Below are 56,261 nucleotides of genomic sequence, written 5' to 3'. Positions count from 1 at the left end.
TCTGCGTGTTCCTTGAGGGCCATCTCGGCCGAATGATCCAGCTTGGGCCGGCGCCTTCCGAACAGGCCTCTCAGCCATGACCACATGACGACTCGCTCCTGCACCAGCGCCCGATATCCAGAAGCAGAGCATAGGTGCCGCCGCACGTCATGGCTGTGTCAGAGCGCCCCTGCCACCGCCTCCACATTCCGACGGTGCACCGCCTCGTAGGGCTCGAAATAGGAGATCGCGCCCGTCGCGAAGGCCTCCGCCGCGAAGGTGGCGAGGTCCAGCTCGGCCAGCGCCGGCTCGGCCTTCAGCCGCAGCAGCTTTTCCACATAGAGCCGCGTCGCATCGATCAGCGCCGGCCCGTAGCCGCCCGCGGCGATCACCTCCGGGGCGCCATGGCAGGGCAGGATCCGCGTGGCGCCCAGCTCGGCGAGGCGGTTGAGCCCCGCCAGATGGGCGCCGAGGCGGGCGGGCTCGTCCACGTAGGTGATGGGGTCTTCCAGCGTGTCGCCGGCCAGCAGCAGGCCGCCGGGCAGCAGCGCGACGGTGCCGTCGCGGCTGTGGATGTCCACGTGCACCAGCTCCACCGGGATCGTGCCGACGGTGAGCGACAGACGCTCCTCGAACAGGCGGTTGGGCAGGACGAGCGGGCGGATGGGCGGGTCCGCCGCCTCCAGCCGGGCGCGGTTGGCGCGCAGCAGGGCGGCGGTCTCGCAGTTGGCGATGATCTCGCAATCGGCGAAGGCGGCGTTGCCGGCCACATGGTCGTCGTGCCAGTGGCTCAGCACCACGCGGATGCGCCGCGCGCCCCTCTCCTCCAGCGTGCGGCGGATGGCGCGGGCGTGGGAAAGGGTGATGTGGGTATCGTAGACGAGGGCGTCATCGCCGTCGATCACCGCATAGGAGGCGATGCCGAGGGCGAAGGCGCCATCGTCCAGCCAGTTCTCCTGCGGCCCATGCAGCCGCACGCCCGGCACGCGCCCGTCATAGAAGGCGAGCACGCCCGGCGCCGGCTCCAGCAGCCGGAGGGTGGAGCCGGGCGCGATGGACGGCGCCCCGCTCGCGCCTGCGCTCACTCGGCCGCTTCGAGGTTGTGCCCAAGCCGGTGGGAGAGGGTGTGCAGCAGCTCGCTCGCGGCGTCGGCGATGACGGTGCCGGGCGGGAAGATGGCCTCGGCGCCGAAGGCCTTCAGGGCCTCGTAGTCCTGCGGGGGCACCACGCCGCCCACCACCACCATGATGTCGCCGCGACCCTCCGCCTCCAGCGCCGCCTTCAGCGCCGGCACGAGGGTGAGGTGGCCGGCGGCGAGCGAGGAGATGCCCACCACGTGCACGTCGTTTTCCACCGCCTGCCGGGCGGCTTCCTCCGGCGTGGCGAAGAGGGGGCCGATGTCCACGTCGAAGCCGAGGTCGGCGAAGGCGGAGGCGATCACCTTCTGGCCGCGGTCGTGGCCGTCCTGGCCCACCTTGGCGACGAGGATGCGCGGGCGGCGGCCCTCCGCATGCTCGAACGCCTCCACCAGCTTCTGCACCTTGCCCACCTTGTCCGTCATGGCGGAAGCCTCGCGCTTGTAGACGCCGGAGATGGCACGGATCTCGGCGCGGTGGCGGCCGAACACGGTCTCCAGCGCGTCGGAAATCTCGCCCACCGTGGCCTTGGCCCGGGCGGCGTCGATGGCCAGCGCCAAGAGGTTGCCGTTGCCGGCGGCGCCGTTGGTGAGCGCCTCGAGCTTCGCCGCCACCTCGGTGGGATTGCGCTCGGCGCGCAGGCGGTTGAGCTTGTCGATCTGCGCGGCGCGCACGGCGGCGTTCTCCACCTTGAGCACGTCGATCAGCTTGTCCTTCAGCGGCTTGAACTTGTTGACGCCGACCACGGTCTGGGCGCCGCCGTCGATGCGGGCCTGGGTGGTGGCGGCGGCCTCCTCGATGCGCAGCTTGGGGATGCCGGCCTCGATGGCCTTGGCCATGCCGCCCAGAGCCTCGACTTCCTGGATGTGCGCCCACGCCTTGGCGGCGAGGTCGGCGGTGAGCTTCTCCACGAAATAAGAGCCGCCCCACAAATCGATCTGCCGGGTGGTGCCGCTCTCCTGCTGCAGCAGGATCTGGGTGTTGCGGGCGATGCGGGCGGAGAAGTCCGTGGGCAGCGCCAGCGCCTCGTCGAGCGCGTTGGTGTGCAGCGACTGGGTCTGGCCCTGGGTCGCCGCCATGGCCTCGATGGCCGTGCGCATCACGTTGTTGAACACGTCCTGCGCCGTCAGCGACCAGCCGGAGGTCTGGGAGTGGGTGCGCAGGGGGAGCGACTTGGGGTTCTTCGCCCCGAGGTCGGTCATCAGGCGGGTCCACAGGAGGCGGGCGGCACGCAGCTTCGCCACCTCCATGTAGAAGTTCATGCCGATGGCCCAGAAGAAGGAGAGACGCGGCGCGAACACGTCGATGGGCAGGCCAGCCGCCGCACCGGCGCGGCCGTATTCCACGCCGTCCGCCAGCGTGTAGGCCAGCTCCAGGTCCTGCGTCGCGCCGGCTTCCTGCATGTGGTAGCCGGAAATGGAGATGGAGTTGAAGCGCGGCATCTCCTTCGAGGTGAAGGCGAAGATGTCCGAGATGATGCGCATGGAGGGTGCGGGCGGATAGATATAGGTGTTCCGCACCATGAATTCTTTGAGAATGTCGTTCTGGATGGTGCCGGAAAGCTTGGAGGCCGCCACCCCCTGCTCCTCCGCCGCCACCACATAGAGCGCGAGGATGGGCAGCACCGCGCCGTTCATGGTCATGGACACGCTCATCTGGTCCAGCGGAATGCCGGAGAACAGCGTGCGCATGTCGTAGATGCTGTCGATGGCGACGCCCGCCATGCCCACGTCGCCGGCGACGCGGGGGTGATCACTGTCATAGCCGCGGTGGGTGGCGAGGTCGAAGGCCACCGACAGGCCCTTCTGGCCGGCGGCGAGGTTGCGCCGGTAGAAGGCGTTGGAATCCTCGGCCGTGGAGAAGCCCGCGTATTGGCGGATGGTCCAGGGCTGGGTGGCGTACATGGGCGCATAGGGCCCGCGCAGGAACGGCGCGATGCCGGGATACGTGTCGATGTAGCCGAGGCCCTCGATGTCGGCCACGCCATAAAGCGGCTTTACCGGGATGCCCTCCGGCGTGGTCCACGGCTCGGCGGCGACGGACGGGGCGGCGGGCTCGGGAGCGCGCCAGTCGATCTCGGCGAAGTTGGGGATCCGGCTCATCTTCATTCCCTCGAATTCGGCCGCGCGGTGCGCGAAAGGCTCGGTTCGTTCGGCTCAGATCCGCTTGGCGAACCAGGAGCCGCTGCACTTGGGGTTGGGCGAGGTCCAGTCGCCCGACGCCTGATCGCCTTCGGCAAGGCCGGCCGCGCTCACCTTGTGGTGCCCGTGGGCGAGCGTCATGCGCACCGCCCCTAGCTTGTTGATGCCGCCCGTCGCCTTGACCGGCCAGAAGCCCGCATAGGCGACTTTGCCACCCTTCACCGAAAGCTTGAAGTCGTAATTCTTGTTGCAGTCGCCCGTCTCGGCGGAGGTGCGGATGCTCCAGGTGCCGTCGAAGCGCTTGGCGTTGTCGGCGTGGGCGGGCACCGCCGCCGCGATCAGCGCGAGGGCGGCAAGGCTCAGATGAAGGCGTCCCATGGTCCGCCCCCTCAGCCGATGCCAGCCGCCGCCTGCGCGCGGGTCAGCGTGTCCAGCGCGTCGCAGCCGGCGAAGATGAAATCGGTGACGCTGGCGCCGGCGAGGGTCGCCTGAAGCTCGGCGGCCGGCTTGCCGGCAAGCCAGACGGCCGTGGCGCCGGCAGCCTTGAGCGCGGCAGCGGCCGCGACACCCTCGGCGCCATAGACCTCGTCGGAAGAGACGAGGCAGGCGAAGGGCGTGCCGGAGGCCTTGAAGGCGGCGACCAGCGCGTCGAGATCGGCGAAGCCGTCCGGCACCGCAGCCGCGATGCCGCCGGCCTCGAAGAAGTTCTTGGCGAAGGTGGCGCGGGCGGTGAAGGCGGCCACCGGGCCGAGCGCGGCGAGGAACACCACCGGCGGCTTCGGCGCGGCCTCGGCGGCATCGCGCAGGGCTTCGAACGCCTCGGAGACGCGGTAGGGGGCGAGGGCGCCGTCCGCCACCGGCTCGGGGGTGGGCGCGAGGGGCGCCAGCACCTCCGGCGCTTCCTGCACCAGGATGGGGAATTCCGAGGTGCCGGTAATGGGCGCCTTGCGGGTGGCCACATCGGCGTCGCGCTTGGCCTTCACCTCGGCGATCTCGGCCTTGAACCAGCGATCCTCCAGCACATCGGCCATGCCGCCGCGCTTCTCGATGGTACGGAACAGGTCCCACGCCTTGGCGGCGAGGCCGTCCGTGTGCGCCTCCATGGCGCCGGCGCCGGCGGCGGGGTCGGCGACGCGGTGGACGTTGCTCTCCTCCAGCAGCATCACCTGCGTGTTGCGGGCGAGGCGGCGGGCGAAGGCGTCCGGCAGGCCCAGCGCCTGGGTGAAGGGCAGCACGGTGACGCTGTCCGCCCCGCCGACGCCGGCCGCGAAGGCGGCGACGGTGGTGCGCAGCAGGTTCACGTAAGGGTCGCGGCGGGTCAGCGAGCGCCACGCCGTGGTGCCGTGCAGCTTCAGGGCGGTCTCGGGCAGGCCGCATTCGCGCAGCACCGCGGCCCAGAGCAGACGGATGGCGCGGAACTTGGCGATGGTCGCGGTCTGGTTCACATCGGCCACCAGCGCGGCCTCGATGCGGCCGGCAGCCTCCGGCAGGGCGACGCCGGCTTCCGCATAGGCCTTCAGATAGGCCACGGCGGTGGCGAGCACGGCCGCCAGCTCCTGCGCGTCAGAGGCGCCGGCGGCGTGGTAGACCGCCCCGTCCGCCCGGGCCACGGGGCCGGTGAAGCCGCGCGCGGCGAGGATGGCCGAGGTCTCGGCGAAGCGCTTGGCCAGGAGCGGCCAGGCCATGGGGAGCGTCCCGTGGGCCGCGAAGTCGCCCAGCGGGTCGAGGCCGAAGGAGACCGCCACGCCCTTGGGGTCGAAGCCGCGCGCCTCCACGAGGTCGGCGAAGGCGAGGGCATCCTCGCGGCCCTGGAAATTGCCGCTCTCGATGCGCGTCTCGACGAGGTCGAGCAGCACGTCCTTCAGCACCGCCGAGAGGTCGGTGCCGTCCGGCAGGCCGAAGCCGTGCGCGGAGGGCGAGGAGGCGAACACCAGCGCGAGGCCGGAGGCGCCGCCGTCCAGATCCTCCAGCGCCTGGGCGTTGGCGGCCGCGGCGTCGGGCTGGTCCACCCGCATGGAGATGATCCACGGCGCGCCGGCGGGCCGGCCGGCGACGATGGGCGCCTTCACCTTGCGCGCGGGCAGCGCGTCGAGCACGAGGCCCTCATAGGTGCGCGTCACGAGGCGCTTGTCGTAGGGCGCGCCCTTGAGCACGCCTTCCACCAGCTTCAGCCAGTCTTCGCGGGTGACGGCGGGCAGATCCTGCGTGAAGGGCAGGGCGGTCATGAGCGGACCTCCGGATGAGGAATGGTCTGGAAAGGATGAGAGCGGCGGGCGGGCATCAGCGGCCCTCCCGCGCCGCGAGGGCGCGCTCGGTGTCGAGCATGTAGTCGCGCAGCACCGGCACGTCGTCGCGCTTCTCGGAGAGGAGCAGCTGGAACACCATGTTGGAGCCGTGCAGGAAGCCGAGCTCCACCGCCGCGAGGTAGAATTCCCACATGCGGCCGAAGCGCTCGCCCATCATGGCGTCGGCTTCCGCGCGGCGCGCCATGAAGTTCCGCCGCCAGGCGCGGATGGTCCAGTAGTAATGGAGCCGCAGCACCTCGCAGTCGTCCACCCACAGATGGCTGCGCTCGGTGGAGGCGAACACCTCCGACAGCGCCGGCACGTAGCCGCCGGGGAAGATGTACTTGCGGATGAAGGGCGCCGTCGTGCCGGGCGGCGACATGCGGCCGATGGCGTGGATGAGCGCGAAGCCGCCGTCGTCCAGCAGGTTGCGGATGGTGGTGAAGTATTCGTCGAAGTGGGCGACGCCCACATGCTCCATCATGCCGATGGAGACCACACGGTCATACTTGCCGGTGAGGTTGCGGTAGTCGACTTCCTTGAAGTCGATGCGGTCGATCACGCCCGCCGCCTCGGCCAGGAGCCGGCTCTCGGCCAGCTGCTCCGGCGAGACGTTGATGGCGGTGACCTTGGCCCCGCATTCCTTCGCCATGTAGATGGCAAGCCCGCCCCAGCCGGAGCCGATCTCCGCCACCCGCATGCCGGGGGAGATGTTCAGCTTGGCCGCGATATGGCGGAACTTGTTGCGCTGGGCATCGACCAGCGGCTGGTCGGGATGGGTGAAGTAGGCGCAGGAATAGGCCATCGTCTCGTCCAGCCACAGCCGGTAGAAATCGGCCGGGTGGTCATAGTGGGAGGAGACGTTCTCCTTGGCCTTGGAGACGGGGTTTGCCTGCTGGAACCTGCGCACCGAGCGCCACGCCTTGCGCAGCGCCTGCTGCACGGGGTGGGAGCCGAGGCCCTTGCGGTTCACCGAGAACAGATTGAGCAGCTCGAACGCGCCGGCCCCGTCCTCGAAGGAGAGGCGGCCATCCATATAGGCCTCCGCCGCCACCAGCTCCGGATTGAAGAACAGGTCGCGCTCCAGCTTCCTGTCATGCATCCGCACCGTGACGGACGGGCCGTCCTTGCCCGAGCCGAACACGTGGCGCTGGCCATCGGCCGTGATGACCGTGAGCTGGCCCTTTTCCACGAAGCGGCTGAGGAGGTGGGAGAGGAGGCGCATGGTCAGGTCCTCGGCTCTTGGTTGCCCTGGATCGGTCCGGAGCCGGGCGGCTTCCAATTGAGGATGTCGTCGTCATCGCGGCCTCGCCCGCTGCCTGCCACAGCAGGTGCAGTAGGGAAGGCAAGACAGAAAAGGGAGATTGCGCCCAACAGGACGATGGTCCCCCGGCCGAGGGTAATGGTCATGAGCTCCAATGCGGCTGGGTCCATGGGCAGGCCGACAAAGTGGAGATAGGCGAAAATGGCGGCGGTTGGCAGCGCCACGAAGACAATAATGGCGATCAAGATGAAGCTGCGCCAGAAGCGGAAGCCGGCATCTGCCAGCCGGGCGCTGGAGATCATCACGTAGGTGACGCCGATAGCCGTCCAGATATGGTCCGCATAGCTTTGAGGCACAAACTGGTCCTGAAACTGTGCAAAAACGATGCTTCCGCCAATCAGGACCGCGACCGACAAGGCATAAGCCAGACGTGACAATCGCATCGACCGGGTCATGACCTGATCTCCCAACGCGGCCCGCCACCGCGGCGACCGTTCTCTTCCCCCTGCCATGGCAGGGGGAAATTGAACAGCCCGCGCCGCAAGCATCACGCGAATTCCAGGATCACCGCATCCACCGCGAGGCTGTCGCCTGCCTTGGCGTGGACCGCCTTGATGGTGCCGTCACGCTCGGCGCGCAGGACATTCTCCATCTTCATGGCTTCCACGATGGCGAGGATCTCGCCGTTCTTCACCTCCTGGCCGGGCACCACCGCGATGGAGACCACGAGGCCCGGCATGGGGCACAGCAGCTCCTTGCCGCCGCCGGCGTTCTCCTTCTTCGGCATCAGCGCCGCGAGGGAGGCGGACAGCTCGGTATAGACCCGCGCCTTGGTGGAGATGCCGCGATGGGCCAGCTGGTAGCCGTTGGGGATGGTGCGCACCTGCACCGCCACCTGATCGGCGTCGATGGTGCCGGACCACACCACGTCGCCGGGCTTCCAGGTGGAGCGCAGCAGGTGGGTGTGGCCGGGGGTGCCGTCGGCGCCGAAGATCTGCACCTTGTAGCCGCCGTCCACCGCCTCGACCTCGCAGGGCGTGGAGAGCACGCCCTCGCCGGCGGAGAGCTGGACGATGCGGCGCTTGGCGAAGGCCACCGGCACGCCGGTGGTCTGGCCGGAGATGTGCCGCTTGCGGGCGTTGTGGATGTGGTCGATCACCGCCGCGACGGCGGAGAGCGTGTGCACCAGCTCGCCTTCCGGCGCGCGGGCGACGAAGCCCTCCGGATACTCCTCGGCGATGAAGCCGGTGGAGAGGTTGCCGGACTGCCAGCGCGGATGGGCCATCAGCGCCGAGAGGAACGGGATGTTGTGGCCGATGCCGTCGATGGCGAAGGCGTCCAGCGCGTCCGCCTGCGCCTCGATGGCGATGGCGCGGGTGGGGGCGTGGGTCACCAGCTTCGCGATCATGGGATCGTAGAAGATGGAGATCTCGCCACCCTCGTACACGCCGGTGTCGTTGCGGACCGTGATCGGGCCGTCCTTGCCTTCCGCCGGGGGCCGGTAGCGCACGAGGCGGCCGGTGGAGGGCAGGAAGTTGCGGTAGGGGTCTTCCGCATAGATGCGGCTTTCCACCGCCCAGCCGGTGAGCTTCACGTCGTCCTGGCCAAAGGCCAGCGGCTCGCCCGCCGCCACCCGGATCATCTGCTCGACAAGGTCGATGCCGGTGATGAGCTCGGTGACCGGGTGCTCCACCTGCAGGCGGGTGTTCATCTCGAGGAAGTAGAAGCTCTTGTCCTGCCCGGCGACGAACTCCACCGTGCCGGCGCTGTCGTAGCCGACCGCCTTGGCGAGGGCGACGGCCTGCTCGCCCATCTTCTTGCGGGTGGCCTCGTCCAGCAGCGGGGAGGGGGCCTCCTCGACGACCTTCTGGTTGCGGCGCTGGATCGAGCACTCGCGCTCGCCGAGATAGACGACGTTGCCGTGCTTGTCGCCCAGCACCTGGATCTCGATGTGGCGCGGATCGACGATGAACTTTTCCACGAACACGCGGTCATCGCCGAACGAGGACTTGGCCTCGGACTTGGCGCGGTCGAAGCCGTCCTGCACCTCGTCGCGGGAATAGGCGATGCGCATGCCCTTGCCGCCGCCGCCGGCGGAAGCCTTGATCATCACCGGATAGCCGATCTCGTCGGCGATCTTCGCGGCTTCCACGCCGTTCTCGATGACGCCGAGATAGCCGGGCACCGTCGAGACCTTGGCGGCGGCCGCCGCCTTCTTGGACTCGATCTTGTCGCCCATGGCGTCGATGGCGTGCGGGTTCGGCCCGATGAAGACGATGCCGTTCTCCGCCAGCAGCTTGGGGAAGGACGCGCGCTCGGACAGGAAGCCGTAGCCGGGGTGCACCGCCTCGGCGCCCGTGAGCTTGCAGGCCTCCACGATCTTCTCGGCGATCAGGTAGGACTGGGCGGCCTGCGGCGGGCCGATGTGCACGGCCTCGTCGGCCATCTCCACATGGAGGGCGTCCTTGTCGGCGTCGGAATAGACGGCGACGGTCTTGATGCCCATCTTGCGCGCCGTCTTGATGACGCGGCAGGCGATCTCGCCCCGGTTCGCGATCAGGATCTTCGAGAACATGGTTCGGGTTCCTCGGGCGCCAGCGGCGCGGCAGTCTTTGCGGTCGTGCCCCGGACGGCCGGGGCGCAGCGGAGGCGGATGAGAGGGTCTGCGCCGGCCCTGGTGGCCCGGCCGGGGCTGCGCCGCCGATGGGGCGCGCCACCCCTCATCCCGGTCCTCCCCGCCGCTGTCCGGCCGGGGCCGGGTCCGCGCGGGGAGGGAGATCGCCGGGCGGACCCGGCGACCGCTCACACCGGCATGTTGTCGTGCTTGCGGGGCGGCTGCTCGAGCTTCTTGGTGCGCAGCATGGCGAGCGCGCGGGCGAGGCGCCGGCGCGTCGAATGCGGCATGATCACCTCGTCGATGAAGCCCCGCTCCGCCGCCACGAACGGCGACAGGAAGCGCTTCTCGTAGTTCTGGGTCTGGGCGGCGATCTTGTCCGGGTCGCCCATGTCGGCCCGGAAGATGATCTCCACCGCGCCCTTGGCGCCCATCACCGCGATCTGGGCGGTGGGCCAGGCGTAGTTGACGTCGGCGCCCACGTGCTTGGAGGCCATCACGTCATAGGCGCCGCCGAAGGCCTTGCGGGTGATGACGGTGACCAGCGGCACGGTCGCCTGCGAGTAGGCGAACAGCAGCTTGGCGCCGTGCTTGATGAGGCCGCCGTATTCCTGCGCGGTGCCGGGCAGGAAGCCGGGCACGTCCACGAAGGTGACGATCGGGATCTCGAAGGCGTCGCAGAAGCGCACGAAGCGGGCCGCCTTGCGGGAGGCATCGCTGTCGAGCACGCCGGCCAGCACCATGGGCTGGTTGGCGACGAAGCCCACCGTGCGGCCCTCGATGCGGCCGAAGCCGGTCACGATGTTCTTGGCGTAGGCCGCCTGGATCTCGAAGAAGTCGCCCTCGTCCACGACCTTCAGGATCAGCTCCTTGATGTCGTAGGGCTTGTTCGGATTGTCGGGGACCAGCGTGTCGAGGCTGTCGTCGTAGCGGCCCGGATCGTCGAACGACGGCCACTCGGGCACGCCCTCCTGGTTGTTGGAGGGCAGGAAGTCGATGAGGCGCCGGGTCTCCAGCAGCATCTCGACGTCGTTCTCGAACGAGCCGTCCGCCACCGAGGACTTGGTGGTGTGCACCTTGGCGCCGCCCAGCTCCTCGGAGGTGACGGTCTCGTTGGTGACCGTCTTCACCACGTCCGGGCCGGTCACGAACATGTAGGACGTGTCGCGCACCATGAAGATGAAATCGGTCATGGCGGGGGAGTAGACGTCGCCGCCGGCGCACGGGCCCATGATCAGCGAGATCTGCGGGATGACGCCCGAGGCGATCACGTTCCGCTTGAAGACTTCGCCGTAACCGCCGAGCGCGGCGACACCTTCCTGGATGCGGGCGCCGCCGGCATCGAACAGGCCGATGATGGGCGCGCGGGTCTTCAGCGCCATGTCCTGGATCTTGGTGATCTTGCGCGCGTGCTCCTCGGAGAGGGAGCCGCCGAACACCGTGAAGTCCTTGGCGAACACGAACACCTTGCGGCCGTTGACCGTGCCCCAGCCGGTGACGACGCCGTCGCCCGGGATCTTCTGGTCGGCCATGCCGAAGTCCACGCAGCGGTGCTGCACGAACGTGTCGTACTCCTCGAACGTGCCGCGATCGAGCAGCAGCTCGATGCGCTCGCGGGCGGTGAGCTTGCCGCGCGCGTGCTGTGCCGCGATGCGCTTCTCGCCGCCGCCGAGGCGGGCGACGCCGCGCCGGTTCTCGAGCTCTTCGAGGATGTCCTTCATGCCGAGCGCCCCTCTGTGGGAACCTGAGTTCGATCCGAGACTAGCGGCGGGAGAAACCCTGCGAAAGCCGCAGCTTCAGCATTCCGCGAGAACGGTCGGGATGTCGGCTAACAGGAGTTGCGGGGATGTGGAATATGTGAAAAATTCACATTGCGGATTGTGAAGAATTTGCAATCGCGAAGTCCGGGGCTGCCCATGCGTCAGAAGGTCTATGCCGGCCATGCCGTGCGCCGGCTGCGGGAGAAGCTGGGGCTGAAGCAAAGCGAGCTGGCCCAGCGCCTCGCCATCTCCCCATCCTACGTCAACCAGATCGAGAGCAACCAGCGCCCGCTCACGGCCTCGCTGCTGATCGCCATCTCCCGCACCTTCGCCGTGGATATCACGTCCTTCGGCGCGGAGGATCTCGACCGGCTGGTGGCTGACCTGCGCGAGGCCACCGCCGACCCCCTGTTCAAGGACCTCGACCTCGGCCTGCAGGATGCCAAGGCGGTGGCGAACCTGTCGCCCGCCTTCGCCCATGCCTTCCTGCGCATGCACGTGGCCCTGCGGCGCACGGCGGAGTGGCGCGCCTCCCTGGATGACATGCTCACCGCCGGCGTCGCGCCCGGCGCCGACGAGGCCAAGATGATCCCGTACGAGGAAGTGCGGGACTTTTTCCACTACATTGACAATTACGTGGACGGCCTTGATCGCGCAGCAGAAAATGCCGCGTCTTCACTTGGAATCCTAGACGGCTCGGACCCCTTCGCCGCCTTCTCCGCGCATCTGGCGCGGCAGCACGGCGTGCAGGTGGAGATCGGTCCGGCCGACCCCGGAGCCCCCCTCTCCCGCTTCGATCCGAGGGTGCGGCGGCTGGTGCTGTCCGGCGTGCTGCCGGTGGCCACCCGCGCCTTCCGCCTCGCGGCCACCATCGCCCAGCTGGAGCATGAGCGGCTGGTGGAGGAGACGGTCGCGGCCGGCGCCTTCCGCAGCCAGACGGCCGCGGAGATCTGCCGACTCGCGCTGCAGAACTATTTCGCAGGCGCGTTGATGCTTCCTTACCGGCGCTTCCTCGATCTCGCGCGCAGTCTGCGGCACGACCTCGACAGGCTGGTGCTGGAGACCGGCGCGAGCCTGGAGCAGGTGTGCCACCGGCTCTCGACCCTGCAGCGCCCGGGGGCGAAGGGGGTGCCCTTCTACTTCGCCAAGGTCGACCGGGCCGGCAACATCACCAAGCGCCATTCGGCGACGCGCTTCCAGTTCGCCCGCCACGGCGGGGCCTGTGCGGCATGGAACGTCCACGAGGCGTTCGAGATGCCGGGCCGCATGCTGGTGCAGCTGGGCGAGATGCCGGACGGGGCGCGCTACATCTGCCTTGCCCGGGCGGTGTCGAGCCCGTCCCTGCGCCATGGCCAGCCGGCGCGCGCCTTCGCCTTCGGCCTCGGCTGCGAGGTCGCCTTCGCCCACGACATCGTCTACGCCGACGGGCTGGACCTGAAGGCGGCGCCGGTGGCGCGGCTCGGCGTGTCCTGCCGCATCTGCCCGCGCCGCGACTGCGACCTGCGCGCCTTCCCGCCGCTGGATCGGGAAATCCGCATTGACGAGAACGTGCGGGAGATCGTCCCCTTCACCATCTCGTGACGCAATTTCGCCGCGTGACCGCTTCCGAAACGCCCCGCCCGCGCACATGAAACGCCATCACAAGGCGGATAGAGTGCGGCATCGGCTCGGGTCGAGTCGCATGGGAGTGATCCATGAGGGTGCTCAAGGTGGCCGGCTGGGTAGCCGGCCTGGCGATGGCGGGAATGGTTTCGGCGCAGGCGGCGCCGGGCTTCTCAACCGCGAACGTCAACATCCGGACCGGTCCGGATACGGAATTCCCCAGTCTCGGCGTTATTCCCGACGGCTCGCCGCTCGAGATCGAGGGCTGCCTCGAGGACGAGTCCTGGTGCGACGTGATCTGGCAGGACTACCGCGGCTGGGTCTACAGCGAATATCTCGGCTTCGAGCAGCAGGGCCGCTCCGCCGTGCTGCCGGATTGGGGCCTCGCGGCTGTCGGCGTGCCGGTGGTGGCGTTCGCCGCCTCGCAGTACTGGAACAATTATTACGTCAACCGCCCGATCTACGTGAACCAGCCGTGGTACGCGGATCGCTGGCGCTGGGAGGCCTATAACCCGCGGCCGCGCCCCGGCTGGGGCCCGCCGCCTCCCGGCCCGCGCCAGCCCGGCTGGTGGCGTTCCGGCTACATGCCGCCTCCCGGAATGCAGCCCCCGCCTCCCGTGACCCCGCCGCCCCCGCCCGGCTGGGGACGTCCCGGCTATCCCGGCTATCCGGGTGGCCCCGGCGCACCCGGCTATCCCGGCGGACCCGGTCGTCCCGGCTATCCCGGTGGTCCCGGCCAGCCCGGCGGTCCGGGTGGTCCTGGCTATCCTGGAGGTCCCGGCCAGCCGGGTGGTCCCGGCTATCCCGGCGGTCCGGGTGGTCCCGGCTATCCTGGAGGTCCCGGCCAGCCTGGCGGTCCGGGCGGCCCCGGCTATCCCGGCGGTCCCGGCCAGCCGGGTGGTCCCGGCGGTCCGGGCGGTCCCGGCTATCCCGGCGGTCCGGGTGGCCCCGGTGGTCCCGGCGCGGGTCAGCCGGGCCAGCCCGGTCTTCCTCCCGGTCAGCCGGGTGGTCCCGGTCGCCCCGGTGGTCCCGGCGCGGGTCAGCCCGGCCAGCCCGGTCTTCCTCCCGGCCAGCCGGGTGGCCCCGGTCGCCCCGGTGGTCCCGGCGCGGGCCAGCCCGGCCAGCCCGGTCTTCCTCCCGGCCAGCCGGGTGGTCCCGGTCGCCCCGGTGGTCCCGGCGCGGGTCAGCCCGGCCAGCCCGGCGTGCCTCCCGGTCAGCCGGGTGGTCCCGGTCGCCCTGGTGGTCCCGGTGCGGGTCAGCCGGGCCAGCCCGGCGTGCCTCCCGGCCAGCAGGGTGGCCAGCCGCAGCGGCTCACGCCGGCGCAGGAGCGTCAGCAGCAGATCCAGCAGCGTCAGCAGCAGCTTCAGCAGCGCCAGCAGGAACAGATCCAGCAGCGCCAGCAGCAGCTGCAGCAGCGCCAGCAGGATCAGCTTCAGCAGCGCCAGCAACAGCAGCAGCGCCAGCAGGAGCAGATCCAGCAGCGCCAGCAGCAGCTGCAGCAGCGCCAGCAGGAGCAGTTCCAGCAGCGCCAGCAACAGCAGCAGCGCCAGCAGGAGCAGATCCAGCAGCGCCAGCAGCAGCTGCAGCAGCGCCAGCAGGAGCAGTTCCAGCAGCGCCAGCAACAGCAGCAGCGCCAGCAGGAACAGTTCCAGCAGCGTCAGCAGCAGTTCCAGCGCCAGCAGGATCAGCGCCAGCAACAGTTCCAGCAGCGCCAGCAGCCGCAGCAGCAGCCCCAGCAGCAGCAACAGCGGCCGCAGGGTGGCCGGCCGAACTGCAACGGGCCGGACTGCCCGCAGCCCCGCTGACAGCTCGCGCACCATCCCGAAGCCCGGCGGCGACGCCGGGCTTCTTCTTTTGTGCGGATGCCGGCCCGCTGCCGCCTTGCCCATCGACGCCGGCGCGCAGCCGGGCTAAGGGGCAGGCCCATGTCCCAGTCCCAGTCCGGCCCGATGGCCCGTCCCGCCGCCAGCACCGATCCGGGCGCGGCCCCGGTTGTGCGCTTCGCGCCTTCGCCCACCGGCCTGATCCATGTGGGCAATGCCCGCACGGCGCTGCTGAACGCGCTCCTCGCCCGGCGCGCCGGCGGCACCTTCATCCTGCGCCTCGACGATACCGACGCCGCCCGCTCCCGCGCCGAATATGCGCAGGCGATCGTCGCGGACCTCCATTGGCTCGGCATCCCGCCCGATCGTGCGTTCCGCCAGTCGGACCGGCTCTCCGCATATGCGGAGGCGGCGGAACGGCTGAAGGCGGCGGGGCGGCTCTATCCCGCCTACGAGACGGAGGAGGAGCTGGAGCTGAAGCGCCGCCTCCAGCGCGCGCGCGGCCTGCCGCCGGTCTATGACCGCGCGGCGCTCGCCCTGTCGGCGGAGGAGCGCGCGCGGCTCGAGGCCGAGGGCCGGCGTCCCCACTGGCGCTTTCGGCTCGATCACCGCACCGTCGGTTGGGTCGACGGGGTACGCGGCCCGCAGCATGTGGACACGGCGAGCCTCTCCGATCCCGTGCTGGTGCGGGCAGACGGTTCCTTCCTCTACACGTTGCCCTCGGTGGTGGACGACATCGCCATGGGGATCACGGATGTGATCCGTGGCGAGGACCATGTGACCAACACCGCGGTGCAGATCGAGATCTTCGAGGCGCTGGGCGGTCCGGTGCCGCGCTTCGCCCACCATAATCTCCTCACGCTGCCGTCCGGAGAGGGCTTGTCCAAGCGGCTCGGCCACCTCTCGCTCGCGGCCCTGCGCGAAGCCGGCCACGAGGCGCTGGCGGTCGCTGCGGCGGCGGTTCTGGTGGGCACCTCCAGCGCGCTGGAGGCTGTGGAGAGCCTCGATGCGCTGGCGGCGCGGGTGGACCTTGCCCACATCTCCCGCGCGCCGGCCCGGTTCGACCCGGACGAGCTCGGCGCGCTCACCGCCCGGACCCTCCACCTGATGCCGCCCGAGGTGGCCGTGCCGCGGCTGGAGGCGGCCGGCATCGGCGGCGGCGCGGACTTCTGGCGGGCGGTGCGGGGCAATCTGGAGCGCTTCGATGATGCCGCCACGTGGTGGCACATCGTCTCCGCGCCCGCCGCCGGGGGGATTGCCGAAGAGGATCGCGCCTTTCTGGCCGAAGCCGCCGGCCTTTTGCCAGCCGGGCCGTGGGGCGCGGACACCTGGACCCCTGACGCCTGGAGCGCCTGGACCCGCGCCTTGAAGGCGGCGACCGGCCGGTCGGGCCGGAGCCTGTTCCATCCCCTGCGGCTCGCGCTCACCGGGCGGGAGAAGGGGCCGGAGCTCGCCGCCCTGCTGCCGCTGATGGGCCGCGCCCGGGTGGCCGGACGTCTGGCGGGGCAGGTCGCCTGACTGGGAGATGCGGGCGGGTACTTCCGGCATTGGCAGGGCAGGGCCGATGTGCGGGCGTCCGCGAGCATGATGCGCGGTCCCGACAGGACGGCGGGGCGGGAGGGGCGCCGCCGCAGGGGGCGTGCACGGCAGGAATGGGGGCGGAAGCGGCCGGATGCGAAACGCCGGCGGCTTCCCCATGCAGGGCGGAGCCCGGCCGTCCCCGCGCCCTATAGGCCCGATGGCAGAGCGCTGGCCTCAGCCGCCGCCAGGGTGATCACCAGCCCCGCGTGGTCCGAGATCCGCCCGTCCGCGCCGAAGCGGTTGGGGATCAGCTCCACCCCCACGGCGCGCAACGCGGCACCGTGGGCCAGATGGTCGATGGACAGGTGATCCTGCCCGGCAACGGGCCCGGCGGTCGCGACGGTGAGGCGCGGGCCGAGGGTCGCCATGAGCTTCTCATGCACGGCGCGCGGGGCGCGGGTGCGCGGGAGCGTCTGGTTGAAATCGCCGAGCAGAAGGGTGCGCGCGGCTTCCGCGGGGGCGCGGTCGAGGAGCGGCTGCAATCCGTCGAGAAAGCGCTGGTGCTCCTCCCACGGACGGGCATCGTGGCGGCCCAGCCGCACATGGGCGCCATCCCACGGAATGCACACGCCGATCACATCCACCGGGCCGGCCGGCGTCGCGGTCCTCCCCCGCACGAAGCGGCCGGGCGGTAGCTGCGGATCGCCCACATCGTCCACCGCTTCCCATGGCCGGGCGCTCCAGAGAAGCACCTTGCGGCGGCCGGGACGGGTGGGGCCGCCGAAGTCGGCGGCCGAGGTGATGCAGCGGTCCGGAGGGAGGAGGTCGGCGGTCGCCTCGGTCAGGCAGACGAGATCGGGCGCGTGGTCGGCGATGACGGCGCGGACGGCGGCGCCGCGGGCTGTTCCGGCCCGCTGCCATTGCACGTTCCAGACAAGGACCCGGACGGTCATGCGGGATGCTTCCGCCGAACGGGCGCCCCGGCCCTACTGCGCCGCGCCCGGCTGGTTCTGGGCGTTCTGCGAGCGGGGCAGGGGGACGACGCGCACGTTGCGCTGGCCCGGCTGCTCGGAGGCGGGCGCCAGCGGCGCGGCGACGGTGGCGCCCTGCTGGCCGGCAGCGGTGGCGTCGGCCGCGGGAGCCGCTTGCGGAGCCTGCCGGGCCTGACCCTTGCCCTTGCCGGCGGGGTCTGCGAGGCGCGGCTGCGACATTTCCCGGGCCTGCTCCTCGGTGACGAGGATGTCGCCCTTGCGCAGGGTGGTCTCGTCCTCCAGCCCGGCGAGCGCCTGCGCCCACGACTGGCCGGCCGGCTTGCAGGTGCAGGACGGCACCAGTTCCTTGCGGTAGCGCAGGGCGTTGGGCAGCGACATGTAGGGCTGCCCCGAGACGCTCACCGCCGACTTGATGTCGCCGCTGTAGGTGAACAGCTGCGCGTCCGAGCCCGGGCACAGCCGCTTGCAGAGCTGGTCGTCCTGCGCATAGCGGCTGGAATTGGTGGAGCTCGCCATGGGGAAGAAATAGCCGTCGCAGGTGCGCACGCACACGGTGCGCGACGAATACTGGCGCGGCTGGTCCAGCGGGATGGTGCCGAGATCCGGGGCGGTCTCGTCCTCCGGCTCGGCCTGCTGGGTGCCGAAGATGGCGTCGAAGAAATTGCGCGGGCGCTGCGGCTCGCTGCGGCGGGCGGCCTGCACGGCGGCGGTGTACTGGGGGCCGCAATTGTTCTGCGCCAGCGCCAGGATGAGCGCGCGCCGCTGGCCGGTCTGCTCCGAGCCGCCGCGCTCGATGCCGGCGAGCTGGGAGCGCAGGCGCGAGACCTGGTCGTCGATCTGGTCGCACTGGGGCGGACGCGGCGGGCCCTGGAAGATCAGGAAGCCGCGCGGCGCATCGCAACCCATCCCGCGGGCCTGCGAGGTCAGCCGGTCGAGGTCGCCGCGCAGCCGGGCCGCCTGCTGCTGCTGGGCGGCGGCGCCGTTGGGGCTGCGGTCGATGGCCATGAGGGAGGATTCGAGCTGCATGCAGGCCGGGCTGCCGGCCTGGGCGAGCGCATCACCCGCTGCGCCGGCCGTTGCCGCCGCCATCAGAAGCGCGAACACCAGTTTGCGGGACACGCCCCGGACGCCCGTGCGTCGCTCCGACCCCATACTCACCTCGAATCCCGCTCTGCGCCCCACCCGGCCGGCTTCTCTATAAACCGACAGCGCGGGGCAATGGTGACCAAACTGTGGCCTCTTCACCGCGGGGAAGGGGCGGTGCTCCCGTCCCCGCCCCGGGCGGCTTATCAGCTCTTGCCGCGCGAGCGGATGTTGAAGCTGTCGAACGCATATTCCGCGATCTGCCACCACACCAGCTGGTCGGAGCGGATGGCGTTCATGGACTCCAGCGCCTGCTTGAAGGCGGGGTTGGTGGCGGCAAGCTCGTTGTAAAGCTCGAACGCGGCCTTGTAGCCGGCTTCCATGATGGAGGCGGGGAAGGGCTTCAGCTCCACCCCCTGCTGCACCAGCCGGCGCAGGGCAGGCGGGTTCACCGCGTCGTACTTCGCCAGCATCCAGTTGTTGGCGGCCTCGGCGGCGTTGCGCACGATGGCCTGATAGTGCTTCGGCAGCGCGTTCCACTGGGCGTTGTTGACCACCAGGTGGAGCATGGCGCCGCCCTCCCACCAGCCCGGGTAGTAGTAGTATTTCGCCACCTTCACCAGGCCGAGCTTCTCGTCGTCATACGGGCCGACGAACTCGGCGGCGTCGATGGAGCCGCGCTCCAGCGCCGGATAGACGTCGCCGGGGGCGATCTGCTGCGGCACCACGCCGAGCTTGGCCAGCACCTGCCCGCCGATGCCGCCGATGCGGAACTTGAGACCCTTCAGGTCCTCCACGCTGGTCAGCTCCTTGCGGAAGAAGCCGCCCATCTGGCATCCCGAATTGCCCATGGGCATGGAGGTGACGTTGTACTTCGCGAGCACGCCGTTGATGATCTGCTCGCCGCCGCCGAAGAACCACCAGGAATGCTGCTGGCGCGAGTTGAAGCCGAACGGCACGCCGGTGCCGAAGGCGAGCGCGGTGTCCTTGCCGGTGTAGAAATAGGTCGCCGTCTGGGCGCACTCCACCGAGCCGGTGGAGACCGAATCCAGCGCCTGCAGGCCGGGCACCAGCTCGCCCGCCGGGAAGGTCTGGATCTGGAAGCGGCCGTCGGTGGCCTCGGCCACGTATTTTGCGAAGATCTGCGCCGTGCCGTAGATGGTGTCGAGCGAGCGCGGGAAGGACGAGGTCAGCCGCCAGCGCACCTCCGGCTGGGTCTGCGCGACGGCGGGGGCGGCAAGGGCGCCGGTCGCCAGCGCGGTGGCCGATGCGCCAATGAAATGCCGGCGCTTGATCTCCATGGGGGGCTCCTCGGACCTGTTCTTGTGGACACGTTCGTCGGGGCGCAAGGGGTGTCACGGCGCGGGCCGGCCGTCAATCGCGAGCCGGCACACGGGTACGGCATCCCTTTGCGCAAGCGGCGCGGTGCCCCATATGGAGGGTGACAACCCACGGGAGCTTCCATGACCGTCGCGCCGTCGTCCGCTGCGTCATTCCCCGCGCCTGCTTCGCATCCGGTCCCTCCGCGCACGACCCGCGCGCCGTTCCGGCCGCGCGCGGCGCTGCTCGCCCTCGGGGCGCTGCTCGGGGCCGCCCTGCTCGGCGCCGTGCCGGCGGCGGCGCAGGAGCCGAACCTCATCTTCAAGAAATCGACGGTCTGGAAGTTCCTGACGCCGGACGACAAGCTCGCGGTCTATGGCATCGACGACCCGTTGGTGGAGGGGGTCGCCTGCCACTACACCACGCCCGAGAAGGGCGGCGTGAAGGGCATGGTGGGCCTCGCCGAGGAGGTCTCCGACATCTCCCTCGCCTGCCGGCAGGTGGGCCCCATCTCGTTCAAGGGCAAGTTCGAGCAGGGCGATGTGGTGTTCCGCGAAAGCCGCTCGTTCTTCTTCAAGAAGATGCAGATCGTGCGCGGCTGCGATACCAAGCGCAACGTGCTGGTCTACCTCGTCTATTCGGACAAGCTGATCGACGGCAGCCCGAAGAACTCCACCTCGACCGTGCCGATCATGCCGTGGGGCGGGACCGGCGAGGTGCCGAAGTGCGCGGATTTCCTGCGATAGACCGCGATCCGACCGGATTGAATCCCGCTGGCCGGTGAATGCCTGCCGGTCCAGGCTGGCGCACGCGCCGGGGCGGAGCGCCTGCGCGTGCCGCCCCGGGAAGAAGTTCGTGCCGCCTAGAGGAAGCCCACCTTGCCGGTGGCGATGTCGTAGATTCCGGCCATCGACTTGAGCGTTCCGGCAGCGGCGTGGGCCGACAGGATCGGGCCGGCCGTCTGCGCCAGCGTCGCGTTCAGCCTGGCGTTCTGCTCGGTGGCGGCGGCGAGGAGGTTGGCCGGGTTGGTGCGCATGGCATCGTAGACGGCGGGCCGCAGGGCATTGACGAGGCTCGGCAGATGCCCCGGCGGGAGGGTCTTGTCCCGGATGGATGTGATGGTGGCATCCACCGCGCCGCAGGCGGTGTGCCCGAGCACCACGATCAGCTTGACGCCGAGGACGGCGGCGCCGAATTCCAGGCTCGCCAGCCCGTCCTCATTGATGAAATTGCCGGCGACGCGCACGACGAAGAGCTCGCCCGGCCCCTGGTCGAACACCAGCTCCGGCACCACGCGCGAATCCGAGCAGGCGACGATGGCGGCGAACGGCCGTTGTCCCTGAGACCGCTTGAGGCGGTCGGCGGAATAGTCGGCGTTCTGCGGCGTTCCGGCCACGTAGCGGGCGTTGCCGTCGATGAGCCGCTTCAGGGCATCCTCGGGCGAGACCGGCTCGGGCGCGCTGGCCTGCGCGAAGGCGGGCGCTGCTGCGACCAGCGGCGCTGCGGCGAGTGCCAGTCCTGCAGCAAGCAGGCCGCGGCGTCCGATCGGCTGTGTTGGGCACTTCTCGCACATGGGCGTTCCTCTCCCGGCAAATCGTTGGGCGGTGTCTCGGCCGCCGATTGGCCCCGCCTGCGCGCAGGTGCGCGTCAAGGCGAGACGCAGCGGAACATAGCCGATTTCGGAAGCGGAAGCCCGAGCGGAACCGTTCACAACTTCGCGGAAGATCGCGGGGCCGCGGCCCCCCGCGATGCTTGCCGGGACAGGGAGGTTCTCGCCCTAGCGCGAGCAGGTGATGGTGACGGTCTCCGGGCAGAGCGGCCCGGTGCAGGCGGGCGCCGGGGCGGCGCTCGCGGGGGTGAACCCGCTGCCCGGCTGGGCGACGCGGCCGAAGTCGATGGCGTGCTCGTAATCGTGGGAACGGCACCAGGCGTCGGCGGCCTGCCGGCCGCAGGGCGCGCCGGAGGCGAGGCAGGCGTCCACGCCGGAGCCGTCCGAATTCTCGATGATGAAGATGCGGCTCTCCGCGCGGGCGGCGGCGGCCGAGAGGGCGAGCGCGAGGGTCGCGATCGCCAGCGTTCTGGAAGATGGCATGAAGAAGGACGAGCCTCTCTGACATGGCGCGGCGCCTGTTCGCGCGGGGCGGCGGAGAGCCGGTCCGGAGGCGAGGGGCGGGCGGGGACGACGGTTTCGCCACGGCCCCCGCCGGCGCAGCCGCGGTTCGGATAGACGCGGGGCGGCCGCATGGTCAAGCGGAGCTGCATAACGTTTTGCGGAGCGGCTGCGCGGCCCGCGGCACGATCGGTACCCCGACCCTCGCCCAGTTCCGCGCTCAGGGGCCGGAGCCGGCCTTCCGCCGCCCCGGCGCGCGCGAAAATCCTTGACGCCCGCCCCCGCGCGAACCATTGTCCCGCGCCATGAACGGCGGTCTCGTCACCATCTGCGCCATTGCGGCGATTATTTGCGGTTAGCCGAAAAGCTGGCCGCGGCCGTCCTTTGCTGCTCTTCTAAGACAAGGATCTGGACGCCCCGGCCGGTGGACCGGCTTGGCGCATTGTGCTGCGCCATTCGGGGGAACGATCCATGGAGCTCAGGCTCTACAATACGCTGACCCGCTCGAAGGACCTGCTGCGTCCGCTCGATCCCGCCCGCGTGCGCATGTATGTGTGCGGGCCGACGGTCTATGACCACGCCCACATCGGCAACGCGCGCCCGGTCATCGTCTTCGACGTGCTGTTCCGCCTGCTGCGCCGCCTCTACGGCGCCGACCACGTGAAATATGTCCGCAACATCACGGACGTGGACGACAAGATCAACGCCCGCGCCGCCGAGCGCTCCATCTCCATCCGCGACCTGACGGAAGAAACCTACCGCTGGTTCCGCGAGGATACCGCGGCGCTGGGCTGCCTGCCACCCAGCGTCGAGCCCCGCGCCACCGAGCATATCGCCGAGATGCGCACCCTCATCGAGGGGCTGGTCGCCTCTGGCCATGCCTATGTGGCGGAGGAGCACGTGCTGTTTCACGTGCCGTCCATGCCGGACTACGGCCGCCTCTCCCGCCGCCCCTTGGACGAGATGGTGGCCGGCGCGCGGGTGGACGTCGCCCCCTACAAGCGCGATCCCATGGACTTCGTGCTGTGGAAGCCGAGCGATGCCGGCGTGCCCGGCTGGCCCTCGCCGTGCGGCATCGCCACCCCCGGGCGCCCGGGCTGGCACATCGAGTGCTCCGCCATGTCGTGGCGCCACCTGGGCGAGACCTTCGACATCCACGGCGGCGGCATCGACCTCGTGTTCCCGCACCATGAGAACGAGATCGCCCAGTCGCGCTGCGCCTTCCATACCGGCGTGATGGCGCAGATGTGGATGCACAACGGCTTCCTGATGCTGGAAGGGGAGAAGATGTCGAAGTCGCTCGGCAACTTCGTCACCATCCGCGAGCTTCTGGACGAGTGGCCCGGCGAGGTGCTGCGCCTCGCCATGCTCTCCACCCACTACCGCCAGCCCATCAACTGGACCCGCCAGGGCCTCGGCTTCGCCGCCAAGACTTTGGACAAGTGGTATCGCGTGATCGGCGAGGTGGAGGCGGAGACCGGCGAGGCGAACCCGTTCGAGACCGAGATCGCCGACCGCCTCGCCGACGACCTGAACACCCCCTCCGTCATCTCCCACCTGCACCACCTCGCCGAGGTGGCGGAGCATGAGGAGACGTCCTCCGCTTTGCGCCGCCGCTTCAAGGGCGCGGCCAACCTGCTCGGCCTGCTCGGCGATACCGAAAGCGGGTGGCGCGCGCGGCAGAAGCAGGCCATCGCCCTCGACGAGCAGGTGATCGCCGGCCTCATCGCCGAGCGTCTCGCCGCGCGCAAGGCCAAGGACTTCAGGCGCGCCGACCAGATCCGCGAGGAGCTGGCGGCCCAGGGCGTGGTGCTGATGGACAACAAGGACGGGACAACCAGCTGGGAGGTGTCGCGATGAGCGCCGCCCGCCTCTCCCTGCGCCCCTATTTGCCCGCCGACGCACCCGCGCTCGCCGCCCTGTTCCGGGCCTCCATCGCGGAATTGACCGGCGAGGATTACGACGAGGAGCAGCAGGAGGCCTGGAGCGCCGCGGCCGCCGACGAGGAGGCTTTCGCCGCCCGTCTCGGTTCCCTGCTCACGCTGGTGGCGCTGCGCGATGGCGTCCCGGTGGGCTTCGCCGCGCTCAAGGACAATGCCCACGTCGATCTTCTCTACGTGGCGCCACAGGCCGCCGGCACCGGCGTCGCGCGGGCCCTCGCCGACGCGCTCGAGACCCTGGCGAAGGGGCGCGGCACCCGCGTGCTGAGCGTGGATGCGAGCGACACCGCGCTCGGCTTCTTCCAGAAGCGCGGCTACGTGCCCCAGCGCCGCAACATGGTGCCCCGCGGCGATACCTGGCTCGCCAACACCGCCATGGAAAAGCAGCTCGGGGACGGGAAATGACGATGGCCGAAACCGCGACCCGCGAGCGCCTCTACCTGTTCGACACCACCCTGCGCGACGGGGCGCAGACCAACGGGGTGGACTTCACCGTCGCCGACAAGCTGCGGGTGCTCTCGCTGCTCGACCAACTGGGTGTGGACTATGTGGAGGCGGGCTATCCCGGCGCCAATCCGACCGACACCCAGCTGTTCGCCCAGGAGCACGACGCCCGCGCCCGTGTCACCGCCTTCGGCATGACCAAGCGGCCCGGCCGCTCGGTCTCCAACGATCCGGGCGTCGCCGCGCTGCTGGAGGCGAAGGCCGATGCCATCTGCTTCGTCGCCAAGTCCTCCGCCTATCAGGTGCGGGTGGCGCTGGAGACCACGAAGGAGGAGAACCTCGCCTCCATCCGCGAGAGCGTCGCCGCCGCCGTCGCGGCCGGGCGCGAGGCGCTGGTGGATTGCGAGCACTTCTTCGACGGCTTCAAGGAAGACCGCGACTTCGCCCTCGCCTGCGCCCGCGCGGCCTATGAGGCCGGCGCCCGCTGGGTGGTGCTGTGCGACACCAACGGCGGCACCCTCCCGCACGAGGTGGAGGCCATCGTCGCCGAGGTGGTGAAGGTGGTGCCGGGGGATCACGTGGGCATCCACGCCCACAACGACACCGAGCAGGCGGTGGCCAACTCGCTGGCCGCCGTGCGGGCCGGCGCGCGGCAGATCCAGGGCACGCTGAACGGCCTCGGCGAGCGCTGCGGCAATGCCAACATGTGCTCCATCATCCCGACGCTGCTGCTGAAGAAGGACTATGCCGAGCGCTTCGACATCGGAGTCTCGCGCGATGCGCTGGCCGACATCGCCAACGTTTCGCGCACGCTGGACGAGATGCTGAACCGCGCCCCGGACCGCCACGCGCCTTATGTGGGCGAGAGCGCGTTCGCCACCAAGGCCGGCATCCACGCCTCGGCCATCCTGAAGGACCCGGCCACCTACGAGCACGTGCCGCCGGAGGCGGTGGGCAACCGGCGCAAGCTGCTGGTGTCGGACCAGGCCGGCAAGTCCAACGTGCTGGCGGAACTGGAGCGGCTTGGCGTGCCGGTGGACAAGGCCGACCCGCGCGTCAACCGGCTCCTGGACGAGGTGAAGACCCGCGAGGCGCTGGGCTATGCCTATGAGGCGGCGGATGCCTCCTTCGCGCTGCTGGCCCGGCGCATCCTCGGCTCGGTGCCGGATTTCTTCGACGTGGAGCGCTTCAGCGTGAACGTGGAACGCCGCTTCAACGCGCGCGGGGAGATGAGCACGGTGGCCGAGGCCATCGTGAAGGTGAAGGTGGGGGAGGAGGTGCTGATCTCCGCCGCCGAGGGCAACGGCCCGGTGAACGCCCTGGACGTGGCGCTGCGCAAGGACCTCGGCAAGTACCAGCCCTTCATCTCCGGGCTGCACCTCACCGACTATCGCGTGCGCGTCCTGAACGGCGGCACCGAGGCGGTGACCCGCGTGCTCATCGAGAGCGCGGACGAGAAGGGCGAGCGCTGGACCACGGTGGGCGTGTCGCCGAACATCATCGACGCCTCGTTCGAGGCGCTGATCGATTCCATCACCTGGAAGCTGCTGAAGGAAGGCGCGACGGCCTGAGCCGGCCGCCCTCCCGTCGACACAGTGTGCAATGCTGCAAGCGCCGCTTTGGGAAAATGCCGGCGTTTGCAGAGGTATCCCTTGCTCCACGTCAATGTTCGTTGCCGCGAAAGGCGCACGATCGCGCTCAAGTATTGATCGTTCTGGTCAATACAATTCTCGCGACAGGGGCATTTACCATGTCAACTTCATCTGGAAGATTTGACCTTACGGATCCAATGGTGGTCATAAGGCTCGCATGTGGGCTGTTCTACTTTCCTCATTCCATATCGAAGATCGTCGGGTTCTCGGGTTCCGTGGTCTTTTTCACAAAGGCGGGGTTCCATCCGCCGGAGTTCTTCGTGGCCCTGTCCGTCGTGATGGAGCTCACGTGCGCCGTGGGCCTGACCCTCGGGCTGTTTCCGAAGTATCTTGGGATCGTCTCGGCCGGGCTGATGGCGGTTGCGGCCTATGCCACCGCCATGGTGCATGGACTGGGCTGGTTCTGGGCGCAGCATGGCATCGAGTATCTGGTGTTCTGGGGCGTGGCGTCGCTCGCGGTTGCGCTGCATGCCTGGAACGCCAACCCCGGCTTCTTCGGCCTGTTTGCCTGGCCGCTGCGGAGGGCGAAGCCCGCCACCGCGTGAGGGCTGGCACCACATGAAGGGATGGGCCTGCGTGTCCCATCCCCGAGGGCGGACGAAATGACGAGAAGGGGCGGGATGCGGTCGGTGCCGCACTCCCGCCCCTTCTCGTTTCGCTCGATGCGCCGGTGATCGATTTGCCGGCCGGCTCAGTCCTTCGCGAGCGCCTTGAGCGCCGCCAGCACCGCTTCCGTATCCGCGCCGAGGCGGGGGCTGGCGCTTTTCGCCACCTGGCGCTCGCCGTCGAGCACGATGGGGCTCGCCACCGCCGGCACCGTGCCGCCGCCGGCCTCCTTCAGGTCCACGCGCAGCCCGCGCGCCTTGACCTGCGGATCCTCGAACACCTGCGCCACCGTGTTGATGGGCCCGGCCGGCACGCCCTGCTTCTCCAGCAGGGCGAGCAGGTCGTCGCGCTTGAAGGTGGCGGTCAGCGCCGAGAGCTGCGGCACCAGCTCGGCGCGGTTGGCGACGCGCTCGGGATTGGTGCGATGGCCCTCGGCCTGCGCCAGCTCCGGCGCGCCGAGCACGGCGCAGAAGCGGGTGAACTGGCCGTCATTGCCCACGGCCGCGATGAAATAGCCGTCGGCGCAGGGGAAGACCTGATACGGCACGATGTTGGGATGGGCATTGCCCATGCGCTTGGGCGCCTTGCCCGAGGCCAGATAGTTCATGGCCTGGTTGGCGAGCACGCCCACCTGCGTGTCGAGCAGCGCCATGTCCACATGCCCGCCGGTTCCGGTCTCCTCGCGCCGGCGCAGGGCGGCGAGGATGCCGATGGTGGCGTAGAGGCCGGTGAAGATGTCGGCGAAGGCGACGCCCACCTTCTGCGGCTCGCCGTCCGGCGCGCCGGTGAGGTCCATGATGCCGCCCATGCCCTGCACCAGGAAATCGTAGCCGGCGCGCGGCGCATAGGGCCCGTCCTGGCCGAAGCCGGTGACGGAGCAATAGACGAGGCGCGGGTTCTCGGCCTTCAGGCTCTCATAGTCGAGGCCGTACTTCTTGAGGCCGCCGCACTTGAAATTCTCGATCAGCACGTCGCTCTGCCGGGCGAGCGCGCGGATGGCGGCCTGCCCCTCGGCGGTCTCGAAATCGATGGCGACCGAGCGCTTGCCGCGGTTGGTGGCATGGAAATAGGCGGCGCCGAGATCCGCCCCGTCGGCGCCGGTCAGGAAGGGCGGGCCCCAGCTGCGGGTATCGTCACCGGCGCCCGGCCGCTCGACCTTGATGACCTCGGCGCCGAGATCGGCGAGCATCTGCCCGCACCACGGCCCGGCGAGGATGCGGGCGAGCTCGAGGACACGCAGGCCGGCCAGGGGAGAGGGGCCGGAGCGGGGAGCAGACATGGACAATCTCCCGGATGAAGAAAGCCCCCCTCCCGGCAGGGAGAGGGGAAGGGGGCGGGAAGTCGCATGGTGCCGCGTTGGGCCGCCATGGAGCCAGTCTCCCCGCCCTGACCCTCTCCCCGCCCATATCCGGCTTTCGCCGGGTATGGAATTGCGAGATCGAAGTCGGCAGCGGCCGACTTCGAAGGGAGAGGCGCATCAGGCTGGCCGGGCGCTCAGAAGAACGCCTGGATGCCGGTGAGGGCGCGGCCGATGATGAGGGCGTGGATGTCGTGGGTGCCCTCGTAGGTGTTCACGGTCTCGAGGTTGGCCGCGTGACGGATCACGTGGAACTCGGCCGAGATGCCGTTGCCGCCATGCATGTCGCGGGCGACGCGGGCGATGTCGAGGGCCTTGCCGCAATTGTTGCGCTTCAGGAAGGAGATGGCCTCCACCGGCAGCTGGCCGTCGTCGAACAGCCGGCCGGCGCGCAGGGCGAGGTGCAGGCCGAGGGCGATCTCGGTGGCCATGTCGGCCAGCTTCTTCTGCACCAGCTGGGTGGCCGCGAGCGGCTTGCCGAACTGCTTGCGGTCCAGCGTGTACTGGCGGGCGGCGGCAAGGCAGGCCTCGGCCGCGCCCATGGCGCCCCAGCCGATGCCGTAGCGCGCGCGGTTGAGGCAGCCGAACGGGCCGGCGAGCCCGGCGGCGTTCGGCAGCAGGTTCTCTTCCGGGATCTCCACGCCGTCGAGCACCACCTCGCCGGTGATGGAGGCGCGCAGCGAAAGCTTGCCCTCGATCTTGGGGGTGGCGAAGCCCTTCATGCCGCGCTCTACGACGAAGCCCTTGATGGCATTGTCATGGGCGGCGGACTTCGCCCACACCACCGCGAGGTCGGAGATGGGCGAGTTGGTGATCCACATCTTCGCGCCGGTGAGGCGGTAGCCGCCGTCGATCTTCTCGGCGCGGGTGCGCATGCCGGCCGGATCGGAGCCGGCGTCGGGCTCGGTCAGGCCGAAGCAGCCGACCCACTCGCCGGTGGCGAGCTTGGGCAGGTACTTCTTGCGCTGCTCCTCGGTGCCGTAGGCATAGATGGGGTGCATGACGAGGGAGGACTGCACGCTCATGGCCGAGCGGTAGCCCGAATCCACCCGCTCCACCTCACGCGCGGCAAGGCCGTAGGAGACGTAGCCGAGGCCCGCGCCGCCGTATTCCTCGGGGATGGTGGGGCCGAGCAGGCCGAGCTCACCCATCTCGCTCATGATCTCGCGGTCGAAGCGCTCGTCGAGATAGGCGGAGGTGACGCGCGGCAGCAGCTTCTCCTGCGCATAGTCGCGCGCGGTGTCGCGCACCAGGCGCTCTTCCTCGGTAAGCTGGCCGTTCAGGTCGAACGGGTCGGTCCAGTCGAAAGCGGCCTTCGAGGTAAGGGACTTGGCTGCGGCCATCGGCGCGTCTCCCGGTTGCGAGCCCGCCGAATGGCGACGGGCTACGTTTACATTCCGACCAGTCGGTATATAATTATCGCGCCCCGGTCAAGGGAGAGGAACGCTGGAAGACGAAAAGACCAAGCCGCGCCGTCCGGCCGCTCCCGCGCGGAGCCGACGGCCGCCCTCGGCCCGCCCCGGCCGCCCGCCGCTGATGGATGATCCGCGCGCGGAAATTCTGCGCCAGGCGGCGCAGCTGTTCGCGCAGAAGGGCTATGTGGAAAGCTCGCTGAACGAGCTGGCGCGCGCCATGAACTACTCCAAGGGCGCGATCTACAACTATTTCTCGTCGAAGCAGGAAATCTACGACGCCATCATCATCTACACGCTGACCGGGCTGTACGACTCGGCCCGCGCCGCGGTGGTGGACACCGATCCGCCGGCGACGCGGCTGCGGCAGTTCATGGTCGCCCACGCCCGCTTCCTCGCCGACAATTACGACTGCTTCGTCACCATGCTGGTCGGCTATTCCGGCATGGCCAACAGCGAGCTGAAGGACGACGCGCTCGCGCTGCGCGACGCTCATGAGGGCCTGCTGCGGCGCATCCTCGCCGACGGGGTGGCAGACGGCTCGTTCCGGGCGGTGAGCGCCGCCATGACCGGCCGCGCGGTACTCTCGCTGTTGAGCTGGATGGTGCGCTGGTTCCGGCCCGGCGGCGGCAAGTCCGCCGAGGAGGTGGCGGAGGAATATCACGACCTGCTGGTGCGGGGGCTGCTGCCCTGATGTGTCTGGCAGGTCCTGGAAAGAACAAGGCCCGCGACGGTGTCGCGGGCCTTTCCTTTTGCGCAGGGCTTGCGGGCGCGGGGTCGCCGGATCGCTCAGGCGATGCAGCCGAGGAAGCCTTCCTCCAGCCCCTTGGCGTCGAGCTTGCGGCCGATGAAGACGATGCGGCTCAGGCGCTTCTCGTCGTCCTTCCACGGGCGCTGGTGATCGCCGTCGAGGATCATGTGCACGCCCTGGAACACGAAGCGGTCCGGGTCGTCCTTGAACGAGAGGATGCCCTTGGAGCGCAGGATGTTCGGCCCCTCCAGCTGCACCAGGTTCTGGACCCAGGGGAAGAAGCGGTCCGGATTCAGCGGCTTGTCGGTGGAGAAGGAGACCGACTGCATCTCCTCGTCGTGGACCGCCTTCAGGCCGTGATGGTGGTGGCCGTGGTCATGGTGGTGGCCATGGTCATGATCGTGGCCGCAGCCGCAGTCGGGGCCGTGCTCGTGCCCATGATCGTGATCATGGTGGTGGTGCTCGTCCTCCTCCAGGAAGGCGGGCTCGATCTCCAGGATGCGGTCGAGGTCGAACGCGCCCTGGTTCAGCACCTTGTCGATCTCGATCTGCGACTTCTGCGTGCGGTAGAGCTTGGCATAGGGGTTGATGCCGCGGATGCGGGCCTCCACCTCGGCCAACTCGCCGGGGGTGACGAGATCGGTCTTGTTGACGAGGATGACGTCGGCGAACGCCACCTGGTTCTTCGCCTCGGGCGCGTCCTTGAGCCGGTCGGAGAGCCACTTGGCATCGGCCACCGTCACCACCGCGTCGAGCCGGGTCTTGGCCTGCACCTCCTCGTCCACGAAGAAGGTCTGCGCCACCGGGGCCGGATCGGCGAGGCCGGTGGTCTCGACGATGATGCCGTCGAAGCCGTCCTTGCGGCGCAGCAGCCCGTCGATGATGCGGATGAGGTCGCCGCGCACGGTGCAGCAGATGCAGCCGTTGTTCATCTCGAACACTTCCTCGTCGGCGCCCACCACGAGGTCGTTGTCGATGCCGATCTCGCCGAACTCGTTGACGATGACGGCGAACTTCTTGCCGTGTGGCTCGGAGAGGATGCGGTTGAGGAGCGTCGTCTTGCCGGCGCCGAGATAGCCGGTCAGCACGGTGACGGGGATCTTCGCCGCTTCGGTTTCAGCCATGGGTCTCACCTGATGTGGGTCGGCGGCGACTGCCCGGCCGTGGGCCGGAGGATCGCCGCCGCGGAAGCTTCGGGCGCTGTCAGCTCGCGAGCGCGGAGGACAGCTCGCGGACGTTCGAGCGCATCATGTCGATGTAGGTGCTCGCCGGGCCTTTGTCATCGGAGAGGGCATCGGAATAGAGCTCGCCGCCCACCTTGGCGCCGCTTTCCCTGGCGATGCGCTGGGTGAGGCGCGGGTCGGTGATGTTCTCCACGAACACCGCCGGGATCTTCTGCGCCTTGATCTGGCGGATGATGCGCGCCACGTCCTTGGCGGAGGCCTCGCTCTCGGTGGAGACGCCCTCCGGCGCGATCAGCACCAGCCCGTAGGCTTCGCCGAAATAGCCGAAGGCGTCGTGGGAGGTGATGATGCGCCGCTGCGCCTCGGGAATGCGGGCGAGCGCCGACTTCACCTCGCCCTCCAGGGTGTCGAGCCTGGCGAGGTAGGCGGCGGCGTTGGCGGTATAGGTGTCGCGGCCGGCGGGGTCGGCGGCGATCAGGCCATCGCGCACGTTGGCCACATAGACCTTGGCGTTGGCGATGGACTGCCAGGCGTGGGGATCGATGTCGCCGTGGCCGTGCTTGTCCTTCTTGCCCGCCGGCGCATCGTCATGATCCTCGAAGCCGGTGCGCGGGGTGATGCCCGTGGTGGCCACGACGATGGTGGCCTTGGTGCCGGAGGCCTTCACCAGCCGGTCGAGCCAGCCCTCGAAGCCGAGGCCGTTGACGAACACCACCTTGGCCGCCGCCATCGCCTTCGCGTCGGCCGGGGTCGGCTGGTAGACGTGGGCATCGCCGTTGGGGCCGACGATGGTGGTGAGCGCGATGCGCGCGCCGCCAACCTCCTTCACGAAATCTCCGAGGATGGAGAAGGAGGCGACCACCGGCAGCTTCTGCGCGGGGGCGGCGTCCTGGGCGCGGGCGGGGCCGCCGATGGCGGACGCCAGCGCGGCGGCCAGCGGCAGGGAGAGAACGAGGCGGCGGGAGATCATCTGCGATTTCCTCTTCAGGCTTCCAGATGGCGGCGCGGGGTGACGCGGGTGATGAGCCCGCCGACCGGGCCGAGGATGACGGCGAGGGCATAGGCGAGGCCGGCCATCAGGATGATGGAAGGCCCGGACGGCGTGCCGAGGTGGTAGGAGACCAGCAGCCCGACGGTGCCGGCCGCGAAGGCGATGGCGGTGGCGAGCGCCACCAGCGCCGTGAGGTCGCGCACGAAGAAGCGCGCGGTGGCCGCCGGCAGCATCATGAGGCCCACCGCGAGCAGCGTGCCGAGGGCATGGAACCCGCCCACGAGGTTCATCACCACCAGCGACACGAAGGCGATGTGGCTCACCCCGCCCGCCCGGCTCACCGAGGCGAGGAAGGTCGGGTCCACGCATTCCAGCACCAGCGGCCGCCAGATGACGGCGAGGGTGACCAGCGTCACGGTGCTGATGCCGGCGATGAGAAACAGCGTCGCGTCGTCAATGCCCAGCACGGTGCCGAACAGCACGTGCAGCAGGTCCACGTTGGAGCCGCGCAGGGAGACGATGAGCACGCCCAGCGCCAGCGAGATGAGGTAGAAGGCGGCGAGGGATGCGTCCTCCTTCATGCCGGTGGCGCGCGCCACCACGCCGGCGCCCACTGCCACCAGCAGGCCGGCGGCAAGCCCGCCCGCCGTCATGGCGAACAGGTTGAGGCCGGCGAACAGGAAGCCGATGGCGGCGCCCGGCAGGATGGCATGGGCCATGGCGTCGCCGGTGAGCGACATGCGCCGCAGCATCAGGAAGGCGCCGAGCGGCCCGGCGCCGAGCGCGAGGGCGAACACGCCGGCCAGCGCCCGCTGCATGAACTCGAACTCCGCGAACGGAGCGATGAGAAGCTCGTAAGGGCTCATTGCCGTCTCTTCGGGCGCAGTCTCCGCAGCCGCGGGTCACGCGGGCGGAATGCGGCGGCTCAGGCCGCGTCGGTGCAGGGGGCGGCGCCGTTGCGCCAGGCTTCGGCCATGCGGCGGGCGCGCAGCAGATTGTCGGGGCCCAGCGCGTCGGCGGTGGGGCCCCAGGCGATGGCGCTGCGCGCCAGCAGCAGCGTTTCCGGGAAGGTGGCGCGCACCAGGTCGAAATCGTGCAGCACGGCGATCACGGTGCGCCGCTCCCCGTGCCAGCGGCGCACCAGCGCCACGAGATCGGAGACGGTGCGGGCGTCGAGCGCGGTGAACGGCTCATCCAGCAGGATCACGCGGGCATCCTGCAGCAGCAGCCGCGCGAACAGGGTGCGCTGCATCTGCCCGCCGGAGAGCGTGCCGATGGGCCGGGCCTCGAAGCCCTCCAGCCCCACGGCGGCGATGGCGTCCTCGATGCGGCCGCGATCGGCCCGGCCGATGCCGCCGAACAGGCCGGCGCGGCGCCACAGGCCCATGGCCACCATGTCATAGACATTGACCGGGAAGCTGCGGTCGATCTCCGCGCCCTGCGGCAGATAGGCGATGTCGCGCGGGGAGAGGCCGTGCCGGTCGATGGCCCCGCCGAGCGGGCGCAGCGCGCCGCTGATGCCCTTCAGCAGGGTGGACTTGCCGGCGCCATTGGCGCCGCACACGGCGAGGAGCGTGCCTTCCTCCACATCGCCGGAGAGATGGTGCACGGCGGGGTGGCGCTCATACCCGAGGGTGAGGTTGCGGAAGGAGATCTGCGCGCTCACACTTGGCTTCCCGTCACCAGCAGCACGATCGTCCAGAGCGCGGCGATGAGCACGCCTGCGATCACCAGCCGGCCGCCGAGCGAAAGCCGCAGCACCGAGGGACCGAGGCGGACGGCGGGCCGCGCCGCCGCGGCGGGGTGAAGGTGCCCGTGCGCCTCATGGGCGTGACCAGGGGAGGCGTGATCGGGGGAGGCGTGACCGGGGGAGGCGTGATCGTGCGCGGCCGCGTGCGCGGCAAGGGGGTGCGCTTCATGGGGGTGCGCTTCATGCGGGTGGGCGGCAGGATCTTGCGCCGCCGCGCCCGGCATCGCCACGACGCGCGCGCCGGCCCGCTGGGCGTCGGCGCGGGTCTCGTCGGTGGCGGCGGAGAGGGGCATGTCGGCGGTCCGGATGATCTGTCGGCAGCGTTGATACAGTGTATCAGCATGCCTGTCCAGCGCCCCTCGCGCAGTCGTGTCATGCGGTGGCCGGCATCTCCATGAAGGCGCGGAAGCCGCCGTGGGCGGTGATGTCGCGGGCGCCTTCCAGCGCCGCCGCCTCGGCGAGGAAGCCGGTGACGCGGCTGCCGTCCTCCAGCTCCACCTGCCCCAGGCCCAGCGGCGCCGGGATGGTGGCGAGCAGCTTGCCCACGCCCTCGAACGGCAGGGACCAGACCTCGCCCGCAAGCGCCGCGCCCTCCGCGGCCACCCGCACCACGCCGGGGCGGGCCACGTCGCCGGGCAGGAGCTTCATGCGATAGGCCGGCGCGGTGCGCGCGGCCTTCACGAAGCGTCCGCCCATGGCCTTGAGATCGCCGTTCAGCGCCATGCCGGAGAGATGGGCGCCGAACACGCACACATCGAGCCGGCCGGCCTGTGGCGCGGGCGCGAGCAGCGGCAGCGCCGGTGCGGGCGCATGGCCGGCGCCGAGCGGCAGGTCGCCGGTGGCGATGAAGGCGCGGCCCAGCGCCGCCATCTCCGCGTCCCGCCCGGCGGGAGCGAGCAGGGTGACGCCATAGGGCACGCCGTTGGGCGCGATGGCCGCCGGCACGGCGATGCCGCACAGGTCCATCAGGTTGACGAAATTGGTGTAGGTGCCATTGCGGGAGTTGAGGCGGATGGGGTCGGCCAGCACCTCGTCCACCGTGTAGGCGGAGGGCGCGGTGGGCAGCAGCAGCGCGTCGATGCGTGCCAGCACCGGCGCCACCTTCGCCCGCAGCTCCTTGAGCTTGTACATGGCGCGGAACGCGTCGGCAGCGGTGGCCGTGCCGCCCGGCTCGGTGATGGCGCGGGTGACCGGGTGCACCGCCTCGGGATCGGTGGAGAGCAGCTTTTCCGCCACGATCCAGCGCTCGGCCACCCAGGGACCCTCATAGAGCAGGCGCGCGGTCTCGGCGAAGGGGGAGAAGTCGATCTCCTCCAGCCGCGCCCCCATGGCCGCGAAGCGCGCCAGCGCATCCGCATAGGCGGCGGCGGCGTGGGCATCACCGAAGAACTCGCGCTGGCTCTCCGGCAGCACGCCGATGACGGGGGCGGGCGCCGGCGCGGTGAGCGGTCCCACCGGCAGGTCGCGGGAATAGGCATCCTCGGGGTCGAAGCCGGAGATGACATCCAGCACCGCCATGGCGTCGTCCACCGTGAGGGCGAACACGGAGATGCAGTCCAGCGTCTTGCAGGCGGGCACGAGGCCGGTGTTGGGCACGAGGCCGAGCGAGGGCTTCAGGCCGACGATGTTGTTCAGCATGGCCGGCACGCGGCCGGAGCCCGCGGTATCTGTGCCGAGGGAAACCGGCACGATGCCGGCGCCCACCGACGTCGCCGAGCCGGAGGACGAGCCGCCCGGCACCAGCGCCGGATTGAAGGCATTGCGCGGGATGCCATAGGGCGAGCGCACGCCCACGAGGCCGGTGGCGAACTGGTCGAGATTGGTCTTGCCGATGATGAGCGCGCCCGCCGCCTTCAGCCGGGCGACGGCCGTGGCGTCGCGCTCGGGCGTATAGGCGAAGGCAGGGCAGGCGGCGGTGGTGGGGAGGCCCGCGACGTCGATATTGTCCTTCACAGCCACCGGGATGCCGTAGAGCGGCAGCGCGCTGTCACCCTTCGCCTCCAGCGCCGCCGCCTCCGCCAGCACGTCGGCCTCGGGGCGCAGCGTGATGAACAGGGCCGGGTCGTCATGCAGGGCGATGCGGGCATACACGGCGCGCACCGTATCGGACACGGTGCGGCTGCCGGACCTGTGGGCGGAAAGAAGGCTGGCGACAGTCTGCATGATGAAACCCGTTCTCGGCCGCACGACGCGGTATCACGGGACTAGCAGGAAACGCGCCATCTGTATGCAATTTTCGAAAAATGTATATTATACAGATAATTATATTCATTAAATCCTGTTCGCGATGCGCGAAACACCGGGGCTGTGGCGCGCTCGCGGGCGCGGAGTGCCGGGAAAATGGGCAGGATCTGCCTCGCGCGCGCCGGAGCGACGGGCCGGCGGGGGCGACGGCACACCGCGTCGGCGCCATCGCCGGGGACCGGAAGCATGGGGATCGGCGGGATGCTAGCCGCGATCCCCGTTCTCGGGGGCGATGGTGCGGCCCGGCGGCATCTGCGGCGCGGTCACCGGCGGCGGCGGGTTGCCGTTCGGCCGGGTGATGTTCTCCGGCGCGCTTTCCGAGGGCTCGGGACCGCCGCGGTTCGAGAAAGTGTTGGCGGCGAACAGCGCCAGCACCAGAACGAACCCGGCGGCGATGAGGACACCGTTGCGGGTCATGGGAGGGCTCCCTGAAGGTTGGGGACTGCCCTCCCAACGCCGTGGACCACGCCGGGGTTTCCCGGCGCGGCCATCTGCCTGCGTGTCAGTCGCGGAACACCACCGTGCGCGAGCCGTTCAGCAGCACCCGGTCCTGCAGGTGCCAGGAGATGGCGCGGGCGAGCACCCGGCGCTCGATGTCGCGGCCCTTGCGCACCAGATCATCGGGCGAATCCTGATGCGAGATGCGCTCCACGTCCTGCTCGATGATCGGCCCCTCGTCGAGGTCGGAGGTGACATAGTGCGAGCTGGCGCCGATCAGCTTCACGCCGCGCGCATGCGCCTGGTGGTAGGGCTTGGCGCCCTTGAAGCCGGGCAGGAACGAATGGTGGATGTTGATGCACTTGCCCGCGAGCTTGGCGGACAGGTCATCGGACAGCACCTGCATGTAGCGCGCCAGCACCGCCAGCTCCGAGCCGGTGGACTTGAAGATCTCGAAGATCTGCGCCTCCTGCTGCTGCTTGGTCTCCTTGGTCACCGGCAGGTGGTGGAAGGGGATGCCGTCGAGGTCGAGGTGGGCATAGGTCTCGCGCGGGTGGTTGGAGATGATGCCGGTGATGTCCATGGCGATCTCGCCGATGCGCCAGCGATAGAGCAGGTCGGCGAGGCAGTGGTCGAACTTGGAGGCGAGCAGCAGCACCCGGCGCTTCTCGTCCTTCGGGCGCAGGGTCCAGGTGAGGTTGAACGGCGCGGCGACGGCGCCGAAGCCCTCGCGGATCTCGGCGAGGGAGGCCGTGCCCTGCACCACGTTGAACACCACCCGCATGAAGAAGCGGTTGGCCTCCGTGTCGTCGAACTGCTGCGCCTCGAGGATGTTGCAGCCCTTCTCGAACAGGAAGGTGGATACCTTCGCCACGATGCCCGGCCGGTTCGGGCTGGAGAGGGTGAGGATGAAATGCTCGGTCGGCGTCGTCATGTGATGCGTCTCTCGGGGTGGCGCCCGCAGGTGGCGGCGCGATGACAGGATGGGTTCGGCAGGACGGGAGCGCGCGCCGCGCCGCGGTCAACCTCGTCCCGTGCCGGAGAGGGCGAGCCCGTATTCCGCCGCGCTCGCGGTGAGCCAGCGCAGGAAGGCGGGCGCGAAGGAGCGCCCCACGAGAAAGCGGTAGGTGGGTCCATCGTCGCGCCGGAAGAGCGTGACGCCCACGTGGGAGACCACTGTGGTGGCGGCATCGCCGGGGCCGAACGCCGCCGGGTCGAGATCCACGCCCACGCCCTTCATCAGCGCATCGCGCACGCGGGGGCCGGAGACATCGAGCACGAGATTGGCGTCGCTCTGGTCGGTCAGCGCGGCGAGCCCGCCGGAGAGGTCGCGCAGGCGGGCGAGCAGCGTTGCGCCGGAAACCCCTTCCGCCAGCACCAGCCAGCGTCCGGGACCGGTGCCGACGGCCTCCAGTCCACCGCCGGCCGAGACGCGCGGGGCATCCACCAGCGGCAGTCGCTGGGCGGCTGCCGCTGCGAGCAGGGAGCCGACGGCGCCGCGCCGGGCCACCAGCGTGGCGGCGGCGATCCCCTCCACCACGCGGGCGGTGACGCCCGTCGAGCCCTCGGGCCCGTAATGCCCCGCGGGCACCAGCCGGGTGGGGGCGAGATGTGCGAGCAGGTCAGACACGCTGCTTCTCCCCTTGCGGATCGACGAATGCGGGAGAGCACACTTCGACCTCCATGTCACCGCCGCGCACCGGGTCATAGGCGCGCACGATCTCGCCGATCCGCTCCGGCCCGCGCTTCAGCAGCCCGAGGCCGATGGAATGGCCGAGGATGGGCGAATAGGCCACCGAGGTCATGTAGCCCTCGTCATTGGCCATGGTGGGCTCCGCGCCGACCTTCAGGAAGTGGGCGCCGGCCCTGAGCCGCGCCGCGCGGTCCACCGGCCGGAAGCCGACGAAGGTGGGCCGGTCCGGCTCCGCGAAGGCGGGACGGGCGGCCATGACGCGGCCGATGTAGTCCTTTTTCGTCGAGGCCATCTTGCCGAGGCCGAGATCGCGGGCGCTGGTCTGCCCGCTCAGTTCGTTGCCGGAGACGTGTCCCTTCTCGATGCGCATGACGCCCAGCGCCTCGGTGCCGTAGGGGGTGATGCCATAGGGCTTGCCGGCATCCATCAGCGCCCGCATCAGCGCTTCGCCCCTGGTGGCGGGCACGGCGATCTCGTAGCCCAGCTCGCCGGAGAAGGAGAGGCGGAAGATGCGCGCCTCGGTGCCGCCCATCACGGTGGTCTGCGCGGCACCCATGAAGGGCAGGGAGGCGTTGGACACGTCGAGCCCGTCCACCACCTTGGCCAGCACATCGCGGGAACGCGGGCCGGAGAGGGCGATCTGCGCCCACTGCTCGGAGATGGAGGCGAGCTGCACGTCCAGCTCCGGCCACAGCACCTGCAGGCAGAATTCCAGATGCTGGAACACCTTGGCGGCGTTGGCCGTGGTGGTGGTCATCACATAGTGGTCGTCGGCGAGGCGGGCGGTGGTGCCGTCGTCCATGACGAAGCCGTCCTCGCGCAGCATCACGCCGTAGCGCGCCTTGCCCACCGCGAGGGTGGAGAACATGTTGATGTAGACGCGATCGAGGAAGGCGCCCACGTCCGGCCCCTGCAGGTCGATCTTGCCGAAGGTGGAGACGTCGATGACACCGACGCCCTCGCGCGTCGCCTTCACCTCGCGGTTCACCGTCTCCAGCCAGTCCTTCTCGCCGGGCCTCGGGAAATACTGCGCGCGCAGCCACAGGCCGGTCTCGACGAAGACGGCACCCTCGGCCTCGGCCCACGCATGGGTCGGGGTGGGGCGGGCCGGCTTGAAGTCGACGCCCCGGTGGTGGCCCGCCAGCACGCCGATGGCCACCGGCGTGTAGGGCGGGCGGAACACGGTGGTGCCGGTCTGCGGGATGCCCTGGCCGGTCAGCTCCGCCATGATGGCGAGGCCCGCCATGTTGGAGGTCTTGCCCTGGTCGGTGGCCATGCCCAGCGTGGTGTAGCGCTTCAGCAGTTCCACCGCCCGGAAGCCCTCGCGATGGGCGAGCGCCACGTCTTTCGCGGTCACGTCGTTCTGCTGGTCCACGAAGGCCGCGCCCTTGGCCTTCACCTGCCAGAAGGGGCGGATGCCGGAGGGCGTCTCCTCCGCCACCGGAGCGGGCGAGGCCGGGCCGGTGAAGCCCGCATCCGCCGCCGCCTCGGCACCGAGCCGCGTGCCCGCGCGCAGGGTCTCGGCGAGGGCGAGGTCGCCCGCCACAGCGCCCGCCACGCTCATGCCGGGCGGCAGGGCTCCGGGCACGAAGGCGGCGATATCCTCCCGCCACACGGGCTTGCCGCCCTGGTGGCAGGTGAGGTTCAGGTTCGGCGTCGCCCCGCCGGACACGCCGAGCGCCTCCACCGCCAGCGTCTCGGTGCCCTTGGCCGTGCGCACGGTGATGGAGGAGAGGCACTTGCCGGCAGTGGCGATCACCTCGCCGCCGGCGATGACCCGCACGCCCAGTGCTTCGGCCTTTGCCGCGAGCGCCGCCGGCAGGGCCGGGCGCACGTCGATGACGGCGGCGAGCTTCAGCCCCGCGGCGGCGGCATCGAGCACGCCGGCGACGGCATGATCGTTGTTGGTGAAGGCTGCGGCGTTCACGCCCGCGCCGACGCCGAAGCGCGTGGCGTAGGTGGCGAGCGCTAGGGCGGACATGACGCCCGGCCGATCATTGCCGGGGAACACGATGGGCCGGTCGAAGGCGCCGGCCGCGAGCACGGCGCGCTTCGCCACGAACCGCCACAGGCGCTGGCGCGGCTGGAACGGGGCGGGGACGGCGAGGTGGTCGCTCACCCGCTCCACGGCGCCATATTCGCCGCCGTCATAGGCGCCGAACACGGTGGTGCGGGGCATGAGGCGCACGTTGGGCAGGCTCGCCAGCTCCGCCTCCGCCCGCGCCACGAAATCGAGCGCGCTGGCGCCGTCGATGGTGGCGCGTTCGGCCAGCAGCTTGCCGCCGAGATGGAAATCCTCATCTGCGAGGATGACGCGCGCGCCGGTCCGCCCGGCGGCGAGCGCCGCGGCAAGGCCGGCGGCGCCGGCGCCGATCACCAGCACGTCGCAGAATTGAGTGGCCTTCTCGTACTGGTCCGGGTCCGCCGCATCGGCGGCGCGGCCGAGGCCGGCGGCGCGGCGGATCATGGGCTCGTAGACCTTCTCCCAGAAGGCGGCGGGCCACATGAAGGTCTTGTAGTAGAAGCCGGCGCCGAGGAAGGGCGAGACCAGCCGGTTGAGGCTCAGCACGTCCACGTCGAGGGAGGGCCAGCGGTTCTGGCTGGTGGCCTCGAGCGTGTCGTAGAGCTCCACCATGGTGGCGCGGGTGTTGGGCTCGCGCCGGGCGCCGGAGCGCAGCTCCACCAGCGCGTTCGGCTCCTCGGAGCCTGAGGTCGCGACGCCGCGCGGGCGGTGATACTTGAACGAGCGGCCCATCAGACGCACGCCGTTCGCCAGCAGGGCGGAGGCGAGGGTGTCGCCGGGGTGGCCGCTATAGCTCCTGCCGTCGAAGGTGAAGGCGAGGGTGCGGCTGCGGTCGATGAGGCCGCCTGCGGAAAGCCGGGTCATTCCGCTGCCTCCGTGCGGGCAAAGCGCGCCGCGCTGATGGCGTGGGTGCGGGTATCCCGCGTCACCACCAGCCAGCGGCGACAGCCGTTGGCGTGGTACCAGAGCTCATCCATCACGCCGGCCACGTTGTCGCGCTCGTTCACATAGGCGTTGAAGGCATCCGCCGCGTCGGGCGCGGCGGGATCGGGACGGGTGGGCGCGGCGTCGCCGAGATAGGCGAACTCGTGGGACGAGCGCGAACCGCAATAGGGACAGGGGATGCGCATGGCTCAGTGCAGGTTCGGCTGCGCGCCGACCCCCTTCTCGTCGATGACATGGCCGGAGCGGAAACGGTCGAGGCGGAAGCCGGCGTTGAGCGCGTGCGCCTCCTCGCGGGCGATGGTCCAGGCGAAGCACCAGCCGGAGGCGGGCGTCGCCTTGAAGCCCCCGTAGTTCCACGCGGTGTTCAGGAACAGGCCGGGCAGGGGGCCCACGTCGATGATGGGCGAGCCGTCCATGGACATGTCGACGAGCCCGCCCCAGGAGCGCAGCATGCGCAGCCGGCCGATGAGCGGCATCACCGCCATGCCGCCCTCGCACACGTCCTCCACCACCGGCAGGTTGCCGCGCTGGGCGTAGGAATTGTAGCCCTCGATGTCGCCACCGAAGACGAGGCCGCCCTTGTCCGACTGGCTGACATAGAAGTGCCCCATGCCGAAGGTGATGACCCCCGGCACCAGCGGTTTCAGCCCTTCGGAGACGAAGGCCTGCAGCGCGTGGCTCTCGATGGGCAGGCGCAGGCCGAGATGCTTCGTGAGGCGGGACGTGGAGCCGGCCACCGCGAGGCCCACCTTGCCGGCGCGGATGGTGCCGCGGGTGGTTTCCACGCCCACCACCGCATCGCCCTCGCGCACGAAGCCGGTGACCTCGCAATTCTGCACGATGTCGACGCCGAGCCGGTCGGCGGCGCGGGCATAGCCCCACACCACCGCGTCATGGCGTGCGGTGCCGGCGCGGGCCTGCATCAGCCCGCCCTTGATGGGGAAGCGGGAATTGTCGAAGTCGAGGAAGGGGCACAGCGCCTTCACCTGCTCGCGGTCGAGCAGCTCGCTGTCGGCCCCGGCGAGGCGCATGGCGTTGCCGCGCCGGGCATAGGCGTCGCGCTGGGCGTCCGAGTGGAACAGGTTGATGATGCCGCGCTGGGAGACCATGGCGTTGTAGTTGAGGTCCTGCTCCAGGCCCTCCCACAGCTTCATGGACCACTCGTAGAACGGCTCGTTGCCGGGCAGCAGGTAGTTCGAGCGGATGATGGTGGTGTTGCGTCCGGCATTGCCCGAGCCGATGTGGCCCTTCTCCAGCACCGCCACGTTGCGGATGCCGTGCTCCTTGGCGAGGTAATAGGCCGTGGCGAGGCCGTGGCCGCCGCCGCCGACGATGATCACGTCATACTGCGGCTTGGGCGCGGCATCGCGCCAGGCGGGCTTCCAGCCGGTCTGGCCGTTGAGCGCATTGGCGATCAGGCTCAGGAACGAATAGCGGGACATCGATCACTCGCTGGGGGCAGGGCGAGGCACCCTTCCCTCCCTCTATATCTCGGCTTGAAACGAGGCTTAATATAAATCCTGCTTATTGTAGGGGTGAAGCCGGTGCGCGAGCTGCTGCCGTTCGATCTGAAGGCGCTGGAGATCTTCCTGTCGGTCTGCGAGGCCGGGGCCATGGCGGGCGCGGCGCGACGGCTGGGCCTGACGCAGCCGGCGGTCTCGCAGGCTGTGGCGGAGCTGGAGGCGCGCATGGGCGTCGCCCTGTTCGATCGCAGCGTCCGGCCGCTCGGGCTCACCGCCGCCGGCGGGGTGCTGCGGCAGAAGGCGAGCGCGCTCCTGTCCGAGGCGCGGCAGATCGTGCCGGCGCTGCGCGAGACCGAGCACGGGCGCCTGCCGCTGCTGCGGGCGGGGCTGGTGGATTCGCTCTCCCGCGCCCTGTCGGCGCCGCTGGCGGGCCGGCTCGCGGGCGTGGCGGAGGAGGTCTCGATCCTCGCCGGCCTCACCGCCTCCCATGCCAGCGCGCTGCTCTCCCGCCAGCTGGACCTGCTGGTGGGCGCCGACGAATTGGCCGACATCGAGGGGCTGGAACGCCTGCCGCTGGTGAGCGAGCCCTATGTGCTGCTGCTGCCCGTCGGCGTCGCGGCGCCCGAGCGGGTCGAGGATCTGGCGGCCCTCGCGGGCGACCTGCCGCTGGTGCGCTTCTCCGCCCGGTCCAAGACGGGGATCGAGGTGGAGCGCCATCTGCGCCGCCTGAAGCTCGACCTGCCGCGGCGGCTGGAGTTCGACACGCCCTATGGCGTCACCGCCATGGTGGCGGCGGGGGAGGGGTTCGCGGTGACGACGCCGCTCTGCCTCCACGAGGCGGGGGTGGATCTGGCCCGGGTGGCGTGCCGCCCGCTGCCGGGGCCGGCCTTCTCGCGCAGCCTGACCCTCATCGCCCGGCGGCAGGAGCTGGGCCGGCTGCCGCGCGAGGCCGCCGCCTTCTGCCGGCGCGCCCTCGCGGACGAGGTGCTGCCCGGCCTGCGGCAGGCGCTGCCGTGGCTGCCGGAAGGCGCCATCTCCGCCGGCTGAACGGCGAATGGCGCCGCCCCCGAAGGGACGGCGCCACCTGCCTGACTTGCCGGATGATGCCGGCGCGGCCTATTCGGCCGGCGTCGCCACCGCCTCGGAGGTGTGGTCCAGCATCTCCTCATGGAGCGACTTGTCCATGGCGATCTGCTTCATGATGAAGGCAACGAAGAACACCAGCGCGATCACCGCGAACAGCGGCTCGTAGCCCGCGAAGGGATAGACTTCCGCCGTCTCCGTGAGCTTGGCGAGGGAGGTAATGCCCGTATTCATGATCAGGTCTCCTTCGGAGTGCTGTCAGAGCTTGGCTTCGCGGCGCTGGATGCTTTCAAACGCCGCTTCCATGCCGGAGTGGTGGGGGTAGTTGGCCGGCACGTGCTTGCCGTCGAGGCCCTTGATCTCCGCCGCCACCGGCACCCGCAGCAGGCCCGCCATGGCGAGCAGCTTGGAGATGACGTAGCCGGGGATGAAGCCGAAGCCGATGGCGAACACCAGCGAGCCGATGATGTTGCCCATGGGGGTTATGATGGGCAGGCCTTCGGCGTTCACACCGAACCAGCCTACGCCTTCGCCCAAAGTGATGAGCGCGCCGGAGGAGGGCAGCACCGCCGGGTAGCCCCAGAGCGCGAAGCCCGCCACGATGCCGCCGAACACGCCGCAATAGCCGTGCACGGCCACCGCGCCCACCGCGTCGTCGATCTTGAACTTGCGCTCCACCCAATAGTGCAGCTTGTAGGCCATGACCGTGCCGGCCACCGCGATCACCAGCGCGATGATGGGGTGGTAGAGGTCATTGCCGGCGCTGGCCGAGATGAGGCCGGTGAGGCCGCCGGAATAGGTCCAGTAGGCATTGCCGTTGGACACCATGTAGGCCGCGACCATGCCGCCGAACAGCGCCAGCAGGAAGTTCATGGTCACGCCCGACAGTGTGATCGGCACGCCATAGATGTTGGTGGCGGTGAAATAGGGCGCGCCCGCGGTGCCCACGTCCACGATCGGGATGTGGCAGGCGGCGTAGAAGCCCCAGAAGCCCACGTAGATCATGAACAGGCCGATGGTGACGAGCCACGGATTGTGCGCCGGGATCTCGCGCGGGGTGCCGTCGGCGGCGAACTTGCCGATGCGCGGGCCGAGGTTGATGAGCACGCCCAGCGTCGCGAAGCCCGCCACCGAGTGCAGGATGGCCGAGCAATACTGGTCGTGGAAGCCGAGGTACTGCGCCATCCAGCCGTTGCCGGCCCAGGCCCAGGCCGCCGGGATGACCCAGGCGATCGCGCCCACATAGATGGCGAGGATGAAGAAGCCCGAGGTCTTGGTACGCTCGATGAGCGCGCCCGAGACGATGGAGGCCGCCGTCATGCCGAACAGCGCGAACGCCGCCCAGAACACGCCGGAGATGCGGTCCGTCAGGTTGGGCGCGATCTTGGTGGACCACGGCTCGAAGCCGGTGGTGAACGACAGCGACGAGGTGGAGATGGGCCAGCCCTGGAAGGCGATGTAGATCCACATGCCGAACAGGAAGAAGGCAAGGCCCACCAGCGGGATCGCCATGGTGTTCTTGAGCAGGGTGTGCTGCACGTTCTTCACGCGGGCGGCGCCCACCTCGTACATGCAGAAGCCGACGTGGATGAAGAACATGAGGACGACCGTCAGGAAGTAATAGAACTCCGTGAAGATGGTCGTCAGCGCGGCCAATTGATCTGTCATGAAGATCCCCGAACGCTGTTGCCGAGAGGCAGGGCGCAGGAGGCCGCCGCGGCAGGATGCCCCCGCGGTGCCCCTCAGTATCCCTGTTTCACTGTTGAGCAACAAATATGCCAGACAGGGATAATCATCCGGAAGGAGCCCCGGCCCGCGCAGGGGAGCGCGCTCTGGCCTGACAAGTAGCTGGAAGCATTTGGAAAAATCGCGGAAACGATTGCGGCGGGGCGACCGGCGCGCCGGCGCCGCCAGCGCGCGCGAGGGTGCATCGTCTCCGACAGCGCAAAAACTGACGTAGAGGCATCAAAGAAATGCCTGCGAACCGGGCGAATAAAACCGCGTCCCCGGAATCCTGATTATTTTTCAATGCAGGCGAAGCGTTCTCGAACGTTGCGGCATGCCTAAAGGGAAGGCGGTGGCGTCCGTCGGCCTGCCGGGTGCCGGCATCGTCGCGTGCGCACGATTGGCCTATGCTCGGCGCGCAAGCCCGGTCCAACGGGCGAGGGAGGAAAAACAATGCTCAATCGACGCGGATTCATCTCCTGCGCCATCTGCTCCGCCATGGGATATGCCGCCACCGAGGCGGCCGCCCAAGGCACGCCTCAGGCAGCCGCGCCGGCGGCCCCCTCGGGCATCACGCGCACGGTGCTCGGCAAGTCGGAACTGCCGGGCGACAGGTATGTGGTGATCCTGATGGAGGCGGAGTTCGATCCGGCGCTGAAGGTGGCGCGCCATACCCATCCGGGGGTGGAGAGCAGCTATCTCATCGCCGGCGGCGGCGTGCTCTCGGTGAAGGGGCAGGCCGACCGCACGCTGAAGGCCGGCGAGGCGTTCCAGATTCCGGCCGAGGTGCCGCACGCCTTCCAGGTGGGCGCGGAGAAGACGAAGCTCGCCATCACCTATGCGGTGGACAAGGACAAGCCCCTCGCCACCCCCGCGCCGGAGTAGGCCCCAAACGGAAAGAGCCCGGCGCGGGGAATGCGCCGGGCTCCTCCGGGACAACCGACAGAGCAGGGCTCAGATATCGAGGGTGTTGTCCCGCTCCCACTGGGTGAGGTGGCGGGAGAAGGCGTTCCACTCCTCGGTCTTCAGCTTCAGGTAGCCATCCACGAACGGCTTGCCGAGCCGCTCGCCCAGCACCTTGGACTTCTCCAGCGCGCGCATGGCGTCGAGCAGGTTCAGCGGCAGGCGCTTGGCACCCTTCACCTTGTGCCCGTCGGTGTACATGTTGATGTCGAGGCGCTTGCCGGGATCGCGCTTGTTGGCGATGCCGTCGAGGCCGGCGGCGGCGAGGCCCGCCTGGAGCAGGTAGGGATTGGCTGCGCCGTCGGCGAGGCGGAACTCGAACCGGCCCGCGTCCGGAATGCGGATCATGTGGGTGCGGTTGTTGCCGGTGTAGGTCACCGTGTTGGGTGCCCAGGTGGCGCCGGAGATGGTGCGCGGGGCGTTGATGCGCTTGTAGGAATTCACCGTGGGATTGGTGATGGCGCACAGCGCGTCCGCATTGTGGATGAGGCCGCCGATGAAGTGGTAGCCGAGCTCCGACACGCCCAGCTCGCCCTTGGCGTCGGAGAAGGCGTTCTTGCCCTTCGACCACAACGAGACGTGCGCGTGGCAGCCGGAGCCGGTGAGGTTGATGAACGGCTTCGGCATGAAGGTGGCGCGCAGGCCGTGCATCTCGGCGATGGACTTCACCATGTATTTGAAGAACACATGGCGGTCGGCGGTGAGCAGGGCGTGGTCGTAGTTCCAGTTCATCTCGAACTGGCCGTTGGCGTCCTCGTGGTCGTTCTGGTAGGCGCCCCAGCCGAGCTTGAGCATGGCGTCGCAGATGTCCTTGATGACATCGTAGCGGCGCATCAGCGCGGACTGGTCGTAGCAGGGCTTCTCGGCGGTGTCGGAAGTGTCCGAGATGGACTTGCCGTCCGGGGTGATGAGGAAATACTCGCACTCCACGCCGGTCTTCATCTCGTAGCCGAGCGCGGCGGCGGCGGCCAGCTGGCGCTTCAGCACCGTGCGCGGGGCCTGCTCCACTTCCTTGCCGCCCATGTAGAGGTCGGCGGCGAGCCAGCCGATCTCTTCCTTCCAGGGCAGCTGGATGAGGCTGGTCGGGTCCGGCACCGCGAACAGGTCCGGGTCGGCCGGCGACATGTCGAGCCAGGTGGCGAAGCCGGCGAAGCCCGCGCCTTCCTTCTGCATGGGGCCGATGGCCGCCGCCGGCACCAGCTTGGCGCGCAGGCCGCCGAACAGGTCCACGTAGGAGATGAGGAAATACTTGATGCCCCGCTCCTTGGCCACCTTGGCAAGGTCGATGGCCGCCTTGGCAGAGACGGAGGCGTGTCCTTCCGCCTCCCGTGCGATGTCGGCGATGCGCGTCATGGTCTGGTTCCTGGAATGGAAGGTGTTCGGTTTGTTGTCGGGCCGCGCCGGTCGAGCGGCGCGGCCGAAGGGCAGGGCAGGGGCTCAGTAGCCGCCGTTGCGCCCGGGAACCCAGCTGGTGCCGGCCAGCGGCACCCCGGCCATAGCGGCCGCCTCCACCGTGAGGGCGACGAGGTCCTCCGGCTCCAGATTGTGGACGTGGCTCTTGCCGCAGGCGCGGGCGATGGTCTGCGCTTCCAGCGTCATCACGGACAGGTAGTTGGCGAGCCGCCGGCCGGCCTTCACCGGATCGAGCCTTTTGGCGAGCTCGGGGTCCTGGGTGGTGATGCCGGCGGGGTCGCGGCCCTCGTGCCAGTCGTCATAGGCCCCGGCGGTGGTGCCGAGCGCCTGGTACTCGTCCTCCCACTGGGGATCGTTGTCGCCGAGCGCCACCAGCGCGGCGGTGCCGATGGCCACCGCATCCGCGCCCAGCGCCAGCGCCTTGGCCACATCGGCGCCGGAGCGGATGCCGCCGGAGACGATCAGCTGCACCTTGCGGTGCATGTCGAGGTCCTGCAGCGCCTGTACGGCCGGGCGGATGGCGGCGAGGATCGGGATGCCCACGTGCTCGATGAACACGTCCTGGGTCGCCGCGGTGCCGCCCTGCATGCCGTCGAGCACCACCACGTCGGCGCCCGCCTTCACCGCCAGCGCGGTGTCGTAATAGGGACGGGAGGCGCCGACCTTCACATAGATGGGCTTCTCCCAGTCGGTGATCTCGCGCAGCTCCTCGATCTTGATCTCGAGGTCGTCCGGGCCGGTCCAGTCGGGATGGCGGCAGGCCGAGCGCTGGTCGATGCCCTTGGGCAGGGTCCGCATGGCGGCCACGCGGTCGGAAATCTTCTGGCCGAGCAGCATGCCGCCGCCGCCGGGCTTGGCGCCCTGGCCGATGACGATCTCGATGGCGTCGGCCTTGCGCAGGTCCACCGGGTTCATGCCGTAGCGCGACGGCAGGTACTGGTAGACGAGGGTCTTGGACTGGCCGCGCTCCTCGGGAGTCATGCCGCCGTCGCCGGTGGTGGTGGAGGTGCCCACCTGCGAGGCGCCGCGGCCCAGCGCTTCCTTGGCCTGGGCCGAGAGCGCGCCGAAGCTCATGCCGGCGATGGTGACGGGGGTCTTCAGCGTGATCGGCTTCTTGGCGAAGCGCGAGCCGAGCACCACGTCGGTGCCGCACCTCTCGCGGTAGCCTTCCAGCGGATAGCGCGACATGGAGGCGCCGAGGAACAGCAGGTCGTCGAAGTGGGGCACCTTGCGCTTGGTGCCGCCGCCGCGGATGTCATAGATGCCGGTCGCCGCGGCGCGGCGGATCTCGGCGAGGGTCGCCGGATCGAAGGTGGCGGAGAAGCGGGGCGGGGTGCGGGGCACGTTGTTGTGGGCGGTCATGTTTGCCTCAGCCCTCAGTACGCATCGACGTTGTCGACGTGGAAGTTGTAGAGGCGCCGGGCCGAGCCGTAGCGCTTGAACTCGGAGAGATCGACGCTCCCGGGCGCGACGCCCGCAGCCTCGAGCTTGGCGGAAAGGAGCGCCTTGTGCTCGTCCCGCACCTCCTTCTCGATGCAGTCGGCGCCGAGGCTCTTCACCGTGCCGCGCACGAACAGCTTGGCCTCGTAGAGGCTGTCGCCCAGCGCCTCGCCGGCATCGCCGAACACGACGAGCGCGCCGGCCTGGCCCATGAAGGCGCTCATGTGGCCCACCGAGCCCTTCACGACGATGTCGATGCCCTTCATGGAGATGCCGCAGCGGGCCGAGGCGTTGCCGTCGATGACCAGCAGGCCGCCGTGGCCGGTGGCGCCGGCCGACTGGCTGGCATCGCCGCGCACATGGACGAAGCCGCTCATCATGTTCTCGGCGACGCCGACGCCGGCATTGCCGTGGATGATGACCGAGGCCTCGGCATTCATGCCGGCGCAGTAGTAGCCGACGTTGCCCTCGATATCGACGGTGAGCGGGGCGGCGATGCCGGCGGCCACCGCGTGGCGGCCGTTGGGGTTCAGCACCCGCCAGCGGCGGGCGTTGCTTTCGCCGGTCGCCTGGTGGAGCGCGGCGTTCAGCTCGCGCAGCGGGGTGGAGGCGAGGTCGAACGTGACGTCGGGGGACATGGCGTTCACTGTGCGCGCTCCCAGAAATAGACGGTGGCGGGTTCGGGCTCGAACACCTTGGCCTTGGCGATGCCGGGCAGATCCACGAGCGCGCGGTATTCCGAGCCGAACGCCACATACTGGTCGGTCTCGGCCATCACGGCGGGCTTGCACGCGATGGGATCGCGCAGCACGCCGAAGCCGTTCTCGGTGCCCACCACGAAGGTGAAGAAGCCGTCGAGATCCTTCAGGCCCGCTTCCAGCGCCTCGCCGAGGGACGCGCCCTGCCGCATGCGCCAGGTGAGATAGCCGGCGGCCACCTCGCTGTCGTTCTCGGTCTCGATGGCGACGCCCTCGCGCTTCAGCTGGCGGCGCAGCGCGTTGTGGTTCGACAGGGAGCCATTGTGCACCAGGCACTGGTCGGCGCCGGTGGAGAAGGGATGCGCGCCGGCGGTGGTCACGGCGCTCTCGGTGGCCATGCGGGTGTGGCCGATGCCGTGGGTGCCGCGCATGGTGGCGAGGCCGAAGGTGTCGGCGACTGAGGAGGGCAGGCCCACCTCCTTGAAGATTTCCATGCGGGCGCCGGTGCCCACCACCGCCACCTCGGGATGCCGCTCCGCCAGGAAGGCGCGCACGGCGGCCTCCCGCACGGCGGGGATCTCGACGATGGCGTGCGTGCCGCGCGCGGTGACGGGCGGCAGGCCGTCCGCCGGGAGGGAGAGGCCGGCGGCCAGCGCGGCGAAGTCATAGCCCTTCGCGGCCCGCAGGGAGAGCTTCACCTTGTCCTTCGCGCCGCTGCCGTAGACCGCGAAACCCGCGCTGTCGGGGCCGCGATCGGTCATGACGCAGAGCATGGAGGCGAGCATGGCCCCGAGCTCGCCCTCGAGCTTGGGATCCTTCAAGAAAAGTCCGACGATGCCGCACATGGCGCTGTCACAGTCTCCATTCCGGGCCGCGCGTGCGACCTTGGAATGAAGAGTTAAGCCCGTTGGCCTAGCTCGTCAATGAAAAAGAATAAATTTTTCGCAGGAGGAAAACAGGCGCGCGGGGCGGAGGGCCTGCGCCCGTCGTCGCGGCGCCCGCGGCGGCGAGCGCTCAGTGGCGGTCGCGGCCGTAGACGATGATGGAGAGGTACGTCATGGGCGTCTTGATGAGGTCCTCCGGGCCGTGAGCGGCGCCGGAATCGAACATCAGCGCATCACCCGCGCGCAGGTGATAGGTGCGGTCGGCGTGGCGGTAGAGCACCTCGCCGGAGAGCATGTAGAGGAACTCCACGCCCGCATGGCGAAAGCCGGTGTAGGGCGCGGCTTCCTCCGACAGGGTGATGAGATAGGGCTCCACCACGATGTCGCCGCCAAGCCCGTGGCCGAGCAACTCGTACTGGTGGCCCACCTTGGTGCCGCGCCGCTCGATGATGACGCCCTGGTGCGCGCGCACGAACGAGCAGTCCCGCCGTTCCTCGAACGCGGAGAACAGGGTCGTCAGCGGCACGTTGAGCGCCTTGGAGATGGCCTGCAGCGTGGCGAGCGAGGGCGAGATCTGGCCGTTCTCGATCTTCGAGAGCATGCCCACCGAGATGCCCGCCGCCCCCGCGAGATCGGAGACCGTGAGGTCGAGCTCGCGGCGGATGGAGCGCACCTGCACGCCGAGCGCCTGCTCGAGGGTCGTTGCCGAACTTGCGGGCGCGCCCGATCCGGTCGTGAAATCCTCGGACTCGTGAGTCTCAGGGACGTTCTTCGCCTTCCTCTCGGCCACTCTGTCGGTCCCCCGCCTACACGCGCGCCGCCGCACCGGCATGGCCGCATTGTGCCCAGTTTCGTCTCGGGAAAACAGGCCCCGGCCGGCCTTTTTTGCGGTGCGGGAGGTCGGAATCGGGTCCGCTGGGCGTGAATTCGGCTGCGAAATGCCCCTGAGAGGGGCCGGATGGCGCGCCGGAGCCCCATTTTCCCGCGCGACGGCTTTTTCCACCGGCCGCCCCTTCGGGCCTCCGACCCTCGTGTCTCCCGTGCCCCGCCCCGCGCCGCGCCGCGATCCGCCGCCACGATTGGGCGCGCGGGTCCGGGAAGCCGGCGCCACTCGCTCAAGGCTTTCCCGCTCGATCTGCTCGCACGATTTCGCGCGCGTGTGCGGGACGCCGGAGATCGCACCGATGCCCTGATCCATGAACCGCAGCGCACGATTTCGCGCGCGTGTGCGGGACGCCGGGTGCATCATGTCCTCAGATCGGCTCGAAGAACCGCGCACGATTTCGCGCGGTCGTGCAGGACGCCGGCCTTATAAGCCGAGGACCAAAGCGGAAGACCTGCGCACGATTTCGCGCGCATGCGGGAGCCCGGCGACAGGTTGATGCCGTCGCAGTACTGGACGCACGATTTCGGGCGCGCGTGCGGGACGCCGGCTGTCCGGTCGCCCACCCGGTCTTTGCGGGCGCTGTCGCGGGTATCGACCATGCTCCAGGCCCCGGCGCGGCCGCCCGATGCGCCCACATTCTGCGCGCGCCTTTCCAGTGTCCATGCCGCTTCCGGCGTGCCGCCGCCCCCGCCGCGGCGCGAATTTTCCACAGGCCGGCGGCTTCATCGGCCGGTGCGACGCGGCCCCTATGGACACGCCGCATCGTCCTGACTATACACTCGCCTCTCCGAACGACGCCCGCGCCGTCCGGACGCCCAGGTAGCTCAGTTGGTAGAGCATGCGACTGAAAATCGCAGTGTCGGTGGTTCGATTCCGCCCCTGGGCACCATTTTACCGTCCGATGACATCCAAAGATGTCTAATTCATCTGAAAATTCAGATCATTACGCCAAATGGTCGTCCATCTGGGCCAACTGAGGTCCGGTTGAATCTCGCGCGCGTGTAGGCATGCTTGTAGGCATCGACGTCATGCCCACAAGGAGATGCCTACACATGGCCCTCACGGATCTGGCTTTGCGCACCGCCTAGCCCAAGGAGAAGGCCTGAAAGCTTGTCGACGGCGGCGGCCTGCACCTCGTCGTCAATCCCAACGGAAGCCGGCTGTGGCGCCTGGCCTATCGTTTCCCCGGCAAGCCCAAGCAACTGGCGTTCGGCCCCTACCCGACCGTCTCCCTCGCCGCCGCGCGCCAGAAGCGCGAGGACGCCAAGAAGCTCTTGCTGGACGGGCGAGACCCGTCCGCCGCGCGCAAGCTCGACAAGATCAACGCCGCCATCAGCGAGGGCAACACCTTCGAGACCCTGGCCGCCGACGACATGGCGCGCCTCGCCGCGCGCGATTCGGCGCCGGCCATCATCGCCAAGGTCAAGTGGCTGCTGGAAGGCCTCGCCGGCCCCGCCCTGGGCAAGCGCCCCATCGCCGAGATCACGCCGGTCGAGATTCTCGCGCTCCTGCAGCAGGTCGAGCGGAGCGGGCCGCGGGAGAGCGCGCGGCGGCTGCGATCGACCATCGGCAGCGTGTTCCGCTTCGCCATCGCCACGCTGCGGGCCCAGACCGACCCCACCTCCGCCCTGCGCGATGCCTTGGAACGGCCAAAAGTGAAGCATCGCGCGGCCCTGACGGACCCCAAGCAACTGGGCGGCCTTCTGCGTGTGTTTCGGCATGGAAGATTGACCCCGTTGTGAGGGGGATCGGCGTGTAATTTTGACCCCCCTCTTGGCTCATGGTCCGTCGTTTCGTTGCGACGGGCGGGCTGGGGATGAAGGGCGTGGATACGATTGCACGGATCCGGCGCGCGCATTTCGTGCGCGGCAAGTCCATCAAGGAGATCGTGCGGGAGCTGCACGTTTCGCGGAACACGGTGCGCAAGGTGCTGCGGACCGGGGCGACGGCATTCAGCTACGAGCGGGAGGTGCAGCCGCTGCCGCGGATCGGGCCCTGGCGGGAGGCCCTGGATAGGCTGCTCGCCGGCAACGAAGGGAAGCCGGCGCGGGAGCGGCTGACGCTGATCCGCATCTTCGAGGAGCTGCGCAGCCAAGGGTATGAGGGCAGCTACGATGCGCTACGCCGCTATGCCAAGGGCTGGCGGCGGGCGCAGGCGACGATGACGGCTGCGGCCTACGTGCCCCTGAGCTTCGCGCCCGGCGAGGCCTACCAGTTCGACTGGAGCCACGAGATCGTCCTGATCAACGGCACCACGGTGTCGGTGCGCGTCGCCCATGTGCGGCTGTGCCATTCGCGGATGCTGTTCGTGCGGGCCTATCCGCGCGAGACCCAGGAGATGGTGTTCGACGCCCACGCAGGCAAGCGTGCGCAGCCTGCGTCAACTTGGCTGCGGGCCTTCGCCTTCTTCAAGGGCTGCTGCACGCGCGGCATCTACGACAACATGAAGACCGCGGTCGATGCGATCTTCGTGGGCCAACCCCATCGCGCTGGCGCGATGGGGACCCCAGGACAAGGAGCGGGCTTATAATCGCCGCTTCCTGCAGATGTGCAGCCACTACCTGGTCGATCCCGTTGCCTGCACCCCGGCGTCCGGCTGGGAGAAGGGTCAGGTGGAGAACCAGGTCGGGCTGGTGCGGGAACGCTTCTTCACCCCCCGGCTCCGGGTGAAGAGCACGCAGACAAGTTTACGCAGTCTGCGCACGCTTGACTGCGCGCGAGCTGAACGTCTGGCTGCTGGACCAGTGCATCGCCTACGCCAAGGGCCATCCGCACCCCGAGCGGCGGGAGGAGACCATCTGGCAGGCGTTCGAGGCCGAGCGCCCGGCCCTGGTGCCCTATGCCGGGCGGTTCGACGGCTTCCACGCCGTCCCGGCTTCCGTATCGAAGACCTGCCTGGTCCGCTTCGATAACAACCGCTACTCGGTCTGCGCCAGCGCCGTGGGCCGCCCGGTCGAGGTCCGGGCCTATGCGGAGCGGATCGAGCTGCGCCAGGACGGCCGGCCGGTCGGCTCCCACCCGCGCTGCTTCGGCCGGGACCAGACCATCTTCGACCCCTGGCACTATGTGCCGGTCCTGGCGCGCAAGCCCGGCGCCCTCAGGAACGGCGCTCCGTTCAAGGACTGGGTTCTGCCCACCAGCCTCGATCGCGTCCGGCGCAAGCTCGCCGGTGCCGCCGACGGGGACCGGCAGATGGTGGACATCCTCACCAGCGTGCTGAGCGATGGCTTGCCCGCGGTCGATGCAGCGTGCGCCGAAGCCCTGCACCAGGGCGTCCACGCGCCGCCAAGTCTACGCAGGCTGCGCAAGCGCACCTGCTATGCGACGTGATCCTCAACATCCTCGCCCGGCGCCGGGAGCCTGCAGCCCCCGTCACCATCATCACGCCCGACGCCTTGCGCCTCCACCACGCCCCGAGCGCCGACTGCTCACGATACGACCTGCTGAGGAGATCCCCATGATGGAGCGTTCCCAGATCCTCGAGGCCATGGGCGAGCTCAAGCTCTATGGCATGAAGGCCGCCTACGACAAGATCATCGCCACCGCCGTCAAGCGCCAGCACGAGCCGCAGCGCATCGTCGGCGACCTTTTGTCGGCGGAGATATCCGAGAAGCAGGCCCGCTCCATCAAGTACCAGATCACCATCGAGGGACCCCATGCGACCAGTCGCATGGGGTCCCTTCGAAGCTGCCCCTGGCCAAAGACGTCGACGACTTCGTGTTCGACGACACCCCCATCAATCAGACCCTGGTACGCGACCTCGCCGGCGGCAACTTCCTCGCCCACCAGCGCAACGTCGTGCTGATCGGCGGGACCGGAACCGGCAAGACCCACCTGGCCATCGCCATCGCGCGTGCCGCCATTGCGCCAAACCAACGCTCCGCGGCAGTGGGGTCAATGCCCCAGACAGGGGTCAACATTCGGCGCCGATAGGGTGTCAGGTTTCCACGCCGATTGACACCGTGCGGGGGGCGACCGCGGGATGCCGCTCTCAAAGGCCTTTTCGGAGTAGTTTCGATCCACGCCCCCGTGCGGGGGGCGACATGGCGTCGAAGGCGCCGCGGGCCCCCAGCTCGAAGTTTCGATCCACGCCCCCGTGTACGGAATTACAAAGATGATCCGCCGCAGCCCGTGACGCACCGCATGGTCCAACGCGAAGGCGAGTGAGGTCAGGGTCTTGCCGCCGCCGGTGGGCACGGTGAGGCTGAACAGGCCGGGCGCGAGGGCCGCCTTGTCCAGCGCATGGCGCAGGATGGCGGCGCGCAAGGCGTTGAGCGGGCTTTCGGGGGCGCCGGCGCCGAGGGCGGCCATGTGGGCGGTAAGCCGCGCGCGCAGGGTGGCGAGGTCCGTGTGGCCGCCACGCGCGGCCTCGGCATCCGTGGCCTTTGCGTAGAATGCCTCCGTCGCAATGAAATCGGCATCCACAAGGCAGGAAAACAGCATCCGCACGAGGAAGCTCAGGGCGAAGCCCTTCGGGCCGCCCGCAGGCAGGGGCCTGCTCGGCCTAAGCGCTGCCATGTCCGGCAGCGGACCAGTATGGGCCTGCCAGTCCGCGGGGATCAGCTTCGCCGCTCCTGCCATGCGCCGTGCGAGATCGTCTCCGTCGGCAAGGCCGGCGTGATGTGCTGCGATGACGGCGGCGAGCA

48 protein-coding genes, 1 tRNA gene and 3 pseudogenes (1 of these 52 only partly in view) are annotated in these 56,261 nt (G+C 69.6%); 16 read left to right on the top strand and 36 right to left on the bottom strand.

The window, feature by feature from the left end; genetic code table 11:
- Positions 1-158: 158 nt before the first annotated feature.
- The 8 genes from V5F49_RS02040 to V5F49_RS02005 form a co-directional block, all read right to left on the bottom strand.
- Complete coding sequence (locus tag V5F49_RS02040; protein ID WP_394114837.1) at positions 159-1,064, bottom strand: MBL fold metallo-hydrolase; 906 nt, start codon at positions 1,062-1,064, stop codon at positions 159-161.
- Positions 1,061-3,217 (bottom strand): methylmalonyl-CoA mutase, encoded by a 2,157-nt coding sequence (scpA, locus tag V5F49_RS02035; RefSeq protein ID WP_394114838.1) that lies wholly within the window; start codon positions 3,215-3,217, stop codon positions 1,061-1,063. Before scpA ends, V5F49_RS02040 begins: the two co-directional genes overlap by 4 nt.
- A gap of 54 nt (positions 3,218-3,271) precedes the next feature.
- Positions 3,272-3,634 (bottom strand): hypothetical protein, encoded by a 363-nt coding sequence (locus tag V5F49_RS02030; RefSeq protein ID WP_394114839.1) that lies wholly within the window; start codon positions 3,632-3,634, stop codon positions 3,272-3,274.
- A gap of 11 nt (positions 3,635-3,645) precedes the next feature.
- Positions 3,646-5,481, bottom strand: a complete 1,836-nt coding sequence (locus V5F49_RS02025) for a methylmalonyl-CoA mutase family protein (protein WP_394114840.1) — start codon at positions 5,479-5,481, stop codon at positions 3,646-3,648.
- Between the two features lie 55 nt (positions 5,482-5,536).
- Positions 5,537-6,766 (bottom strand): class I SAM-dependent methyltransferase, encoded by a 1,230-nt coding sequence (locus V5F49_RS02020; RefSeq protein WP_394114841.1) that lies wholly within the window; start codon positions 6,764-6,766, stop codon positions 5,537-5,539.
- Positions 6,767-6,768: 2 nt separating this feature from the next.
- Positions 6,769-7,260, bottom strand: coding sequence for a hypothetical protein (locus tag V5F49_RS02015; protein ID WP_394114842.1), 492 nt, complete (start codon positions 7,258-7,260; stop codon positions 6,769-6,771).
- Between the two features lie 92 nt (positions 7,261-7,352).
- On the bottom strand, positions 7,353-9,380 hold the full coding sequence (locus tag V5F49_RS02010) for an acetyl-CoA carboxylase biotin carboxylase subunit (protein ID WP_394114843.1): 2,028 nt from the start codon (positions 9,378-9,380) through the stop codon (positions 7,353-7,355).
- A 227-nt stretch (positions 9,381-9,607) separates the two neighbouring features.
- Positions 9,608-11,140, bottom strand: coding sequence for an acyl-CoA carboxylase subunit beta (locus V5F49_RS02005; RefSeq protein ID WP_394114844.1), 1,533 nt, complete (start codon positions 11,138-11,140; stop codon positions 9,608-9,610).
- Positions 11,141-11,335: 195 nt separating this feature from the next.
- On the opposite strand from V5F49_RS02005, the gene V5F49_RS02000 reads away from it, so the two are divergent.
- The 3 genes from V5F49_RS02000 to V5F49_RS01990 all read left to right on the top strand — a co-directional run bounded on the left by V5F49_RS02000 (position 11,336) and on the right by V5F49_RS01990 (position 16,122).
- A complete protein-coding gene (locus V5F49_RS02000) occupies positions 11,336-12,760 on the top strand; it encodes a helix-turn-helix domain-containing protein (protein ID WP_394114845.1) in 1,425 nt (474 codons plus the stop codon).
- A gap of 113 nt (positions 12,761-12,873) precedes the next feature.
- Positions 12,874-14,586: an SH3 domain-containing protein gene (locus V5F49_RS01995; protein WP_509210733.1), complete on the top strand. Its 1,713-nt coding sequence runs from the start codon at positions 12,874-12,876 to the stop codon at positions 14,584-14,586.
- A gap of 144 nt (positions 14,587-14,730) precedes the next feature.
- A complete protein-coding gene (locus V5F49_RS01990) occupies positions 14,731-16,122 on the top strand; it encodes a glutamate--tRNA ligase (RefSeq protein ID WP_394114906.1) in 1,392 nt (463 codons plus the stop codon).
- Between the two features lie 209 nt (positions 16,123-16,331).
- On the opposite strand, the gene V5F49_RS01985 is transcribed toward V5F49_RS01990, so the two are convergent.
- The 3 genes from V5F49_RS01985 to V5F49_RS01975 all read right to left on the bottom strand — a co-directional run bounded on the left by V5F49_RS01985 (position 16,332) and on the right by V5F49_RS01975 (position 19,495).
- Entirely contained in the window at positions 16,332-17,078 is a 747-nt protein-coding gene (locus tag V5F49_RS01985) for an endonuclease/exonuclease/phosphatase family protein (protein ID WP_394114847.1), read from the bottom strand.
- 33 nt (positions 17,079-17,111) lie between these two features.
- Positions 17,112-18,236 carry a DUF2865 domain-containing protein gene (locus V5F49_RS01980; RefSeq protein ID WP_394114848.1) on the bottom strand — a complete coding sequence of 375 codons (1,125 nt, stop codon included), beginning with the start codon at positions 18,234-18,236 and terminating at the stop codon, positions 17,112-17,114.
- A gap of 170 nt (positions 18,237-18,406) precedes the next feature.
- On the bottom strand, positions 18,407-19,495 hold the full coding sequence (locus V5F49_RS01975; protein ID WP_394114907.1) for a TRAP transporter substrate-binding protein: 1,089 nt from the start codon (positions 19,493-19,495) through the stop codon (positions 18,407-18,409).
- A 168-nt stretch (positions 19,496-19,663) separates the two neighbouring features.
- Between V5F49_RS01975 and V5F49_RS01970 the strand changes: the two genes are divergently transcribed.
- The gene (locus V5F49_RS01970) at positions 19,664-20,266 is read left to right on the top strand and encodes a CreA family protein (protein WP_394114849.1); all 603 of its coding nucleotides are present in this window, start codon (positions 19,664-19,666) and stop codon (positions 20,264-20,266) included.
- 116 nt (positions 20,267-20,382) lie between these two features.
- Here V5F49_RS01970 and V5F49_RS01965 read toward each other — a convergent pair whose 3' ends face one another.
- The gene (locus V5F49_RS01965) at positions 20,383-21,093 is read right to left on the bottom strand and encodes a carbonic anhydrase (protein ID WP_394114850.1); all 711 of its coding nucleotides are present in this window, start codon (positions 21,091-21,093) and stop codon (positions 20,383-20,385) included.
- Between the two features lie 204 nt (positions 21,094-21,297).
- Positions 21,298-21,612 carry a hypothetical protein gene (locus V5F49_RS01960; RefSeq protein WP_394114851.1) on the bottom strand — a complete coding sequence of 105 codons (315 nt, stop codon included), beginning with the start codon at positions 21,610-21,612 and terminating at the stop codon, positions 21,298-21,300.
- Positions 21,613-22,101: 489 nt separating this feature from the next.
- On the opposite strand from V5F49_RS01960, the gene cysS reads away from it, so the two are divergent.
- From cysS to V5F49_RS01940, 4 genes are read left to right on the top strand one after another with little or no spacing between them, the layout of a single operon-like run.
- Positions 22,102-23,490 (top strand): cysteine--tRNA ligase, encoded by a 1,389-nt coding sequence (gene cysS / locus V5F49_RS01955; RefSeq protein WP_394114852.1) that lies wholly within the window; start codon positions 22,102-22,104, stop codon positions 23,488-23,490.
- Positions 23,487-23,975 (top strand): GNAT family N-acetyltransferase, encoded by a 489-nt coding sequence (locus tag V5F49_RS01950; RefSeq protein ID WP_394114853.1) that lies wholly within the window; start codon positions 23,487-23,489, stop codon positions 23,973-23,975. The genes cysS and V5F49_RS01950 overlap by 4 nt, the downstream gene beginning before the upstream one ends.
- Positions 23,976-23,977: 2 nt before the next feature.
- Positions 23,978-25,585 carry a citramalate synthase gene (gene cimA / locus V5F49_RS01945; protein ID WP_394114854.1) on the top strand — a complete coding sequence of 536 codons (1,608 nt, stop codon included), beginning with the start codon at positions 23,978-23,980 and terminating at the stop codon, positions 25,583-25,585.
- 56 nt (positions 25,586-25,641) lie between these two features.
- Positions 25,642-26,211, top strand: a complete 570-nt coding sequence (locus V5F49_RS01940; RefSeq protein ID WP_509210732.1) for a DoxX family membrane protein — start codon at positions 25,642-25,644, stop codon at positions 26,209-26,211.
- Positions 26,212-26,357: 146 nt separating this feature from the next.
- Here V5F49_RS01940 and V5F49_RS01935 read toward each other — a convergent pair whose 3' ends face one another.
- Together V5F49_RS01935 and V5F49_RS01930 are read right to left on the bottom strand one after the other, a co-directional pair.
- Positions 26,358-27,551 carry a CaiB/BaiF CoA transferase family protein gene (locus tag V5F49_RS01935; RefSeq protein WP_394114856.1) on the bottom strand — a complete coding sequence of 398 codons (1,194 nt, stop codon included), beginning with the start codon at positions 27,549-27,551 and terminating at the stop codon, positions 26,358-26,360.
- Between the two features lie 215 nt (positions 27,552-27,766).
- On the bottom strand, positions 27,767-28,972 hold the full coding sequence (locus V5F49_RS01930) for an acyl-CoA dehydrogenase (protein ID WP_394114857.1): 1,206 nt from the start codon (positions 28,970-28,972) through the stop codon (positions 27,767-27,769).
- A 193-nt stretch (positions 28,973-29,165) separates the two neighbouring features.
- On the opposite strand from V5F49_RS01930, the gene V5F49_RS01925 reads away from it, so the two are divergent.
- Positions 29,166-29,735, top strand: a complete 570-nt coding sequence (locus V5F49_RS01925; RefSeq protein WP_394114858.1) for a TetR/AcrR family transcriptional regulator — start codon at positions 29,166-29,168, stop codon at positions 29,733-29,735.
- A gap of 95 nt (positions 29,736-29,830) precedes the next feature.
- Here the strand turns inward: V5F49_RS01925 and V5F49_RS01920 are convergent, their stop codons facing one another.
- The 12 genes from V5F49_RS01920 to V5F49_RS01865 all read right to left on the bottom strand — a co-directional run bounded on the left by V5F49_RS01920 (position 29,831) and on the right by V5F49_RS01865 (position 42,502).
- Entirely contained in the window at positions 29,831-30,916 is a 1,086-nt protein-coding gene (locus V5F49_RS01920; RefSeq protein ID WP_394114859.1) for a CobW family GTP-binding protein, read from the bottom strand.
- 79 nt (positions 30,917-30,995) lie between these two features.
- A complete protein-coding gene (locus tag V5F49_RS01915; protein ID WP_394114860.1) occupies positions 30,996-31,946 on the bottom strand; it encodes a metal ABC transporter substrate-binding protein in 951 nt (316 codons plus the stop codon).
- Between the two features lie 14 nt (positions 31,947-31,960).
- Complete coding sequence (locus V5F49_RS01910) at positions 31,961-32,833, bottom strand: metal ABC transporter permease (RefSeq protein WP_394114861.1); 873 nt, start codon at positions 32,831-32,833, stop codon at positions 31,961-31,963.
- Between the two features lie 59 nt (positions 32,834-32,892).
- Complete coding sequence (locus V5F49_RS01905) at positions 32,893-33,633, bottom strand: metal ABC transporter ATP-binding protein (protein ID WP_394114862.1); 741 nt, start codon at positions 33,631-33,633, stop codon at positions 32,893-32,895.
- Positions 33,630-34,010 (bottom strand): hypothetical protein, encoded by a 381-nt coding sequence (locus V5F49_RS01900; protein ID WP_394114863.1) that lies wholly within the window; start codon positions 34,008-34,010, stop codon positions 33,630-33,632. Before V5F49_RS01900 ends, V5F49_RS01905 begins: the two co-directional genes overlap by 4 nt.
- 79 nt (positions 34,011-34,089) lie before the next feature.
- Entirely contained in the window at positions 34,090-35,880 is a 1,791-nt protein-coding gene (atzF, locus tag V5F49_RS01895) for an allophanate hydrolase (protein WP_394114864.1), read from the bottom strand.
- A gap of 285 nt (positions 35,881-36,165) precedes the next feature.
- The gene (locus V5F49_RS01890; RefSeq protein ID WP_394114865.1) at positions 36,166-36,378 is read right to left on the bottom strand and encodes a hypothetical protein; all 213 of its coding nucleotides are present in this window, start codon (positions 36,376-36,378) and stop codon (positions 36,166-36,168) included.
- 85 nt (positions 36,379-36,463) lie between these two features.
- Positions 36,464-37,333 (bottom strand): formyltetrahydrofolate deformylase, encoded by an 870-nt coding sequence (gene purU, locus V5F49_RS01885; protein WP_394114866.1) that lies wholly within the window; start codon positions 37,331-37,333, stop codon positions 36,464-36,466.
- Between the two features lie 87 nt (positions 37,334-37,420).
- On the bottom strand, positions 37,421-38,029 hold the full coding sequence (locus V5F49_RS01880; RefSeq protein ID WP_394114867.1) for a sarcosine oxidase subunit gamma: 609 nt from the start codon (positions 38,027-38,029) through the stop codon (positions 37,421-37,423).
- Positions 38,022-40,979: a sarcosine oxidase subunit alpha family protein gene (locus tag V5F49_RS01875; protein WP_394114868.1), complete on the bottom strand. Its 2,958-nt coding sequence runs from the start codon at positions 40,977-40,979 to the stop codon at positions 38,022-38,024. The genes V5F49_RS01880 and V5F49_RS01875 overlap by 8 nt, the downstream gene beginning before the upstream one ends.
- Entirely contained in the window at positions 40,976-41,245 is a 270-nt protein-coding gene (locus V5F49_RS01870; RefSeq protein WP_394114869.1) for a sarcosine oxidase subunit delta, read from the bottom strand. Before V5F49_RS01870 ends, V5F49_RS01875 begins: the two co-directional genes overlap by 4 nt.
- A 3-nt stretch (positions 41,246-41,248) precedes the next feature.
- Positions 41,249-42,502, bottom strand: coding sequence for a sarcosine oxidase subunit beta family protein (locus tag V5F49_RS01865; protein WP_394114870.1), 1,254 nt, complete (start codon positions 42,500-42,502; stop codon positions 41,249-41,251).
- Between the two features lie 102 nt (positions 42,503-42,604).
- Between V5F49_RS01865 and V5F49_RS01860 the strand changes: the two genes are divergently transcribed.
- A complete protein-coding gene (locus V5F49_RS01860; protein WP_394114871.1) occupies positions 42,605-43,570 on the top strand; it encodes a LysR family transcriptional regulator in 966 nt (321 codons plus the stop codon).
- Between the two features lie 69 nt (positions 43,571-43,639).
- Here the strand turns inward: V5F49_RS01860 and V5F49_RS01855 are convergent, their stop codons facing one another.
- Together V5F49_RS01855 and V5F49_RS01850 are read right to left on the bottom strand one after the other, a co-directional pair.
- Positions 43,640-43,840 (bottom strand): hypothetical protein, encoded by a 201-nt coding sequence (locus V5F49_RS01855; protein ID WP_394114872.1) that lies wholly within the window; start codon positions 43,838-43,840, stop codon positions 43,640-43,642.
- Between the two features lie 24 nt (positions 43,841-43,864).
- Positions 43,865-45,274: an ammonium transporter gene (locus V5F49_RS01850; RefSeq protein WP_394114873.1), complete on the bottom strand. Its 1,410-nt coding sequence runs from the start codon at positions 45,272-45,274 to the stop codon at positions 43,865-43,867.
- Between the two features lie 510 nt (positions 45,275-45,784).
- On the opposite strand from V5F49_RS01850, the gene V5F49_RS01845 reads away from it, so the two are divergent.
- Positions 45,785-46,216 carry a cupin domain-containing protein gene (locus tag V5F49_RS01845; protein ID WP_394114874.1) on the top strand — a complete coding sequence of 144 codons (432 nt, stop codon included), beginning with the start codon at positions 45,785-45,787 and terminating at the stop codon, positions 46,214-46,216.
- 69 nt (positions 46,217-46,285) lie between these two features.
- Here the strand turns inward: V5F49_RS01845 and glnT are convergent, their stop codons facing one another.
- The 6 genes from glnT to V5F49_RS01815 form a co-directional block, all read right to left on the bottom strand.
- The gene (gene glnT, locus V5F49_RS01840; RefSeq protein ID WP_394114875.1) at positions 46,286-47,647 is read right to left on the bottom strand and encodes a type III glutamate--ammonia ligase; all 1,362 of its coding nucleotides are present in this window, start codon (positions 47,645-47,647) and stop codon (positions 46,286-46,288) included.
- Between the two features lie 84 nt (positions 47,648-47,731).
- A complete protein-coding gene (locus tag V5F49_RS01835; RefSeq protein WP_394114876.1) occupies positions 47,732-49,069 on the bottom strand; it encodes an FMN-binding glutamate synthase family protein in 1,338 nt (445 codons plus the stop codon).
- Positions 49,070-49,083: 14 nt separating this feature from the next.
- On the bottom strand, positions 49,084-49,785 hold the full coding sequence (locus tag V5F49_RS01830; protein ID WP_394114908.1) for a protein glxC: 702 nt from the start codon (positions 49,783-49,785) through the stop codon (positions 49,084-49,086).
- 5 nt (positions 49,786-49,790) lie between these two features.
- On the bottom strand, positions 49,791-50,690 hold the full coding sequence (locus V5F49_RS01825; RefSeq protein WP_394114877.1) for a class II glutamine amidotransferase: 900 nt from the start codon (positions 50,688-50,690) through the stop codon (positions 49,791-49,793).
- Positions 50,691-50,859: 169 nt separating this feature from the next.
- A complete protein-coding gene (locus V5F49_RS01820) occupies positions 50,860-51,519 on the bottom strand; it encodes a helix-turn-helix domain-containing protein (protein WP_394114878.1) in 660 nt (219 codons plus the stop codon).
- Between the two features lie 455 nt (positions 51,520-51,974).
- The gene (locus V5F49_RS01815) at positions 51,975-52,214 is read right to left on the bottom strand and encodes a hypothetical protein (protein WP_509210731.1); all 240 of its coding nucleotides are present in this window, start codon (positions 52,212-52,214) and stop codon (positions 51,975-51,977) included.
- Between the two features lie 214 nt (positions 52,215-52,428).
- On the opposite strand from V5F49_RS01815, the gene V5F49_RS01810 reads away from it, so the two are divergent.
- From V5F49_RS01810 to V5F49_RS01790, 5 genes and pseudogenes are all read left to right on the top strand, one after another.
- Positions 52,429-52,504: transfer RNA gene (locus V5F49_RS01810), tRNA-Phe, on the top strand.
- 238 nt (positions 52,505-52,742) lie between these two features.
- Positions 52,743-52,865: pseudogene (locus V5F49_RS01805) on the top strand (Arm DNA-binding domain-containing protein); the annotation flags it as partial.
- 24 nt (positions 52,866-52,889) lie between these two features.
- The gene (locus V5F49_RS01800; RefSeq protein ID WP_509210730.1) at positions 52,890-53,357 is read left to right on the top strand and encodes a phage integrase central domain-containing protein; all 468 of its coding nucleotides are present in this window, start codon (positions 52,890-52,892) and stop codon (positions 53,355-53,357) included.
- 74 nt (positions 53,358-53,431) lie between these two features.
- A pseudogene (istA, locus tag V5F49_RS01795) lies at positions 53,432-55,067 on the top strand (IS21 family transposase); the annotation flags it as partial.
- Between the two features lie 8 nt (positions 55,068-55,075).
- A pseudogene (locus tag V5F49_RS01790) lies at positions 55,076-55,494 on the top strand (ATP-binding protein); the annotation flags it as partial.
- A gap of 15 nt (positions 55,495-55,509) precedes the next feature.
- On the opposite strand, the gene V5F49_RS01785 reads toward V5F49_RS01790, so the two are convergent.
- Positions 55,510-56,261: the 3' portion of a CRISPR-associated endonuclease Cas3'' gene (locus tag V5F49_RS01785; protein WP_394118467.1), read on the bottom strand. Its footprint extends 277 nt past the window's final position; the window shows 752 of its 1,029 coding nt (coding positions 278-1,029); its start codon lies off the right edge, out of view; its stop codon occupies positions 55,510-55,512.

This window comes from Xanthobacter lutulentifluminis, from assembly GCF_043194675.2.
GTDB lineage: Bacteria > Pseudomonadota > Alphaproteobacteria > Rhizobiales > Xanthobacteraceae > Xanthobacter.
This window is presented reverse-complemented; position numbering and strand designations above follow the sequence as displayed.

Bases quoted from the DNA above. Each gene is read 5' to 3' on its own strand.
- V5F49_RS01915 (WP_394114860.1), bottom strand. From the start codon at position 31,946: ATGATCTCCCGCCGCCTCGTTCTCTCCCTGCCGCTGGCCGCCGCGCTG.
- V5F49_RS01940 (WP_509210732.1), top strand. From the start codon at position 25,642: ATGCCGGCGTTTGCAGAGGTATCCCTTGCTCCACGTCAATGTTCGTTG.
- cimA (WP_394114854.1), top strand. From the start codon at position 23,978: ATGGCCGAAACCGCGACCCGCGAGCGCCTCTACCTGTTCGACACCACC.
- V5F49_RS01985 (WP_394114847.1), bottom strand. From the start codon at position 17,078: ATGACCGTCCGGGTCCTTGTCTGGAACGTGCAATGGCAGCGGGCCGGA.
- V5F49_RS01920 (WP_394114859.1), bottom strand. From the start codon at position 30,916: ATGGCTGAAACCGAAGCGGCGAAGATCCCCGTCACCGTGCTGACCGGC.
- V5F49_RS01850 (WP_394114873.1), bottom strand. From the start codon at position 45,274: ATGACAGATCAATTGGCCGCGCTGACGACCATCTTCACGGAGTTCTAT.
- V5F49_RS01950 (WP_394114853.1), top strand. From the start codon at position 23,487: ATGAGCGCCGCCCGCCTCTCCCTGCGCCCCTATTTGCCCGCCGACGCA.
- V5F49_RS01960 (WP_394114851.1), bottom strand. From the start codon at position 21,612: ATGCCATCTTCCAGAACGCTGGCGATCGCGACCCTCGCGCTCGCCCTC.
- V5F49_RS01825 (WP_394114877.1), bottom strand. From the start codon at position 50,690: ATGTGCGGCATCGTCGGACTTTTCTTGAAGGATCCCAAGCTCGAGGGC.
- V5F49_RS02020 (WP_394114841.1), bottom strand. From the start codon at position 6,766: ATGCGCCTCCTCTCCCACCTCCTCAGCCGCTTCGTGGAAAAGGGCCAG.
- glnT (WP_394114875.1), bottom strand. From the start codon at position 47,647: ATGACGCGCATCGCCGACATCGCACGGGAGGCGGAAGGACACGCCTCC.
- V5F49_RS01845 (WP_394114874.1), top strand. From the start codon at position 45,785: ATGCTCAATCGACGCGGATTCATCTCCTGCGCCATCTGCTCCGCCATG.
- atzF (WP_394114864.1), bottom strand. From the start codon at position 35,880: ATGCAGACTGTCGCCAGCCTTCTTTCCGCCCACAGGTCCGGCAGCCGC.
- V5F49_RS01830 (WP_394114908.1), bottom strand. From the start codon at position 49,785: ATGTCCCCCGACGTCACGTTCGACCTCGCCTCCACCCCGCTGCGCGAG.
- V5F49_RS01995 (WP_509210733.1), top strand. From the start codon at position 12,874: ATGAGGGTGCTCAAGGTGGCCGGCTGGGTAGCCGGCCTGGCGATGGCG.
- V5F49_RS01925 (WP_394114858.1), top strand. From the start codon at position 29,166: ATGGATGATCCGCGCGCGGAAATTCTGCGCCAGGCGGCGCAGCTGTTC.
- V5F49_RS01990 (WP_394114906.1), top strand. From the start codon at position 14,731: ATGGCCCGTCCCGCCGCCAGCACCGATCCGGGCGCGGCCCCGGTTGTG.
- V5F49_RS02015 (WP_394114842.1), bottom strand. From the start codon at position 7,260: ATGACCCGGTCGATGCGATTGTCACGTCTGGCTTATGCCTTGTCGGTC.
- V5F49_RS01970 (WP_394114849.1), top strand. From the start codon at position 19,664: ATGACCGTCGCGCCGTCGTCCGCTGCGTCATTCCCCGCGCCTGCTTCG.
- V5F49_RS01910 (WP_394114861.1), bottom strand. From the start codon at position 32,833: ATGAGCCCTTACGAGCTTCTCATCGCTCCGTTCGCGGAGTTCGAGTTC.
- V5F49_RS02010 (WP_394114843.1), bottom strand. From the start codon at position 9,380: ATGTTCTCGAAGATCCTGATCGCGAACCGGGGCGAGATCGCCTGCCGC.
- V5F49_RS01930 (WP_394114857.1), bottom strand. From the start codon at position 28,972: ATGGCCGCAGCCAAGTCCCTTACCTCGAAGGCCGCTTTCGACTGGACC.
- cysS (WP_394114852.1), top strand. From the start codon at position 22,102: ATGGAGCTCAGGCTCTACAATACGCTGACCCGCTCGAAGGACCTGCTG.
- V5F49_RS02005 (WP_394114844.1), bottom strand. From the start codon at position 11,140: ATGAAGGACATCCTCGAAGAGCTCGAGAACCGGCGCGGCGTCGCCCGC.
- V5F49_RS01815 (WP_509210731.1), bottom strand. From the start codon at position 52,214: ATGGTCGATACCCGCGACAGCGCCCGCAAAGACCGGGTGGGCGACCGG.
- V5F49_RS01900 (WP_394114863.1), bottom strand. From the start codon at position 34,010: ATGCCCCTCTCCGCCGCCACCGACGAGACCCGCGCCGACGCCCAGCGG.
- V5F49_RS01865 (WP_394114870.1), bottom strand. From the start codon at position 42,502: ATGTCCCGCTATTCGTTCCTGAGCCTGATCGCCAATGCGCTCAACGGC.
- V5F49_RS01935 (WP_394114856.1), bottom strand. From the start codon at position 27,551: ATGTCTGCTCCCCGCTCCGGCCCCTCTCCCCTGGCCGGCCTGCGTGTC.
- V5F49_RS01875 (WP_394114868.1), bottom strand. From the start codon at position 40,979: ATGACCCGGCTTTCCGCAGGCGGCCTCATCGACCGCAGCCGCACCCTC.
- purU (WP_394114866.1), bottom strand. From the start codon at position 37,333: ATGACGACGCCGACCGAGCATTTCATCCTCACCCTCTCCAGCCCGAAC.
- V5F49_RS01855 (WP_394114872.1), bottom strand. From the start codon at position 43,840: ATGAATACGGGCATTACCTCCCTCGCCAAGCTCACGGAGACGGCGGAA.
- V5F49_RS01870 (WP_394114869.1), bottom strand. From the start codon at position 41,245: ATGCGCATCCCCTGTCCCTATTGCGGTTCGCGCTCGTCCCACGAGTTC.
- V5F49_RS02030 (WP_394114839.1), bottom strand. From the start codon at position 3,634: ATGGGACGCCTTCATCTGAGCCTTGCCGCCCTCGCGCTGATCGCGGCG.
- V5F49_RS01965 (WP_394114850.1), bottom strand. From the start codon at position 21,093: ATGTGCGAGAAGTGCCCAACACAGCCGATCGGACGCCGCGGCCTGCTT.
- V5F49_RS01890 (WP_394114865.1), bottom strand. From the start codon at position 36,378: ATGACCCGCAACGGTGTCCTCATCGCCGCCGGGTTCGTTCTGGTGCTG.
- scpA (WP_394114838.1), bottom strand. From the start codon at position 3,217: ATGAGCCGGATCCCCAACTTCGCCGAGATCGACTGGCGCGCTCCCGAG.
- V5F49_RS02025 (WP_394114840.1), bottom strand. From the start codon at position 5,481: ATGACCGCCCTGCCCTTCACGCAGGATCTGCCCGCCGTCACCCGCGAA.
- V5F49_RS01835 (WP_394114876.1), bottom strand. From the start codon at position 49,069: ATGACCGCCCACAACAACGTGCCCCGCACCCCGCCCCGCTTCTCCGCC.
- V5F49_RS02000 (WP_394114845.1), top strand. From the start codon at position 11,336: ATGCGTCAGAAGGTCTATGCCGGCCATGCCGTGCGCCGGCTGCGGGAG.